The sequence below is a fragment of the Pseudomonas asiatica genome, assembly GCF_040214835.1.
GTDB classification, from domain to species: domain Bacteria; phylum Pseudomonadota; class Gammaproteobacteria; order Pseudomonadales; family Pseudomonadaceae; genus Aquipseudomonas; species Aquipseudomonas putida_Z.
On record NZ_CP157874.1, the window covers coordinates 4608976 to 4666646 of the forward strand.

At 63.1% G+C, this 57671-nt stretch carries 46 protein-coding genes and 1 pseudogene (2 of these 47 only partly in view); 33 read left to right on the forward strand and 14 right to left on the reverse strand.

Annotation, left to right across the window (positions count from 1 at the left end; all coding sequences use genetic code 11):
* Nucleotides 1–409, reverse strand: the 5' portion of a protein-coding gene (gene dcd / locus ABNP31_RS20555) for a dCTP deaminase (RefSeq protein ID WP_003258001.1). It extends 158 nt beyond the left edge of the window; only the first 409 of its 567 coding nucleotides appear in the window; its start codon is at nucleotides 407–409; its stop codon lies beyond the left edge, outside the window.
* Between the two features lie 328 nt (nucleotides 410–737).
* On the opposite strand from dcd, the gene ABNP31_RS20560 reads away from it, so the two are divergent.
* Nucleotides 738–947, forward strand: coding sequence for a cold-shock protein (locus ABNP31_RS20560; RefSeq protein WP_003254922.1), 210 nt, complete (start codon nucleotides 738–740; stop codon nucleotides 945–947).
* 185 nt (nucleotides 948–1132) lie between these two features.
* Here the strand turns inward: ABNP31_RS20560 and apbC are convergent, their stop codons facing one another.
* Nucleotides 1133–2227, reverse strand: coding sequence for an iron-sulfur cluster carrier protein ApbC (apbC, locus tag ABNP31_RS20565; RefSeq protein WP_016713757.1), 1095 nt, complete (start codon nucleotides 2225–2227; stop codon nucleotides 1133–1135).
* Between the two features lie 158 nt (nucleotides 2228–2385).
* Here apbC and metG point away from each other — a divergent pair, with 158 nt between their 5' ends.
* The 7 genes from metG (at nucleotide 2386) to ABNP31_RS20600 (ending at nucleotide 8150) form a co-directional block, all read left to right on the forward strand.
* Nucleotides 2386–4425, forward strand: a complete 2040-nt coding sequence (metG, locus tag ABNP31_RS20570) for a methionine--tRNA ligase (protein ID WP_085665453.1) — start codon at nucleotides 2386–2388, stop codon at nucleotides 4423–4425.
* A 165-nt stretch (nucleotides 4426–4590) separates the two neighbouring features.
* Nucleotides 4591–5139, forward strand: a complete 549-nt coding sequence (locus ABNP31_RS20575; RefSeq protein ID WP_085665452.1) for an Rnf-Nqr domain containing protein — start codon at nucleotides 4591–4593, stop codon at nucleotides 5137–5139.
* Complete coding sequence (locus ABNP31_RS20580) at nucleotides 5136–6110, forward strand: RnfABCDGE type electron transport complex subunit D (RefSeq protein ID WP_350012711.1); 975 nt, start codon at nucleotides 5136–5138, stop codon at nucleotides 6108–6110. The genes ABNP31_RS20575 and ABNP31_RS20580 overlap by 4 nt, the downstream gene beginning before the upstream one ends.
* Nucleotides 6107–6709 (forward strand): RnfABCDGE type electron transport complex subunit G, encoded by a 603-nt coding sequence (locus tag ABNP31_RS20585; RefSeq protein WP_085665450.1) that lies wholly within the window; start codon nucleotides 6107–6109, stop codon nucleotides 6707–6709. Before ABNP31_RS20580 ends, ABNP31_RS20585 begins: the two co-directional genes overlap by 4 nt.
* Nucleotides 6702–7226 (forward strand): Rnf-Nqr domain containing protein, encoded by a 525-nt coding sequence (locus tag ABNP31_RS20590; RefSeq protein WP_085665449.1) that lies wholly within the window; start codon nucleotides 6702–6704, stop codon nucleotides 7224–7226. The genes ABNP31_RS20585 and ABNP31_RS20590 overlap by 8 nt, the downstream gene beginning before the upstream one ends.
* A gap of 4 nt (nucleotides 7227–7230) precedes the next feature.
* Nucleotides 7231–7869, forward strand: a complete 639-nt coding sequence (nth, locus tag ABNP31_RS20595) for an endonuclease III (protein WP_025340388.1) — start codon at nucleotides 7231–7233, stop codon at nucleotides 7867–7869.
* 104 nt (nucleotides 7870–7973) lie between these two features.
* Nucleotides 7974–8150, forward strand: coding sequence for a PA3496 family putative envelope integrity protein (locus ABNP31_RS20600; RefSeq protein ID WP_003258006.1), 177 nt, complete (start codon nucleotides 7974–7976; stop codon nucleotides 8148–8150).
* Nucleotides 8151–8193: 43 nt separating this feature from the next.
* Here the strand turns inward: ABNP31_RS20600 and ABNP31_RS20605 are convergent, their stop codons facing one another.
* Complete coding sequence (locus tag ABNP31_RS20605; RefSeq protein WP_023660944.1) at nucleotides 8194–8814, reverse strand: response regulator transcription factor; 621 nt, start codon at nucleotides 8812–8814, stop codon at nucleotides 8194–8196.
* Nucleotides 8815–9179: 365 nt separating this feature from the next.
* Here ABNP31_RS20605 and ABNP31_RS20610 point away from each other — a divergent pair, with 365 nt between their 5' ends.
* Entirely contained in the window at nucleotides 9180–9662 is a 483-nt protein-coding gene (locus ABNP31_RS20610) for a hypothetical protein (protein WP_350012712.1), read from the forward strand.
* Nucleotides 9663–9720: 58 nt separating this feature from the next.
* On the opposite strand, the gene ABNP31_RS20615 is transcribed toward ABNP31_RS20610, so the two are convergent.
* Nucleotides 9721–10938 carry an argininosuccinate synthase gene (locus ABNP31_RS20615; RefSeq protein ID WP_013973956.1) on the reverse strand — a complete coding sequence of 406 codons (1218 nt, stop codon included), beginning with the start codon at nucleotides 10936–10938 and terminating at the stop codon, nucleotides 9721–9723.
* 273 nt (nucleotides 10939–11211) lie between these two features.
* The gene (locus tag ABNP31_RS20620; protein WP_085665447.1) at nucleotides 11212–12129 is read right to left on the reverse strand and encodes a flagellar protein MotY; all 918 of its coding nucleotides are present in this window, start codon (nucleotides 12127–12129) and stop codon (nucleotides 11212–11214) included.
* A 130-nt stretch (nucleotides 12130–12259) separates the two neighbouring features.
* On the opposite strand from ABNP31_RS20620, the gene pyrC reads away from it, so the two are divergent.
* Together pyrC and rnt are read left to right on the forward strand one after the other, a co-directional pair.
* Nucleotides 12260–13306, forward strand: a complete 1047-nt coding sequence (gene pyrC, locus ABNP31_RS20625) for a dihydroorotase (protein ID WP_075046144.1) — start codon at nucleotides 12260–12262, stop codon at nucleotides 13304–13306.
* Between the two features lie 59 nt (nucleotides 13307–13365).
* Entirely contained in the window at nucleotides 13366–13977 is a 612-nt protein-coding gene (gene rnt, locus ABNP31_RS20630) for a ribonuclease T (RefSeq protein ID WP_230388460.1), read from the forward strand.
* 159 nt (nucleotides 13978–14136) lie between these two features.
* Here rnt and ABNP31_RS20635 read toward each other — a convergent pair whose 3' ends face one another.
* Complete coding sequence (locus tag ABNP31_RS20635) at nucleotides 14137–14739, reverse strand: peroxiredoxin (protein WP_003254945.1); 603 nt, start codon at nucleotides 14737–14739, stop codon at nucleotides 14137–14139.
* Between the two features lie 224 nt (nucleotides 14740–14963).
* Here ABNP31_RS20635 and ABNP31_RS20640 point away from each other — a divergent pair, with 224 nt between their 5' ends.
* Entirely contained in the window at nucleotides 14964–15182 is a 219-nt protein-coding gene (locus tag ABNP31_RS20640; protein WP_003254947.1) for a bacterioferritin-associated ferredoxin, read from the forward strand.
* Nucleotides 15183–15383: 201 nt separating this feature from the next.
* A complete protein-coding gene (gene bfr, locus ABNP31_RS20645) occupies nucleotides 15384–15857 on the forward strand; it encodes a bacterioferritin (protein ID WP_003258014.1) in 474 nt (157 codons plus the stop codon).
* Nucleotides 15858–15914: 57 nt separating this feature from the next.
* On the opposite strand, the gene grxD is transcribed toward bfr, so the two are convergent.
* Entirely contained in the window at nucleotides 15915–16250 is a 336-nt protein-coding gene (gene grxD / locus ABNP31_RS20650) for a Grx4 family monothiol glutaredoxin (RefSeq protein ID WP_003254949.1), read from the reverse strand.
* A 91-nt stretch (nucleotides 16251–16341) separates the two neighbouring features.
* Nucleotides 16342–18450, reverse strand: a complete 2109-nt coding sequence (locus ABNP31_RS20655) for a molybdopterin-dependent oxidoreductase (protein ID WP_350012713.1) — start codon at nucleotides 18448–18450, stop codon at nucleotides 16342–16344.
* Between the two features lie 396 nt (nucleotides 18451–18846).
* Between ABNP31_RS20655 and argF the strand changes: the two genes are divergently transcribed.
* Nucleotides 18847–19767 carry an ornithine carbamoyltransferase gene (gene argF / locus ABNP31_RS20660; RefSeq protein WP_013973960.1) on the forward strand — a complete coding sequence of 307 codons (921 nt, stop codon included), beginning with the start codon at nucleotides 18847–18849 and terminating at the stop codon, nucleotides 19765–19767.
* Nucleotides 19764–20873 (forward strand): ABC transporter ATP-binding protein, encoded by a 1110-nt coding sequence (locus tag ABNP31_RS20665; protein WP_350012714.1) that lies wholly within the window; start codon nucleotides 19764–19766, stop codon nucleotides 20871–20873. Before argF ends, ABNP31_RS20665 begins: the two co-directional genes overlap by 4 nt.
* A gap of 122 nt (nucleotides 20874–20995) precedes the next feature.
* Here the strand turns inward: ABNP31_RS20665 and ybaK are convergent, their stop codons facing one another.
* Nucleotides 20996–21466, reverse strand: coding sequence for a Cys-tRNA(Pro) deacylase (gene ybaK / locus ABNP31_RS20670; RefSeq protein WP_085590236.1), 471 nt, complete (start codon nucleotides 21464–21466; stop codon nucleotides 20996–20998).
* Nucleotides 21467–21769: 303 nt separating this feature from the next.
* Here ybaK and ABNP31_RS20675 point away from each other — a divergent pair, with 303 nt between their 5' ends.
* From ABNP31_RS20675 to glpD, 4 genes are all read left to right on the forward strand, one after another.
* Nucleotides 21770–22621 carry an MIP/aquaporin family protein gene (locus ABNP31_RS20675; protein ID WP_085614211.1) on the forward strand — a complete coding sequence of 284 codons (852 nt, stop codon included), beginning with the start codon at nucleotides 21770–21772 and terminating at the stop codon, nucleotides 22619–22621.
* A gap of 51 nt (nucleotides 22622–22672) precedes the next feature.
* Complete coding sequence (glpK, locus tag ABNP31_RS20680; RefSeq protein WP_015271569.1) at nucleotides 22673–24172, forward strand: glycerol kinase GlpK; 1500 nt, start codon at nucleotides 22673–22675, stop codon at nucleotides 24170–24172.
* A 282-nt stretch (nucleotides 24173–24454) separates the two neighbouring features.
* Nucleotides 24455–25210 carry a DNA-binding transcriptional repressor GlpR gene (glpR, locus tag ABNP31_RS20685; protein ID WP_046614760.1) on the forward strand — a complete coding sequence of 252 codons (756 nt, stop codon included), beginning with the start codon at nucleotides 24455–24457 and terminating at the stop codon, nucleotides 25208–25210.
* Nucleotides 25211–25462: 252 nt separating this feature from the next.
* Nucleotides 25463–26995, forward strand: coding sequence for a glycerol-3-phosphate dehydrogenase (gene glpD / locus ABNP31_RS20690; RefSeq protein WP_350012715.1), 1533 nt, complete (start codon nucleotides 25463–25465; stop codon nucleotides 26993–26995).
* 74 nt (nucleotides 26996–27069) lie between these two features.
* Here the strand turns inward: glpD and ABNP31_RS20695 are convergent, their stop codons facing one another.
* A complete protein-coding gene (locus ABNP31_RS20695; RefSeq protein WP_238066860.1) occupies nucleotides 27070–28452 on the reverse strand; it encodes an NEL domain-containing protein in 1383 nt (460 codons plus the stop codon).
* Nucleotides 28453–30154: 1702 nt separating this feature from the next.
* Nucleotides 30155–31039: pseudogene (locus tag ABNP31_RS20700) on the reverse strand (dermonecrotic toxin domain-containing protein); the annotation flags it as partial.
* 210 nt (nucleotides 31040–31249) lie between these two features.
* On the opposite strand from ABNP31_RS20700, the gene ABNP31_RS20705 reads away from it, so the two are divergent.
* The 8 genes from ABNP31_RS20705 to ABNP31_RS20740 all read left to right on the forward strand — a co-directional run bounded on the left by ABNP31_RS20705 (nucleotide 31250) and on the right by ABNP31_RS20740 (nucleotide 42597).
* The gene (locus ABNP31_RS20705; protein WP_350012716.1) at nucleotides 31250–35404 is read left to right on the forward strand and encodes an NEL-type E3 ubiquitin ligase domain-containing protein; all 4155 of its coding nucleotides are present in this window, start codon (nucleotides 31250–31252) and stop codon (nucleotides 35402–35404) included.
* Between the two features lie 318 nt (nucleotides 35405–35722).
* Nucleotides 35723–36640: a glutamate/aspartate ABC transporter substrate-binding protein gene (locus ABNP31_RS20710; protein ID WP_084785257.1), complete on the forward strand. Its 918-nt coding sequence runs from the start codon at nucleotides 35723–35725 to the stop codon at nucleotides 36638–36640.
* A 142-nt stretch (nucleotides 36641–36782) separates the two neighbouring features.
* The gene (locus ABNP31_RS20715; protein WP_025340399.1) at nucleotides 36783–37529 is read left to right on the forward strand and encodes an amino acid ABC transporter permease; all 747 of its coding nucleotides are present in this window, start codon (nucleotides 36783–36785) and stop codon (nucleotides 37527–37529) included.
* Nucleotides 37530–38201 carry an amino acid ABC transporter permease gene (locus tag ABNP31_RS20720; protein WP_075046155.1) on the forward strand — a complete coding sequence of 224 codons (672 nt, stop codon included), beginning with the start codon at nucleotides 37530–37532 and terminating at the stop codon, nucleotides 38199–38201.
* The gene (locus ABNP31_RS20725; protein ID WP_003258023.1) at nucleotides 38198–38932 is read left to right on the forward strand and encodes an amino acid ABC transporter ATP-binding protein; all 735 of its coding nucleotides are present in this window, start codon (nucleotides 38198–38200) and stop codon (nucleotides 38930–38932) included. The genes ABNP31_RS20720 and ABNP31_RS20725 overlap by 4 nt, the downstream gene beginning before the upstream one ends.
* Before the next feature lie 73 nt (nucleotides 38933–39005).
* Entirely contained in the window at nucleotides 39006–40910 is a 1905-nt protein-coding gene (locus ABNP31_RS20730; RefSeq protein WP_025340401.1) for a sensor histidine kinase, read from the forward strand.
* Between the two features lie 47 nt (nucleotides 40911–40957).
* Nucleotides 40958–42235 carry a sigma-54-dependent transcriptional regulator gene (locus ABNP31_RS20735; protein ID WP_230385126.1) on the forward strand — a complete coding sequence of 426 codons (1278 nt, stop codon included), beginning with the start codon at nucleotides 40958–40960 and terminating at the stop codon, nucleotides 42233–42235.
* Between the two features lie 26 nt (nucleotides 42236–42261).
* Entirely contained in the window at nucleotides 42262–42597 is a 336-nt protein-coding gene (locus ABNP31_RS20740) for a GlpM family protein (protein WP_013973973.1), read from the forward strand.
* A gap of 158 nt (nucleotides 42598–42755) precedes the next feature.
* Here the strand turns inward: ABNP31_RS20740 and ABNP31_RS20745 are convergent, their stop codons facing one another.
* Nucleotides 42756–43751: an alpha/beta fold hydrolase gene (locus tag ABNP31_RS20745; RefSeq protein ID WP_025340404.1), complete on the reverse strand. Its 996-nt coding sequence runs from the start codon at nucleotides 43749–43751 to the stop codon at nucleotides 42756–42758.
* A 196-nt stretch (nucleotides 43752–43947) separates the two neighbouring features.
* On the opposite strand from ABNP31_RS20745, the gene metR reads away from it, so the two are divergent.
* Nucleotides 43948–44865, forward strand: a complete 918-nt coding sequence (gene metR, locus ABNP31_RS20750; protein WP_003258025.1) for a transcriptional regulator MetR — start codon at nucleotides 43948–43950, stop codon at nucleotides 44863–44865.
* Here metR and ABNP31_RS20755 read toward each other — a convergent pair.
* Nucleotides 44849–45262, reverse strand: coding sequence for an NUDIX hydrolase (locus tag ABNP31_RS20755; RefSeq protein WP_003258026.1), 414 nt, complete (start codon nucleotides 45260–45262; stop codon nucleotides 44849–44851). The two genes, metR and ABNP31_RS20755, sit on opposite strands and share 17 nt — an antisense overlap.
* Before the next feature lie 246 nt (nucleotides 45263–45508).
* On the opposite strand from ABNP31_RS20755, the gene ABNP31_RS20760 reads away from it, so the two are divergent.
* Together ABNP31_RS20760 and ABNP31_RS20765 are read left to right on the forward strand one after the other, a co-directional pair.
* The gene (locus tag ABNP31_RS20760; RefSeq protein ID WP_350012717.1) at nucleotides 45509–49777 is read left to right on the forward strand and encodes a DEAD/DEAH box helicase; all 4269 of its coding nucleotides are present in this window, start codon (nucleotides 45509–45511) and stop codon (nucleotides 49775–49777) included.
* Between the two features lie 154 nt (nucleotides 49778–49931).
* Nucleotides 49932–51551: an FMN-binding glutamate synthase family protein gene (locus ABNP31_RS20765; protein WP_085665438.1), complete on the forward strand. Its 1620-nt coding sequence runs from the start codon at nucleotides 49932–49934 to the stop codon at nucleotides 51549–51551.
* A gap of 124 nt (nucleotides 51552–51675) precedes the next feature.
* On the opposite strand, the gene ABNP31_RS20770 is transcribed toward ABNP31_RS20765, so the two are convergent.
* The gene (locus tag ABNP31_RS20770; protein WP_075046161.1) at nucleotides 51676–53094 is read right to left on the reverse strand and encodes an amino acid permease; all 1419 of its coding nucleotides are present in this window, start codon (nucleotides 53092–53094) and stop codon (nucleotides 51676–51678) included.
* 476 nt (nucleotides 53095–53570) lie between these two features.
* Between ABNP31_RS20770 and ABNP31_RS20775 the strand changes: the two genes are divergently transcribed.
* The 3 genes from ABNP31_RS20775 to ABNP31_RS20785 all read left to right on the forward strand — a co-directional run.
* Nucleotides 53571–56720 (forward strand): transglycosylase domain-containing protein, encoded by a 3150-nt coding sequence (locus ABNP31_RS20775; protein ID WP_238066863.1) that lies wholly within the window; start codon nucleotides 53571–53573, stop codon nucleotides 56718–56720.
* Between the two features lie 89 nt (nucleotides 56721–56809).
* Nucleotides 56810–57355, forward strand: a complete 546-nt coding sequence (locus ABNP31_RS20780; RefSeq protein WP_046614772.1) for a PadR family transcriptional regulator — start codon at nucleotides 56810–56812, stop codon at nucleotides 57353–57355.
* A protein-coding gene (locus tag ABNP31_RS20785; protein ID WP_238066864.1) for a siderophore-interacting protein crosses the window boundary here: on the forward strand, nucleotides 57348–57671 show its beginning. Its footprint extends 438 nt past the window's final position; the window shows 324 of its 762 coding nt (coding positions 1–324); its start codon is at nucleotides 57348–57350; its stop codon lies off the right edge, out of view. The genes ABNP31_RS20780 and ABNP31_RS20785 overlap by 8 nt, the downstream gene beginning before the upstream one ends.

The window sequence follows — 57671 nt, forward strand, 5'->3', positions numbered from 1 at the left end:
CCAGTGTCACATGGCCTTCCCACTCGGGCTCGAGCGGAGTGACGTTGACGATGATGCCGCAACGGGCGTAGGTGCTCTTGCCCAGGCAGATGGTCAGCACATCACGCGGAATGCGGAAATACTCGACGGTGCGCGCCAGGGCGAAGGAGTTCGGCGGGATGATGCATACGTCGCTCTTGATGTCGACGAAACTGCCGGCATCGAAGTTCTTCGGGTCGACGGTGGCCGAATTGATGTTGGTAAACACCTTGAATTCGTCGGCGCAGCGCACGTCGTAGCCGTAGCTGGAGACGCCGAAGGAGATCACCCGGCTGTCCTGTTCGCCGCGCACCTGGCGCTCGACGAACGGTTCGATCATGCCGTGTTCCTGCGCCATGCGGCGAATCCACTTGTCCGATTTGATGCTCATGGCGGGGTGTCCTGAAGAGTTGCGAGGTGAAAATTCGAGACGCGCATCTTACCGGTCCCGGCGCCCAGGTTAAAGTTCCATGCCTCATCCCGCGCCGGGCGGGGGCTGCAGCCGCCGTCGATCCGAATTTGCGTAAAGCGTCTTCTGACCATTGGCAGGTTGCGGAAAGTGGGGTAAGGTGGCGCCACTGTGCTGCACGTGACACCGAGAATCTCTAGTTTGATGCACGATCCTGATCGGCCCATCGCTGAATTTTCTGCTCTCTTTGCGCTCAGTCCCGGCCAGGGTTTTTCCTGACCGTTATCAAATTGTCCAAGGAGACAGAAAAATGTCCAACCGTCAATCCGGTGTTGTTAAGTGGTTCAACGATGAGAAAGGCTACGGCTTCATCACCCCTCAGTCGGGCGACGACCTGTTCGTGCACTTCAAAGCCATCCAAGCTGACGGCTTCAAAACCCTGAAAGAAGGCCAGGCTGTTACTTTCGTCGCTACCCGCGGCCAGAAAGGCATGCAGGCTGAAGAAGTTCAGATCGCCTAAGTCGATCGAAGCTTCCTAGCTTTCAAAAAACCCGCCTTCCGGCGGGTTTTTTTATGCCTGGCCGAAAGACCGAGTCGGCCTCTTCGCGGGTAAACCCGCTCCCACAGGGACAGCGCGGTACTTGAAGGCTGCGCTGTCCCTGTGGGAGCGGGTTTACCCGCGAAGCAGGCGACTCGGTCTGCCAGTCAATCTTCGCTGATGGTAATGCTAGGCATCGCCGGCGCAGCAGCTTCCTGCAGCACGATCCGCGCGCCCACCTGGCGGGCCAGTTCCTGATAGACCATGGCAATCTGGCTTTCCGGCTCGGCGATCGCCGTCGGCTTGCCACTATCGGCCTGCTCGCGGATCAGCATCGACAGCGGCAACGATGCCAGCAGGTCGACACCATACTGGCTCGCCAGCTTCTCGCCACCGCCTTCGCCGAACAGGTGCTCGGCATGGCCGCAGTTCGAGCAGATATGCACGGCCATGTTCTCCACCACGCCCAGCACCGGGATGTTGACCTTGCGGAACATCTCCACGCCTTTCTTGGCATCCAGCAAGGCCAGGTCCTGTGGGGTGGTGACGATCACCGAACCGGCCACCGGTACCTTCTGCGCCAGGGTCAGCTGGATGTCACCGGTGCCCGGCGGCATGTCGATCACCAGGTAATCCAGGTCGTCCCAGGCGGTCTGGGTCACCAGCTGCAGCAGCGCGCCGGAAACCATCGGGCCACGCCATACCATCGGCGTGTTGTCGTCAGTCAGGAACGCCATGGACATGACTTCCACGCCATGGGCCTTGATCGGCACGAACCACTTCTGCTCGCGAATCTGCGGGCGGGTGCCTTCGGCGATGCCGAACATCACGCCTTGGCTGGGGCCATAGATATCGGCATCGAGAATACCCACCCGCGCACCCTCGCGGGCCAGCGCCAGGGCCAGGTTGGCCGCGGTGGTCGACTTGCCCACACCGCCCTTGCCCGAGGCCACGGCGATGATGTTCTTGACGTTGGCCATTGCCGGCACCTGGGCCTGGGCCTTGTGCGCGGCCACCACGCAGTCGATCGACACCTGGGCACTGCTGACGCCCTCGAGGTTGCCGATGGCGGTCTGCAACACCTGGGCCCAGCCGTTCTTGAACAGCCCTGCGGCATAACCCAGCTGCAACTGCACGCTGACCTGCCCGCCCTGGATATCGATGGCGCGCACGCAGCCGGCGCTGACCGGGTCCTGGTTCAGATAGGGGTCGGTGTACTGGCGAAGCACGCCTTCGACGGCGGCACGGGTGACGGCACTCATGGAGACTCCCAATGGCAAACTGAATGTAAAACAGACGCCTATCCTAACCCGTCAATCGTCAGCAGATGCGCATGCGGGGTGAAATATCTTCGCCAGCCCTTTATAGTGGCCGATCAACCTCATTTTTACCCCGTCGCCAGATAAGTAGCCGAGCCACCATGTCCGAGCCACGTCAGATTCTCGTCACCAGCGCCTTGCCCTATGCCAACGGATCGATCCACCTTGGCCATATGCTCGAGTACATCCAGACAGACATGTGGGTCCGCTTCCAGAAGCTGCGCGGCAACCAGTGCATCTACGTCTGCGCCGACGACGCCCACGGTTCGGCCATCATGCTGCGCGCCGAGAAGGAAGGCATCACCCCGGAACAGCTGATCGCCAACGTCCAGGCCGAACACAGCAGCGACTTCGCCGACTTCCTGGTGGACTTCGACAACTTCCACTCCACCCACAGCGAAGAAAACCGCGAGCTGTCGGGCCTGATCTACGCGCGCCTGCGTGACGCCGGGCATATCGCCACCCGTTCGGTGACCCAGTACTTCGACCCGGAAAAGGGCATGTTCCTCGCCGACCGTTTCATCAAGGGCACCTGCCCCAAGTGCGCGGCCGAAGACCAGTACGGCGACAACTGCGAGAAATGCGGCGCCACCTACGCGCCCACCGAGCTGAAGAACCCTAAGTCGGCGATCTCCGGCGCCACCCCGGTACTGCGTGATTCCCAGCACTTCTTCTTCAAGCTGCCAGACTTCCAGGCCATGCTGCAGCAGTGGACCCGTAGCGGCACGCTGCAGGACGCGGTAGCCAACAAGCTGGCCGAATGGCTGGACTCGGGCCTGCAGGAATGGGACATCTCCCGCGACGCGCCGTACTTCGGCTTCGAGATCCCGGGCGAGCCAGGCAAGTACTTCTACGTGTGGCTGGACGCACCAATCGGCTACATGGCCAGCTTCAAGAACCTCTGCGCACGCCGCCCGGAGCTGGACTTCGACGCGTTCTGGAACGAGGGCTCCAAGGCCGAGCTGTACCACTTCATCGGCAAGGACATCGTCAACTTCCACGCCCTGTTCTGGCCAGCCATGCTCGAAGGCGCCGGCTTCCGCAAGCCGAGCGCGGTCAACGTGCACGGCTACCTGACCGTGAACGGCGCCAAGATGTCCAAGTCGCGCGGTACCTTCATCAAGGCCCGCACCTACCTCGACCACCTGCAGCCGGAATACCTGCGTTACTACTACGCGGCCAAGCTGGGCCGTGGTGTCGATGACCTGGACCTGAACCTGGAAGACTTCGTGCAGAAGGTCAACTCCGACCTGGTCGGCAAGGTGGTCAACATCGCCAGCCGCTGCGCCGGTTTCATCCACAAGGGCAACGAAGGCGTGATGGTGGCTGGCGATGCCGCACCGGAGCTGACCGAAGCCTTCCTGGCGGCCGCCCCGTCGATCGCCGACGCCTATGAAGGCCGCGACTTCGGCCGTGCCATGCGCGAAATCATGGCGCTGGCCGACCGTGCCAACGCCTGGATCGCCGACAAGGCCCCATGGTCGCTGGCCAAACAGGAAGGCAAGCAGGATGAAGTGCAGGCCATCTGCGCCCAGGGCATCAACCTGTTCCGCCAACTGGTGATTTTCCTCAAGCCGGTCCTGCCGGTACTGGCTGCCGACGCCGAGGCCTTCCTCAACGTGGCACCGCTGACCTGGAACGACCACCAGTCGCGCCTGGAAAACCACCTGCTGAACCCGTTCAAGGCGCTGATGAGCCGTATCGAACCGGCCAAGGTCGAAGCCATGGTCGCAGCCAGCAAGGAAGACCTGCTGGCCGCCGAAGCCAAGGTCCCGGCCGGCAACGGCGAGCTGGCCAAGGACCCGCTGTCGGCGGAAATCGAGTTCGACACCTTCGCAGCCGTCGACCTGCGCGTGGCACTGATCGTCAAGGCCGAGGCCGTGCCGGGTGCCGACAAGCTGCTGCAACTGACCTTGGACATCGGTGACGAGCGCCGCAACGTGTTCTCCGGCATCAAGTCGGCCTACCCCGACCCGTCCCAGCTGGAAGGCCGCCTGACCATGATGGTGGCCAACCTCAAGCCACGCAAGATGCGCTTTGGCGTGTCCGAAGGCATGGTCATGGCGGCCGGGCCTGGCGGTGAAGAGATCTACCTGCTGAGCCCGGACAGCGGTGCCAAGCCGGGCCAGCGCATCAAGTAACAAAACCTGCTGGACCTTGTGGGAGCGGGCGTGCCCGCGAAACTGACTACGCGGTGCATGGCACCGGCGTTGCCGGTGTTCGCGGGCACGCCCGTTCCCACAATGACTCCGGCACCTTGATGCCAAACCCGGACAATCGCCCCGATTCCCGGCTATCGTCATCTCATGAGCGACTACATCCTGGTCCTGATCAGCGCTGCGCTGGTCAATCACCTGTGCCTGCAACAACAGCCATTCCCCAGGCTGCACCTCCACGTGCACGGCCTCGCCTGCGCACTGTGCATTGCCTTGGGCGTGACCGGCGCACAACTACTGGTGCGCGGGGTGCTTGCCCCGCTGCAGGCCCAGGACCTTGCCCTGTTCCTGTTGTTGCCCTGGCTGGCCGGGCTCGCCTGGGGCGTGCCATGGCTGCTGACAAGGTGGCGCCCGAGCTGGCCGGTGACGCAACTGCCCGCGCTGCTGTTGAGCAACGCGGTAGTACTGGGGTTGGCCCTGCAACAGGCAAGCGACGACAGCACATGGCTCGCTACCTTGCTGCAAGGCCTGCTGGCCGGCGGCGGCTTCTGGCTGGCGTTGGTGTTGTTCGCCGACCTGCGCCAGCGCAGCGCTCATGCCGACGTCCCCAGGGCAATGCGCGGCCTGCCCATCGAAGTGCTTGGGGCCGGGGTAATGGCCATGGCGTTTTCCGGCTTCAACGGGCTGTTCGCCCAATGACCGCCAAGCCCGACCCGCGGCTACGCACCAGCATGGGCCTGGTGTTGCTGGCCTGCGTACCTGGCCTGCTGGCGCTGTTCTGGCTGCATGGCTGGAGTGTGCTACTGAACCTGTTGCTGTGCGCCAGCGCCGCGCTGCTGTGCGAGGCGTTGTTGCTTACCTTGCGAGCACAACCGCTGCGCACGGCGCTGAACGACGGCAGCGCGCTGGTGACCGCCGTGCTGCTGGCCGCCGCCCTGCCCACCCTGGCACCCTGGTGGTTGCCTGTGGTCGCAGCCAGCGTTGCCATCGGCATCGGCAAGCAGGCCTTTGGCGGGGTCGGGCGCAACCTGTTCAACCCGGCCATGGTCGGCTACGCCTTCGTGCTGCTGAGCTTCCCGTTGCAGATGAACCATTGGCCGGGGCCGACACCAGGCCTGCTCGACAGCCTGCAGCTGGTGTTCGCCGGCGGCGAGCAGATCGATGCCTGGGCCCGGCCGACACTGCTCGACGGCCTGCGCCACAACCGCAGCCTGACCATCGATGAACTGTTCGCCAGCCACCCGGGCTTCGGCAGCATCGGTGGGCAGGGCAGCGAATGGGTCAACCTGGCGCTCCTGCTGGGCGGCCTGTTTTTGCTGCAACGCAAGGTGATCAGCTGGCATGCGCCGGTTGGCCTGCTGGCAGGGTTGTTCCTGTTCAGCCTGCTGGGCTGGAATGGCTCGGGTTCGGACTCCAACGGCTCCCCCCTGCTGCACCTGTTCTCCGGCTCGACCATGATGGCGGCGTTCTTCATTGCCACCGAACCGGTGTCCGGCCCCCGGCAGGAGTGGGCGAAGCTGGGGTTCGGCCTGGGGGCGGGCCTGCTGATCTACCTGATCCGCACCTGGGGCAGCTACCCGGACGGTACGGCGTTCGCCATCCTGCTGATGAACCTCATGGCGCCGAGCCTCGAACGCCTGGCTTTGCAGCGCCAGCAGGTTGCACGATGAAGCGCCTGGTACGTGATGTGGGCCTGTTGCTACTGACCGGGGTACTGGCACTGTCGGCCACCCTGGCCTGGCGACACTGGACCAGCGCGGCCATCGCCGACGCCGAGAAACAACTGAATAGCCGTCAGCGGCTGGCAGTGCTGCCAGAAGGCAGTTACGACAACCAGCCCCTGGACAGCCCGCTGCCCAGGCCCGCCGCACAGCGGCCAAACAGCCGTATCCTGGCAGCTTACCGGGCGACGCTGGCAGGCAAGCCGGCCGCCATCATCCTGGTCACCCAGGCCCAGGGCTATGCCGGGCCGATCGTGCTGAGCGTGGCCATCACCCCGGACGGCCGGCTGATCGGCAGCCAGGTGGTCGAGCAACAGGAAAGCCCCGGGCTGGGTGCACGCCTGGGTGATCCGCAGCTGAACTGGCTTGGGCAATTTGCCAACCGCCAGTTGGGCGATCGCTGGGCGCTGAAGCGCGACCAGGGCGACTTTGACCAGTTGGCTGGCGCAACCGTGACCTCACGGGCGGTGATCGGCGCGCTGCAAGAGGCGCTGAGCTACTTCGATGAGCAGCGCAGCGTATTGCTGGAGGGCGGCTCTCATGAATAGGTTCTACCTGCTCGGCGCAAGCCTGGTGCCCCTGTTGGGCGCCACCCGAACACTGAGCGAAGGCGCCACCATCGGCGTGTGTGCGGTGCTGATGAGCAGCCTTCACCAGCTGTTGCTGGCCCCCCTGCGCCATCGGCTTGCCACCTGGACCTATGTGCTGGCCAGCCTGCTGCTGTTGGCGGCCCTGGCCAGTTGCCTGCAACTGGCGCTGCGTGCCTGGCTGCTGCCAGTGGCACTTGCCCTCGGCCACTATCCCGCACTGCTGTGCCTGCAATGCCTGGCCACTGACCACCTGCTGCCCGATCAAGGGCGCTGGCGCCTGCTCGCCGGCCACCTTTGTGCGCTGCTTGCCACATGCCTGCTGCTCGGCGCCAGCCGCCAATGGTTGGCCGACGGTACCGGCCTGCACCTGGCCAGTCTGGCCCCGGGCGCCTTGCTACTGCTCGGACTGCTGTTGGCCTTGTACAATCGCCTGCGTCCGGGCCCCGCCCAACCACGTCGTCAAGGAAAGCTCTGATTTCATGAATGCCGCCAAACGCCTGGAGATCTTTCGCAGGCTGCACGAAGACAACCCCGACCCGAAGACCGAACTGGCCTACACCACCCCGTTCGAACTGCTGGTCGCCGTGACACTGTCTGCGCAGTCCACCGATGTCGGCGTCAACAAGGCCACCGCACGCCTGTTCCCGGTCGCCAACACCCCCGAGGCCATCTATGCGCTGGGCGTCGAAGGCCTGAGCGAGTACATCAAGACCATTGGCTTGTACAACAGCAAGGCCAAGAACGTCATCGAAGCCTGCCGACTGCTGATCGAACGCCATGGCAGCCAGGTACCGCAAACCCGCGAAGCCCTGGAGGCGCTGCCCGGCGTGGGCCGCAAGACCGCCAACGTAGTGCTCAACACGGCGTTCCGCCAGCCAACCATGGCAGTGGATACCCATATCTTCCGGGTCAGCAACCGCACGGGTATTGCACCAGGCAAGACGGTGCTGGAAGTGGAGAAAAAGCTGATCAAGTTCGTGCCAAAGGATTACCTGCTCGACGCCCACCACTGGCTGATCCTGCACGGGCGCTATGTGTGCCAGGCACGCAAGCCGCGCTGCGGCAGTTGCCGGATCGAAGACTTGTGCGAGTACAAGCACAAGACCTCCGACGATTGAGTCGATAGCTGGAAACCACCTGCAGCGATTGAAAAAATCTTTTTTACCAGCGTCTGCTTTCTGGTTATAAGGACGGCCAATGGCCCCTTGGCTTGGAGCGACTCATGAGTAGCGATAAAGACGACCTGTCGATCGAAGATGATTTTGTTGCCGCGGATGACGAAGCGGAACCCCAGGTAGAAACCGCAAAGACCAACCTGAGCAAGCGCCGCACCATCGACAACATGCTGGAAGAAAGGCGCCTGCAGAAGCAGCTGGCCGACTTCGACTACGATCTGTAACCCTGGCAAAGCCTCCTGGCTGGAGGCTTTACGGCCTTGGCGGTCAGTTCAACCCTTGCCGCTGCGCCAGCTCGATCAGGTCGACCAGCGAGCGCGCATTGAGCTTGAGCAACAGGCGCGACTTGTAGGTACTGACCGTCTTGTTGCTGAGGAACATGCTGTCGGCAATCTCCTTGTTGGAACGCCCTCGCGCCAGCTGTTGCAACACCGTCATCTCGCGCGCCGACAGGCGGTTGACCATATCCGTCTCGCTTCCGCCCCTGCCACGTGACACATGCAAGGCCTGGTTGGGGAAGTAGCTGTAGCCCGACAGTACGGCCTTGATGGCGCTCAGCAGCTCGGTGAGCTCCTGCTGCTTGCACACATACCCCGCCGCCCCCGCCTGCATGCAGCGCATCGAGAAGTTGCCGGGGGCCTGCGATGTGAGCACCAGCACCTTGCTGCCCGGGCTGAAAGTTGTCATGCGACCGATCACCTCCAGGCCATCCAGCTTGGGGATACCGATATCGAGCACCACGATATCCGGCAGGTGTTGCCGTGTGAGTTGCAGCGCAGCCACCCCGTTGTCGGTTTCCGCCACGACGTCATACCCATGCCGCTCCATCAGCATGCGTACGGCCAGGCGTATGACCGGATGATCATCCACGATAAGCACTTTATTCATGCGATATCCATTCATTGCTTTTGCTTTGGCCCGCCAAGATAACCTACAGAACGCTTACTGGCGCGGTGATTTACCGGCGAAATATATGAACAGATAGAACCTACAACACTTACAGAAATTTCCTACACTCAACTGATGCATTTGTAACAATCAAATTCCCTGTTACCGAATGAACGGTATCACCGGCCGGTAAAAGTGCACCAGTTGGAAACCGGCCGACACCTCAGGAAATATTCAGCTCAAATGCGCTGAACAAACACCGTCATCAGGATTTCAAGCGATTATTCTCACCCGGGAAACAATCCAGTCTTTAGTTGAGCATCGCCGTAAGGTAAAGATGTGCAAAATCGCTGGAGACGACCCATATGCACCAAGTACAGCCTGTCGCCCCGCTGACGATCATTGCCATCTTCGCAGGGATTATCGAAGCCTCCGCCCTTGCCACATTGCCGTTTCTCAGCGAGTCCAGTCAAAAGCTCTATACCTGGTTCCTGGTGGGCTTCCCATTCTTCCTGACGGCACTGTTCTTCCTCACGCTCAACTTCAATTACAAGTCGTTCTACGACCCTTCATCAAACAGGACGGCAAATGACAACACGTCGACACAGAGCGATGTGGCCAAACATGCAATGCCCGGTAATACCAGCGAAGCGCTGCAGGGTGAGCCTGTCACATTCATGTTTTCCGGCCCGGATGCCTATCGCATGATGGAGCAGCAATTGTTGTCCGCCCTTGCCCAACCGCCTCAGCAAGCGCGCACGTGGCGGTTTTGCAACCTGGATAGACGCCAGTGCGTACAACTATCGATCAACGCGCTTGATGGACAGCAGGCGAGCGACGACCATTGATATGACAGATAAAAAAAACCCCGGCCTGAGCCGGGGTTCTTGCTGCACATGCCAGCGATCAGAGCAGCGAGCGGCCCTTGTTGGCAGCAATGCGCATACGCAGGGCGTTGAGCTTGATGAAGCCCGCTGCGTCCGCCTGGTTGTAGGCGCCGCCATCTTCCTCGAAGGTAGCGATGTTGGCATCGAACAGCGAGTCGTCCGACTTGCGGCCGACAACGGTGACGTTGCCCTTGTACAGCTTCAGGCGTACCACGCCGTTCACGTTGACCTGCGAAGCGTCGATCATCTGCTGCAGCATCAGACGCTCCGGGCTCCACCAGTAGCCGGTGTAGATCAGGCTGGCGTACTTCGGCATCAGCTCATCCTTCAGGTGAGCGACTTCGCGGTCCAGGGTGATCGACTCGATGGCACGGTGGGCCTTGAGCATGATGGTGCCGCCTGGGGTCTCGTAGCAGCCACGCGACTTCATGCCGACGTAACGGTTCTCGACGATGTCCAGACGGCCGATGCCATTGGCACCACCGATACGGTTCAGGTCGGCCAGGACGGTGGCCGGGGTCTTCTCGACACCGTCAATGGCAACGATGTCACCGTTGCGGTAGGTCAGCTCGATGTAGGTAGCCTGGTCCGGGGCGTTCTCGGGCGAGACGCTCCAGCGCCACATGTCTTCTTCGTGCTCGGTCCAGGTATCTTCCAGGACACCGCCTTCGTAGGAGATGTGCAGCAGGTTGGCGTCCATCGAGTACGGCGACTTCTTCTTGCCGTGGCGCTCGATCGGGATGCCGTGCTTCTCGGCGTAGTCCATCAGCTTCTCGCGGGACAGCAGGTCCCACTCACGCCATGGGGCGATTACCTTGACGCCTGGCTTCAAGGCGTAGGCGCCCAGTTCGAAACGCACCTGGTCGTTGCCTTTGCCGGTGGCGCCGTGGGAAATGGCGTCGGCGCCGGTTTCGTTGGCGATTTCGATCAGGCGCTTGGCGATCAGCGGACGGGCGATGGAAGTACCCAGCAGGTACTCGCCCTCGTAGACGGTGTTGGCGCGGAACATCGGGAACACGAAATCACGCACGAATTCTTCGCGCAGGTCGTCGATGTAGATCTCTTTAACGCCCATTGCCTGGGCCTTGGCACGAGCCGGCTCGACCTCTTCGCCCTGACCCAGGTCAGCGGTGAAGGTCACCACTTCGCAGTTGTAGGTATCCTGCAGCCACTTGAGAATCACCGAAGTATCAAGGCCGCCGGAATACGCCAGTACGACCTTTTTTACGTCCGCCATGCCATCACTCCACGGGGTTGTACGGAAAGGGATCGATTCTAACGACGTTACGGATAAATTTACAGTGGGGCGACAGCTTCTGACGACAAAGCGACAGGAAGTTTCGGAAGGGCGACTTACCGTCGGAAAGTATGAAATGCCGTGTAGGAGCGGCCTTGTGTCGCGATGGGCTGTGCAGCAGCCCCTGGATCTCAGCTATGCAGCGAAAACTGCCGGGGCTGCTGCGCAGCCCATCGCGACACAAGGCCGCTCCTACAGAAAGCTCCGCAGCCTTCAGGACTTGGCAGGTGCTGGCTCAGGGGCCTTTTCGACAGGCTTCTCAACTGGCTTCTCGATTACCGCCACCCGATCCAGTTCAATATTCACCCGACGATTACGCGCCCGGTTGGCAGCATTGGTGTTCTTCGCCAATGGGTAACGCTCGCCGTGGAAACGCACGGTAATCTGCTCTTCCGGAACGCCATGGGCCTTGAGGTAGTCGGCCACCGCCAGTGCCCGGCGGCGCGACATGTCGCGATTGGTCAGGCGGTTGCCACTGTTGTCAGAGTGGCCGTTGAGCTCGACATGGTTCACCGTCGGGTCAGCCTTCATGTAGTCGAGGATCACGTCCAACCGCGCCTTGGCCGCCCCATCCAGCTCGAAGCCGCCCCCGGGGAAGCCCACCTGGGTCTGGCGCACCTGGTCGTAATTCATCGGCAGCAGCTTGCCGGCACAGGCCTGATAGTCGCTGTAGGCCTTGGCGAAGCTGACCGGTAGCACACGCACTTCCATCGGCCTGCCCGCCTCGCCGGCGTAATTGCGTACCACCGTGCTGCGCCCATCGAGCAGGCCGTTGATCAGGCGGCTCGCCTGGCCCTGGGACGAACTGAACAGCACCCCGGTGCGGGCCATGCGCACGCTGCCCAGGTTGATGTCGCTGCGCCCGGGTTGCCACGGCGCAGCGGCTGCCAGCAATGTTGCCGTGCCCGCACCCAGTACATTGCTGTCCGAACGCAGCTGGAACACCGGCTGCTCGCCCGCGCGGCGCACGAACTCGCCACTGCCGAAACCGTCGATCGGCTGGATCAGCCGGCATTCGAACTGGTCACCCTCGACCTTCCAGGCGATGTTCTCCATGCGCGTCTGGAAGGTCAGCGCGCCGGCCGGCAGGCTGGCGAACAGGGTCAACAGGGCTAGGTAACGCTGGCGCACGGGCGGCTCCACAAATTCTGACGGCTTACCTGCAGGCTATCGGACGCCTGCCGGAAAACTTGATAGCCGTGCTCCACCCAGGGTTTTCCGGTAGCATTGGGGCTTGAGTTCGACCCGCCTGGAATCCCCAATGTCCGATCGCCTGACCCTCCTGCGTCCCGACGACTGGCACATCCATCTGCGCGATGGTGCCGTCCTGCCCCACACCGTTGGCGACGTGGCGCGTACTTTCGCCCGTGCCATCATCATGCCCAACCTGGTTCCGCCGGTACGCAATGCCGTCGAGGCCGCCGCCTACCGTGAGCGCATCCTGGCCGCCCGCCCGGCTGGCAGCCGCTTCGAGCCGCTGATGGTGCTGTACCTCACCGACCGCACCAGCCCCGAGGACATCCGCGCGGCCAAGGCCAGCGGTTTCGTGTACGCCGCCAAGCTGTACCCTGCCGGCGCCACCACCAACTCCGACTCGGGCGTGACCAGCATCGACAACATCTTCCCGGCCATCGAGGCGCTGGCGGAAGTTGGCATGCCGCTACTGGTGCATGGCGAAGTGACCCGCAGCGAGATCGACGTGTTCGACCGCGAGAAGCGCTTCATCGACGAGCACATGCGCCGTGTGGTCGAGCGCTTCCCGACGCTGAAGGTGGTGTTCGAGCACATCACCACCAGCGATGCCGCGCAGTTCGTCACCGAGGCCCCGGCCAACGTCGGCGCGACCATCACCGCGCAGCACCTGCTGTACAACCGCAACCACATGCTGGTTGGCGGCATTCGCCCGCACTTCTACTGCCTGCCGATCCTCAAGCGCAACACCCACCAGGTGGCGCTGCTGGACGCGGCCACCAGCGGCAACCCGAAGTTCTTCCTGGGTACCGACTCGGCCCCGCACGCCCGTCATGCCAAGGAAGCCGCCTGCGGTTGTGCCGGTTGCTACACCGCCTACGCGGCAATCGAGATGTACGCCGAAGCATTCGAGCAGCGTAACGCGCTGGACAAGCTGGAAGGCTTCGCCAGCCTGCACGGCCCGGCGTTCTACGGCCTGCCGGCGAACACCGACACCATTACCCTGGTCCGCGAGGAGTGGACCGCCCCGGACAGCCTGCCGTTTGGCGAGCAGACCGTGGTCCCGCTGCGCGCCGGCGAAAAACTGCGCTGGCGCCTGCTGGAGGAAAACGCGTGAGCGAAGACCTCTACGAAGACGACCTGGACACCCAAGGCAGCAGCGGCTCGCGCCACCCGATGGCCGAGCGCTTTCGCGGCTATCTGCCGGTAGTGGTAGATGTTGAAACCGGCGGCTTCAACAGCGCTACCGATGCCCTGCTGGAAATTGCCGCTGTCACCATCGGCATGGACGAAAAGGGCTTCCTGTTCCCCGAGCACACCTACTTCCACCGGGTGGAGCCATTCGAGGGCGCCAACATCGAGGCGGCCGCGCTGGAGTTCACCGGGATCAAGCTGGACCACCCGCTGCGCATGGCGGTCAGCGAGGAAAGTGCGCTGACCGACATCTTCCGCGGCGTACGCAAGGCGCTCAAGGCCAATGGCTGCAAGCGGGCAATCCTGGTCGGCCACAACAGCAGCTTCGACCTGGGCTTCCTCAATGCGGCGGTAACGCGCAATGACCTGAAGCGCAACCCGTTCCACCCGTTCTCCAGCTTCGACACCGCTACCCTGGCGGGCCTGGCCTACGGCCAGACCGTACTGGCGCGGGCCTGCCAGAGCGCCGACATCGACTTCGACGGGCGTGAGGCGCATTCGGCGCGTTATGACACCGAGAAGACGGCCGAGCTGTTCTGCGGCATCGTCAACCGCTGGAAAGAGATGGGCGGCTGGCGCGATTTCAACGATTGAGTTGAAAAAGCATTCGCGGGCATGCCCGCTCCCACAGGGATCGCACAATGGCTGAGGCCCGTGGGGTACCTGTAGGAGCGGGTTTACCCGCGAAGAGGCCGGCACAGGACGGCACAAAAAAACCGGCCACAAGGGCCGGTTTTTTCATGCGCTTGGCAATTACAGCTTGCCAGCGTTCTCGCTCAGGTAGGCAGCAACGCCTTCCGGCGAAGCGTTCATGCCTTTGTCGCCTTTTTTCCAGTTGGCAGGGCAGACTTCGCCGTGCTCTTCGTGGAATTGCAGGGCATCGACCAGACGCAGCAGCTCGTCCATGTTGCGGCCCAGTGGCAGGTCGTTGACGATCTGCGAACGGACAACACCGTTGGTGTCGATCAGGAAGGCACCACGGAAGGCCACGCCGCCTTCGGACTCGACGTCGTAGGCCTTGCAGATTTCGTGGGTCATGTCGGCAGCCAGGGTGTATTTGACCTGGCCGATACCGCCGTTGTTGACCGGGGTGTTACGCCAGGCGTTGTGGGTGAAGTGCGAGTCGATCGACACGCCGATCACTTCCACGTTGCGCGCCTGGAAGTCAGGGATGCGGTTGTCCAGGGCGATCAGCTCGGACGGGCAGACGAAGGTGAAGTCCAGCGGGTAGAAGAACACCAGGCCGTACTTGCCCTTGATGGCCGAAGCCAGGTTGAAGCTGTCGACGATCTCGCCATTGCCCAGCACGGCCGGAACGGTGAAATCGGGGGCTTTCTTACCAACGAGTACGCTCATTGTAATCTCCTGATGAGGGTGAAAAACCGTTTGCCGGGCCAGACGGGCTTGCCCGACATCCAACAAAGGCCGACCATCATACACGGCTTCTGGTGACAGGCCGACTCCAACGACGAAGCAACCGCCGGTCGCTCAAGCACGGCCCTTTCAGAAACTCCTTTGACAAGCATTCTCATTAACATTAAGCTCCACCCCATCGAGCCCACCAACGATGGTCAGCCTTTATGTATGTGTGTCTTTGTGTCGGCGTTACCGACGGACAGATCCGCGATGCGATCTATGAAGGATGCTGCAGCTACAAGGAAGTGCGAGCCGCGACCAATGTCGCCAGCCAGTGTGGCAAATGTGCCTGCGTGGCCAAGCAGGTGGTCCGCGAGACCCTGACCGAACTCCAGGTCAGCCAGGCAGCCCTGCCCTACCCCGTGGAATTTACCGCGGCCTGAAATCCCAGAATTCGAAGAACCGGACCTTGCGTCCGGTTTTTTTATGCCCGCAATTCAATAAGTTAGCGCTCCAACGCGGTTCACAAACATTCTTATTTCCATTAATTTTCACTTATTATTCAAGAACTTAGGTTTGACACTCCTAAGTATCGGGCTCAAACTTCACTGTATTGGCACACTTCTACAGGGCAGGAACCCGACATGAAAGGCGACGTAAGCGTCATCCAGCATCTCAACAAGATCCTCGGAAACGAGCTGGTCGCGATCAACCAGTACTTCCTGCACGCACGCATGTACGAAGATTGGGGCCTGAACAAACTCGGCAAGCACGAGTACAAGGAATCCATCGACGAGATGAAGCACGCTGACAAACTGATCAAGCGTATTCTCTTCCTCGAAGGCATCCCTAACGTCCAGGACCTGGGCAAGCTGCTGATTGGCGAGCACACCAAGGAAATGCTCGAATGCGACCTGAAGATCGAACAGAAAGGCCTGGTCGACCTGAAAGCAGCCATCGCCCATTGCGAAACCGCTGGCGACTTCGGCTCGCGTGACATGCTCGAAGACATCCTCGAGTCCGAGGAAGAACACATCGACTGGCTGGAAACCCAACTGGGGCTGATCGACAAGATTGGTATCGAGAACTACCTGCAGTCGCAGATGGGCGAAGAATAAATATTCGCCCCATGAAAAAACCCGCGATCAGCGGGTTTTTTCATGCTTGCCGGAAATTCAGGCCTCGGAAGCCTTGGCCTTCGCAGCCGCTTCCTTGATCAGGGTCTGCAGCTCACCCTTCTCGAACATTTCCAGCATGATGTCGCTGCCGCCGACCAGCTCACCGGCTACCCACAGCTGCGGGAAGGTCGGCCAGTTGGCGTACTTTGGCAGGTTCGCACGGATTTCCGGGTTCTGCAGGATGTCGACGTAGGCGAACTTCTCGCCACAACCCATCACGGCCTGCGATGCACGCGCAGAGAAGCCACACTGCGGGGCATTCGGCGAGCCTTTCATGTAAAGCAGAATGGTGTTGTTGGCAATCTGCTCTTTGATCGTTTCGATGATATCCATGTAGCACCTCGGCTGAACTTTCCGACGCGGTCGTCGGCACGGTGACGCATTGTAACGGAAAGCCGAGCAGCATGCTCGGCCTTACCGTTCCTTACGCGGCCTCTACCTGCACGGGTACGCCATTGAGGGCGGCATTGCCGGAAACCTGATCACGCAAGCGCTCATCGGTGAGGTCGTTGGCGCTCACGCCAGGTTGCGCCTGGGCGGTCTGCATGTGCACGCCTCGACGAGAGTGACCGAAGCCATGAGGCAGGCTCACCACGCCCGGCATCATGTCCTCGCAGGCCTGCACCTCGACTTCAAGGTCCCCGGTACGCGAGCGGATACGAACCCGCTGGCCGTCCTGCAGCTGCCGCTGCTGCAGGTCCTGCGGGTGCATCAACAACTGATGTCGCGGTTTGCCTTTCACCAGCCGATGAAAATTGTGCATCCACGAATTGTTGCTGCGTACATGGCGACGGCCGATCAGCAGCAGTTCGCCCGGCGTCGGAGGGGTTTGTTGCGCCAACCGCCCCAGGTCGTCCAGCAGCACCTGGGGCGCCGCTTCGACAGCCTTGCTGGCAGTCGTCAGGCGCGCTGCGAGGTTGGCGCGCAATGGCCCCAGGTCGAGGCCATGCGGGTGCTCGTCCAGCGCTGCCAGCGACAACTGCCAGGGTGTCGATTCACCATAGCGCCCCTTGCGCAGGGCCCGGTCGATCATCTGCGCTGGCGCCCAGGTCGGCTTCAACTCCAGCTCGGCGCGTTTGGCGAACGCTTGTGCCAGCCCGACGAAAATCTCCCAGTCGTGCAATGCCCCTTCGGGCTTGGCCAGGATCGCCCGGTTGAAGCGGGTCACGTTGCGCACGGCCAGCAAGTTGAACGTGGAGTCGTAATGGTCGTTTTCCAGCGCCGAGGTGGAGGGCAGGATCAGGTCGGCATGGCGGGTGGTTTCGTTGATGTACAGGTCGATGCTGAGCATGAACTCCAGCCCCTCCAGCGCCACATCCAGCTGGCGGCCGTTGGGCGTGGACAGTACGGGGTTGCCAGCCACCGTCACCAGCGCGCGCACCTGCCCTTCGCCGGGTGTCAGCATTTCCTCGGCCAAGGCCGCCACGGGCAGTTCGCCGCCGTACTCGGGCAAGCCCGACACCCGGCTCTGCCAGGCGTTGAAATGGCCACCCGAGGTGGTCGCCACCAGGTCGACGGCAGGCTCGGTGCACAACGCGCCGCCTTCACGGTCAAGGTTGCCGGTCACCAGGTTGATCAGTTGCACCAGCCAGTGGCAAAGGGTGCCGTAGGCCTGGGTCGAAACCCCCATGCGGCCGTAGCACACCGCCTTGTCGGCCGCGGCGAAGTCCCGTGCCAGCTGGCGGATGTCTGTCGCGGCAATGCCACAGTGCGCACTCATGGCCTCCGCGCTGAACGGCGCGATCGCTTCGCGCACCTGCTGCAGACCCGCGACCGGCAAGTGCGAGCCGCGCGCCAGGCCTTCAGTGAACAGGGTGTTGAGCAAGCCACACAACAAGGCCGCATCCCCTCCAGGGCGAATGAACAGGTGACTGTCGGCCATCGCCGCTGTTTCGCTGCGTCGCGGGTCCACCACCACCAGGCGCCCACCCCGGGCCTGCAGCGCTTTCAAGCGCTTTTCCACGTCCGGCACGGTCATGATGCTGCCGTTGGATGCCAGCGGGTTGCCGCCGAGGATCAGCATGAAACCGGTCTGGTCGATGTCCGGGATCGGCAGCAGCAGGCCATGGCCGTACATCAGGTGGCTGACCAAGTGCTGCGGCAATTGGTCCACCGAGGTGGCAGAGAAGCGGTTGCGGGTTTTCAGCAGGCCCAGGAAGTAGTTGCTGTGGGTCATCAGGCCGTAGTTGTGCACGCTCGGGTTGCCTTGGTACACCGCCACGGCATTGCGCCCATGGGCCTGCTGGATCGCCCACAGCCTGTCGGCGGCCAGGGCAAAGGCCTCGTCCCAGCCGATGGCCTGCCAGTGCTCGCCCACCCGCTTGTGCGGTTGGCGCAGGCGGTCGGGGTCGTTCTGGATGTCCTGCAGGGCCACGGCCTTTGGGCAGACATGGCCGCGGCTGAACGGGTCCTGGGGGTCGCCCTTGATCGAACTGATCTGCGCCCGCCCGTCGTCGTCATGGCTCACTTCGATGTTCAGCCCACAGATCGCTTCGCACAGGTGACAGGCACGGTGATGCAGGGTCTTGGTCATAGCCGCCTCTGCCTTGTTGTCATGGAGGATGTGTAGAGGGTTGTCGAACATCGACTATGCGCCCAGCCCCCGCCGCCGGCCAGCGCGCTTCGCGGCGTGAATCCACCGACATCAGGCACACGATTTGCGACAGCCATTTGCCAAATTGCCGGCAAGCCGTGTACAACCCTCTGTAGCAAATAAAAAACAGCACTGCCCGTCGGGTAAAGACACCCTTTGCAACACCCTTTGGTACTGGGCAGCTGTTTCCCCTCTTGGCTTCAGGCGACATTTACTTATAGTATTGCGCCTTTCCCTATTTCGTCCGCCCCGTGCGGCTTACGCCGCAGGTCACTCCCGTTGTCAAAAAAAACCATACGGTCGACCTGCATACCGTTGCAGATAAGGTAGTCAATCATGAGCGCTAGGCACTTTCTCTCCCTGCTGGACTTCACCACCGACGAATTGCTCGGGGTGATCCGCCGCGGCATCGAGCTGAAGGACCTGCGCAAGCGAGGCGTGCTGTTCGAGCCCCTGAAGAACCGCGTGCTGGGCATGATCTTCGAGAAGTCCTCGACCCGTACCCGCGTGTCGTTCGAGGCCGGCATGATCCAGCTCGGCGGCCAGGCCATCTTCCTGTCCCCGCGCGACACCCAGCTGGGCCGTGGCGAGCCGATCGGCGACAGTGCCATCGTGCTGTCGAGCATGCTCGATGTGGTGATGATCCGTACCCACGCCCACAGCACCCTGACCGAATTCGCCGCCAACTCGCGTGTGCCGGTGATCAACGCGCTGTCCGACGAGTCGCACCCGTGCCAGCTGCTGGCCGACATGCAGACCTTCCTCGAACACCGCGGCTCGATCCAGGGCAAGACCGTGGCCTGGATCGGCGATGGCTTCAACATGTGCAACTCGTACATCGAGGCAGCCAGGCAGTTCGACTTCCAGCTGCGCATCGCCTGCCCGGAAGGCTACGAGCCGGACCCACGCTTCATGGCCATTGGTGGTGACCACGTGCAGATCGTGCGTGACCCGAAGGAAGCCGTGCGCGGCGCCCATCTGGTGACCACGGATGTCTGGACTTCCATGGGCCAGGAGGAGGAAACTGCACGGCGCCTGGCGCATTTCGCGCCTTACCAGGTCACCCGCGAACTGCTCGACCTGGCGGCACCCGACGCCCTGTTCATGCACTGCCTGCCAGCCCACCGTGGTGAGGAAATCAGCCATGACCTGCTCGACGACCCACGTTCGGTCGCCTGGGACCAGGCTGAAAACCGCCTGCATGCACAGAAGGCCCTTCTCGAATTCCTTGTAGAACCGGCTTACCACCACGCATGAGTCAACCCCTACTGCTCAACCTGCGCAACCTCGCCTGCGGCTATGGCGACCAGCGCATCGTCCAGAACCTCAATCTGCACCTGAACGCAGGCGACATCGGTTGCCTGCTGGGTTCATCCGGTTGCGGCAAGACCACCACCCTGCGCGCCATCGCCGGTTTCGAACCCGTGCACGACGGCGAGATCCAGCTGGCTGGCGAGGTCATTTCCCGGGCTGGCTTCACCCTGGCCCCGGAAAAACGCCGCATCGGCATGGTGTTTCAGGATTACGCGCTGTTCCCGCACCTGACCGTGGCACAGAACATTGCCTTCGGCATCGCCAAGCACCCGCGCCAGACCGAGGTCATCGAAGAAATGCTCGAGCTGGTCAAGCTGGGCGGCCTGGGCGGGCGCTACCCGCATGAACTGTCCGGCGGCCAACAGCAACGGGTCGCCCTGGCCCGTGCGCTGGCACCGGAGCCGCAACTGCTGCTGCTCGACGAGCCATTCTCCAACCTTGACGTAGAGCTGCGCCGGCGCCTGAGCCATGAGGTTCGCGACATTCTCAAGAGCCGCGGCACCAGCGCCATCCTGGTGACCCATGACCAGGAAGAGGCCTTTGCCGTCAGCGACCAGGTTGGCGTGTTCAAGGAAGGCCGCCTGGAGCAGTGGGACACGCCCTACAACCTTTACCACGAGCCGCAGACTCCGTTCGTGGCCAGCTTCATTGGCCAGGGATATTTCATCCGTGGGCAGATGATCAGCCACGAAGCGGTCAATACCGAGCTGGGTGAACTGCGCGGCAACCGTGCCTACATCATGGCGCCGGGCAGCTCTGTGGATGTGCTGCTGCGCCCTGACGATATCGTCCACGCACCGGGCAGCGCGCTGCAGGCGAACATCGTCGGCAAGAGCTTCCTCGGGGCATCGACCCTGTACCGCCTGCAGTTGCCGACCGGCAGCCAGCTGGAGGCGATCTTCCCTAGCCATGACGACCATCAGGTCGGTGAGGATGTGGGGATTGCGGTCAAGGCCGATCACCTGGTGCTGTTCCCGGTGCCGGGCAGCGTGGCGGCGCAGTTGCCGCGACAGGAAAACGGGGTGCGCCGGTACAGTTCGGCGACCTGATTCGAAATTTTGGGGCCGCTCTGCGGCCCTTTCGCGACACAAGGCCGCTCCTACAAGGGTACGTATTCCCCCTGTAGGAGCGGCCTTGTGTCGCGATGGGCTGCAAAGCAGCCCCAGAAATCTCAGCCCCGACCAATCCCGGCAAACTTGCCCTGGGTGTACTCAGCCAGCACCACGGCCGCCAACTCCACCTCCAGCCCACGCCGCCCGGCGCTGACATGGATGGTTGCAAAGTTCTGCGCCGAGTCATCGATGAAGGTGCGCAGGCGCTTCTTCTGCCCCAGCGGGCTGATCCCGCCCACCAGGTAGCCCGTGGCCCGCTGCGCAACCGCCGGGTCGGCCATCTCGCACTTTTTCACCCCGGCAGCATGGGCCAGGGCCTTGAGGTCGAGCGTACCCACCACAGGCACCACCGCCACCAGCAATTCACCCTTCTCACTGCTCGCCAGCAAGGTCTTGAACACCTGCTGCGGGTCGAGACCGAGCTTTTCCGCCGCCTCCAGGCCATATGACGCCGATTTGGGGTCATGTTCGTAACTGTGCACACGATGCTCGGCACGGTGTTTCTTCAACAGGTCTAGGGCGGGGGTCATGCGGGGGCTCCGGTCGGGGACAGCTCGGCGGCTACTTTAGGACAATTCCCACACCTCAGCCAGCGAACCGCAACTGCGCGCCTCTAGTACGCGGATTCGCACCTGAAACCAGCATCCAGATCGTGACCGACCGTTCACTTTCGACCTTTGACATCAGCGTTTCTTGTCTATATTTTTTCGTTTCTGAATAAATGGTGCACTTTTAAGGTGCATTTCCTACATCTGCCTGGGGTCAACGGGGATAGACTCCGGGCTTTGCTGTCGAGCGCCACGCGCCTCACAACAAAAAAAACGAGGTCATACATGACGACTGCTCTACGCCAACCCGCGCTGTCCAGCCAATGCCTGGCCGAGTTCCTCGGCACTGCCCTGCTCATCTTCTTCGGTACCGGCTGCGTCGCCGCGCTCAAGGTCGCGGGCGCCAGCTTCGGCCTTTGGGAAATCAGTATCATCTGGGGCGTGGGCGTCAGCATGGCGATCTACCTCACCGCCGGTGTTTCCGGCGCGCACCTGAACCCTGCGGTGAGCATTGCCCTCACCCTGTTCGCCGGTTTCGACAAGCGCAAGCTGCCCTTCTACATGCTGGCCCAGGTATGCGGCGCATTTTGTGGCGCAGCGTTGGTCTACACCTTGTACAGCAACCTGTTCTTCGATTTCGAACAAACCCACGCCATGTTGCGCGGTAGCGAAGCCAGCCTGGAACTGGCCTCGGTGTTCTCCACCTATCCGCACCCATCGCTGTCCACCGGCCAGGCGTTCCTGGTCGAAGTGATCATCACCGCCATCCTGATGGCCGTGATCATGGCCCTGACCGACGACAACAACGGCCTGCCGCGCGGCGCCATGGCCCCGCTGCTGATCGGCCTGCTGATCGCCGTGATCGGTAGCGCCATGGGCCCGTTGACCGGCTTTGCCATGAACCCGGCCCGCGATTTCGGACCCAAACTCATGACCTTCCTGGCCGGTTGGGGCGAAATCGCCTTCACTGGCGGTCGGGACATGCCTTATTTCCTGGTTCCGGTGTTCGCACCGATCCTTGGCGCCTGCCTGGGCGCCGCGACCTATCGCGGCCTGATCGCCCGCAACCTGCCAATGGCAGCCGCCGTGAACCCTGAGACAAATGACAGTCGCCAGGGCGATACTCAAGTCAATTGACGCCGGCATCACGCCCAGCCCTGAACCCCTATTTTCGCAAGGCCTACGACCATGACAGACACCCAGGATAAGAACTACATCATCGCCCTGGACCAGGGCACCACCAGTTCGCGGGCCATCATTTTCGACCGCGACGCCAATGTGGTGGGTACCTCCCAGCGCGAATTCGCCCAGCACTACCCGCAAGCGGGCTGGGTCGAGCACGACCCGATGGAAATCTTCGCCACGCAGAGCGCGACCATGGTCGAGGCCCTGGCCCAGGCGGGCATCAGCCACGCTCAGGTCGCCGCACTGGGTATCACCAACCAGCGTGAAACCACCGTGGTATGGGACAAGGAAACCGGCCGCCCGGTGTACAACGCCATCGTCTGGCAGTGCCGCCGCAGCACCGAGATCTGCGCCCAGCTCAAGCGCGACGGCCATGAAGACTACATTCGCGAAACCACCGGCCTGGTCACCGACCCGTACTTCTCCGGCACCAAGCTGAAGTGGATCCTCGACAATGTCGAGGGCGCCCGTGAACGCGCCGAGCGCGGCGAACTGCTGTTCGGCACCATCGATACCTGGCTGATCTGGAAGTTCTCCGGTGGCAAGGTGCATGTCACCGATTACACCAACGCCTCGCGCACGCTGATGTTCAACATCCACAGCCTGCAGTGGGACGACAAGCTCCTGGAAATCCTCGGCATCCCACGGCAGATGCTGCCCGAGGTTCGCCCTTCTTCCGAGGTCTACGGCCACACCAAGAGCGGCATCGCCATTGCCGGTATCGCCGGCGACCAGCAGTCGGCACTGTTCGGCCAGATGTGCGTGGAGCCGGGCCAGGCCAAGAACACCTATGGCACCGGCTGCTTCCTGCTGATGAACACCGGCGACCAGGCGGTGAAGTCGTCCCATGGCCTGCTCACCACCATCGCCTGCGGCCCGCGAGGCGAAGTGGCCTACGCGCTGGAGGGCGCGGTGTTCAATGGTGGTTCCACCGTGCAGTGGCTGCGTGACGAACTGAAGATCGTCAACGACGCACTGGATACCGAATACTTTGCCAGCAAGGTCAAGGACAGCAACGGCGTATACCTGGTGCCTGCCTTCACCGGCCTGGGTGCCCCGTACTGGGACCCATATGCCCGTGGTGCACTGTTCGGCCTGACCCGTGGCGTGAAGGTGGACCACATCATCCGCGCTGCTCTGGAATCGATCGCCTACCAGACCCGCGATGTGCTCGACGCCATGCAGCAGGACTGCGGCCAGCGCCTGTCCGAGTTGCGCGTGGACGGCGGTGCGGTGGCCAACAACTTCCTCATGCAGTTCCAGGCCGACATCCTCGGCACCTGCGTGGAGCGGCCGAAGATGCGCGAAACCACGGCGCTGGGTGCGGCCTACCTGGCAGGCCTGGCCTGTGGTTTCTGGAGCGGCCTGGACGAACTGCGCGACAAGGCGATCATCGAACGCGAGTTCAGCCCGCAGCTGGATGAAACGCAGAAAGAGAAGCTGTATGCCGGCTGGAAGAAGGCAGTCGACCGTACTCGTGACTGGGAAGATCATGAGGCCTGATCCCCGGCGCGATAGCTTGTCCAAACTCTGTGGGTGCAGCGTTGATCTCGAGGTTGTCGCTGTACCTGTGGGAGCGGCCTTGTGTCGCGAAAGGGCCGCAACGCGGCCCCAGGATTGATGCGCAATAGTTGAAATTGCTGGGGCTGCTTTGCAGCCCTTTCGCGACACAAGGCCGCTCCCACAGGGGACCGCGTGAAACAGCCGCCCCGATAGTCTACTGGTCGTAGTCCGCGTCCTACGGCATCATTGCAGCATTTGTCCGGCAGCCCCAAAGGACCGCCCATGAATCTGCCCCCTCGCCAACAACAAATCCTCGAACTGGTGCGCGAACGCGGTTACGTCAGTATCGAAGAAATGGCGCAGCTGTTCGTCGTCACACCGCAAACCATCCGCCGTGATATCAACCAGCTGGCCGAGCTCAATCTGCTACGCCGCTACCACGGGGGCGCGGCCTACGATTCGAGCATCGAGAACACCGCCTACGCCATGCGCGCCGACCAGATGCGTGACGAAAAGCAACGCATCGCCGAAGCCGTGGCCCGGCAGATTCCCGACCATGCCTCGCTGTTCATCAATATCGGCACCACCACCGAATCCATCGCCCGGGCGCTGCTCAACCACAACCATCTGAAAGTCATCACCAACAACCTGCACGTGGCCGCGATCCTTGCCGCCAAGGACGATTTCGAAGTGCTGGTGGCAGGTGGCACGGTGCGCCGTGATGGGGGCGTTGTCGGCCAGGCCAGTGTCGACTTCATCAACCAGTTCAAGGTCGACTTCGCCCTGGTGGGCATCAGCGGCATCGACGAAGACGGCAGCCTGCTCGATTTCGACTACCAGGAAGTGCGGGTGTCCCAGGCGATCATCGCCAATGCCCGTCAAGTGATCCTTGCCGCCGACTCCAGCAAATTCGGGCGCAACGCCATGGTGCGCATGGGCTCGATCAGCCTGGTCGACTGCCTGGTGACCGACCAGGCGCCAACCCCCGCCCTCACCCAGCTGCTGAACCAGTACAAGATCCGGCTTGAGGTGGTTTGAGGGCTGACAGGCGCATGCCGCAAGGTTTGTCGCGCCTGTGAGATCGAGCGTCGCCCGCGCCGCGCTCGATCCCACAGACGCCACACCTTTCAAACCGATCATCCAAAATTTTCGCAAATGTTCATTTCATTGTCATCTGATCAGTTTTTTCTATAAAGACTGACTGGCGACCGGCTTTCTGTTGCGCTAGTATTTTCGAAAACGAACATCAATGTTCATATTCGATGTGAACAGCCCCAGGAGGCCTTGCCCGTGTCCCAGCCCGTTTCGTCCCAGCCCCCAGTCGCCGACTGCTATGACCTCGCCGTGATCGGCGGCGGCATCAATGGCGTGGGCATCGCTGCCGATGCCGCCGGGCGTGGCCTCAAGGTATTCCTCTGCGAAAAGGACGACCTGGCCCAGCACACCTCGTCGGCCAGCAGCAAACTGATCCACGGCGGCCTGCGCTACCTGGAGCACTACGAGTTCCGCCTGGTACGTGAAGCGCTGGCCGAGCGCGAAGTGCTGCTGGCCAAAGCCCCGCACATCGTCAAGCCGATGCGCTTCGTGCTGCCGCACCGCCCGCACCTGCGCCCGGCCTGGATGATTCGCGCCGGCCTGTTCCTCTACGATCACCTGGGCAAGCGCAAGCGCCTGGGTGCTTCGCGCAGCCTGCGCTTCGGCCCGGGCTACCCGCTCAAGCCTGCAATCAGCCGTGGCTTCGAATATGCCGACTGCGCGGTGGACGATGCCCGCCTGGTAGTGCTGAATGCGATGGCCGCACGGGAAAAAGGTGCCCATATCCATACCCGTACCCGCTGCCTGCGTGCGGAGCGTGTGAATGGCCTGTGGCAGGTGGAGTTGCAGCACGCTGACGGCCGTCTGCAGACCATTCGCGCCCGCGCCCTGGTCAACGCTGCCGGCCCATGGGTGGCCAGCTTCATCAAGGATGACCTCAAGCTCGATGCCCCCTATGGCATCCGCCTGATCCAGGGCAGCCATATCATCGTGCCGCGCATGTACGAAGGCGAACATGCCTACATCCTGCAGAACGAGGACCAGCGCATCGTCTTCTGCATCCCGTACCTGGAGCGCTTCACGCTGATCGGTACCACCGATCGCGAATACAGCGGCGACCCCGCCAAAGTCGCGATCACCGAGCAGGAAACCGATTATCTGCTCAAGGTGGTCAACGCCCATTTCAACCACCAGCTCAGCCGCAGCGACATCGTGCACACCTATTCCGGCGTGCGCCCACTGTGCAACGACGAATCGGACAATCCGTCCGCAGTCACCCGTGACTACACCCTTGCGCTGTCCGCCAGTGAAGGGCAAGCGCCGTTGCTGTCGGTATTCGGTGGCAAGCTGACCACCTACCGCAAACTGGCCGAGTCGGCCATGACCGAGCTCAAGCCGCACTTCCCACAGATGCGTGGCAGCTGGACCGCTGGCGCGCCGCTACCAGGTGGTGAGCAGATGACTACGGTGCAGGCTCTGGTCGATGCGGTGCTGGCGCGTTGTGGCTGGTTGCCGGTCGATATCGCCAGGCGCTGGGTGCTGACCTATGGCAGCCGCGTATGGCAGTTGCTGGATGGCGTGCAAGGGCCGGAAGACCTGGGCCAGGCCATTGGCGGTGGGTTGTTCGCCCGGGAGGTGGACTACCTTGCACACAACGAATGGGCATGCAGCGCTGAAGACATTCTCTGGCGCCGCACCAAGCTGGGCCTGTTCACCAGCACCGGCGAGCAACAGGCGCTTGCAGACTATCTGCAACGAGAGCAGCAGGCGCGCACCCAAGCGGCGTGACCCATGCCTGCCCGCACCCACGGAACGGCGAGCAAGCCGTCCGTGAGTGCGCACCGGGTGCGTAACCGCTGCAGTCACAGGTTCAACCGGTCATAGGCTTCCCTGGCCAACGTGCTTATCAAGTCACGTTCGGCAACCTGATAATCACTCATGACCGTTCTGCCGCGTTGTACGTGGGTCCATTCATCGATGCGCTGCGTGGCCAGGTCCGCCTCGATCTGTTCCAGGCGCAGGTCGAAGCGCTGCCGCACCTCGTCGAAGCGACCCGGGTAACGCTGGCGCACATGCACCTCCCAGAACGGGCGCTGGGCGAGCGAGACGATCAGGTCCTCTCGGTTTTCCATTTCCAGCACACTACTTTGAACGCTGCGCAGATCCTGCTCGGTGACGCTGGCGAAATCTTCGAAGTGCATCGTGTCCGGCAGGATGGGCAGGTCCAGCGGCTGCCGCAGGCGCAGCCTGAAAAAAAGCCTCGTTTCGATATCGTCCACGATCGACGCATCCCCTCTGCGCAACTGCCTGATGTGCGCGGCAGCGAACCGGTCGACGGCATCCAGGCGAGCCAGTTGCCGCCCCAGACGAACCAGCCCCTCTTCCAGCTCCGCCGGTGGAACACGGCTGCTCACCCGCTCCGCCAGCAAGCTCAACTCCAGTTGCTCCAGAATCAACAGCATCTGGTCTTCGCAGGTGCGGGGGGACGAGGCCTCGGCAAACACCCGCAACCGCAGCTGTTCATGTTGCTCGCATGCCTGAAGGATGCGCCAGATGCGTTTACGGAAATAATCGGGATGCTCGTGAAAATCGTCGCTGTCGATAAAGTCCGCAAGGAACTGGAACAGCCCTTGCGCATCGGGCTCCTGGTGTAACGACTCCCACAATGCGGCCCTGGGCGCTTTCAATGCGCCGTCTTTGCCGACCCAGGCATCGCGGACAGCGTGGTCAACAGCACGATGGCGGAACGAGCCACCACCCCTGCTGCCGGCGCGGTCAACACCGGCAGCCCGATCAAGCGCGGCCTCGCCCTGGGCATCGAGTGGGTTGTCGTGCAGGCTGAGCGACTGCAATCGCTCGCCCAAGCCGTTCAGTTCCTGGCGCAACTGGCGAATACGGTTTTCCCTCAAGTCCACATGCCCACGCAGGATCACGTCCGCGGGCGTCGTCTCCAGGCCTGCGTCGCGCAGCCGAACATCAGTAAGTTGGTGCAAGCCGGTCAGCACAGGTGCGCGCCCCAACGGGTTGTGGCTCAGGTCCAGCATCGTCAGCCGCCCCAGGCTGGCCAGGCGCCGTTCACTGGCGACATTCATCACGATACGGTTGCCGGAAAGGTTCAAACGCAGCAGACGCGACAGTCGCTCGAGCCCGACAGGCACTTGCTCGAGACGATTGCCAGCGAGGTCCAACTCGATCAGGTTGCCGAAACGTGACAGAAAGTCTGCACCGACTTCGCTCAGGTTCATGTTGCGCAGCACCAGCCTGCTGACGTGTCCGAAATCCAGCCCAGCGGGCAGCACCGGCAGGGAGCCAAGCCGCTCTTCGTCGATTGTCAGAACAGCCGATCAGCCGCGCGGCCCGTTCACGGTCGGCAGCAGCCAGGGTAGCCAGGGAATCACGCAGGCCCTGCTCCCCTTCGATACCGCCGAGCAACCCTTTCTGATCGTCCTCGAGCAGGCGCAGCAGCGCTTGTGAAAGCTCCAGACTCTGGCTGGCAGCGTCAGCAAGATGGTATCCCTGCTCGCCTCTGACGATGCAACGCACGTCAGCAGCTTGCTCCGCGCCGAAAGCCATCAAGAGCCGGCCGTTTAGCTGCGCCTCACGCAGCTCCACGCGAACCGATTCCGGCCACGGGGCAGTTTCCGATACAAGCCCCAACGCCAAGGCCTCGCTGTCTGCATTGGCCGCGCGCAGCAGGCGTACGCCGGCGCAGGCCCGATCGAGACGACTGTCATGCAGTAGCCAGCGCGCACGTTCCGCCAGCGCCAGCGGTACTCGCCGACCTTGGGCCAGGTTATCGAGTTGCACACCAGAAGCCTGGCCAAGCAACTCGTCCAGCGCGTGCGCAGACAACGTGGGGAAGTCACGCACAAGCACGGCAGCTGCCCCGCCACTGGGCTTGGGTTGGCGCTCGGTGAAGACGCGATCAAGCGCTGCCCCCCGTAACAATGGCATCTGCCCATGCAATTGATGGAACTCGAAGGCGTCCAGCAAACGGCCCGGAGCCGGAGCATTCTCCACACGCAGCCGGCGAAGCTGCTCCAGCTTCAGGCCGGTGATCTGCAACAGCTGGTGCGCCGTGTCATCAGGCACTTCTGCCAGGCTCGCCGCCAGGCGCCGCATCAGGCGAGCAGCGCCCTGCCAACGCTGAGGCTGCTCGAGCGCATGATGCCAACCACCGCCGTTGTCCTCCACCCACGGCGCAAATGCCTCGGCGCGGCCCGGGTGACGAATACGCGGTATCCCGTCCTGCGGATCGTCCCAGACCTGAAAGGCCGACTCTTCACTGCGCAGCAGGCGGTAATCGGAAGCGCCCCCAGCGTCGGCCAATTTCGCCTCGGCAGCATCCACGCCATATCCTTCGAGACTTGGCGAACACAGCCTTACCTTGCCCAGGCCATCAGATAACGGTACGAGGCCATCGACGAAGGCGACTCGCTTCAAGCCCTGGATCACTGCCGCGCCGCCCTTGGCAAGGAGCAGACCGGTGGCGACGTTTTCCGCCACACCAAAAAGGTGGTCCAGCGCACCCTCGCGATCCCCGATACGCCAGTCCTGGTAGCCCTCATAGACTTCAGAAGCCACTTGCACCTCAGCCACCGCCAGCAATGCCTCCCCAAGCACCGGCACGAACAGGCCCGCCAGGTTGAGCAGGTCCAACCCCAGTGATGCATAGGCATTGAACCGCTCGTTGCGCGCCTGCTGGTCTTCATCGCCCGTGGGCACGGCGAGCAGTCGGGCATCGTCGTAGATCTTGCCGATCTGCAAGCGTCGCAGGTGTACGTACAACGGTTCACTGACAGCCAGGTGGCGACCTTCGAGTTCGATAGCCGAACCCGCCCTCTTCGCCAGGCGCTCGGTCAACAGGGTAAAGAAACGGCCTCGGTCCCGCTCACTGACAAACCGAGCGAAGAATGCACGGTAGCCCGGGCTCTGCAAACGAACGGCCAGTGCAACGTATAGCGCTTGCCAGATGGCAAACCGAGCGACAGGGGTGATCGGATCGCCGGGAACCCAGGCAATGACTCCCTCGACACCATCGCCGCCTGCCTGTGCCACTTCGAAGGTCACTACACCGCAGATGCATTTCCCCAGCAGATAGAGCTGCCGCGCCGTGGTCACTTGGGGCAATGCCGGCACCACCGGGGTTTCAGCCAACAAGGGCAACAGTTGCAGATAGCTGCGTTCGTCCAACGCGCCCTTGAACAAAGCCATGTACACAGCGACCTGAAAATGCGCGCGCTGATTGTCTTCGAACAGTTTGTGTACCTCGCGCTCGGCCTGCCCCGGCGCGGCACCCTGGGGGTCACTCGGCTTCAGGCACGTATCGAGCGTGGCCTGGTATTGTCCACCCACATCCAATTGCCTGCACAGTTTCGCGAACGCCTCGAAGTTCAATGGCAGCCTCCTGCCATTCCCGTCCAGGAAATAGGCGTTTCGCAGGGAGTCAGCCTTTGTCTCGTTGACGTGATAGTTGTGCAGCGCGGCGGTCAACAAATTGCGTGTAGACCAACTGACAGGGTATGCCTTGCGTATCCCCGGCTGCACGGATGGCTGGAACTTCGATTCCTGCTGGAACACCTGCCAACGCCACGCCTGCTCGTTGCTGACTCCGGCTTGCTGCAAGCCAGCGGTAAGCAGTTGCCGGGCAAACACGTCCAGCGATGGAATCTTGTGTAGCACCTCGCCCAGGTTGCGGGTGGTCTGTTCCTGTTTGCGCAAGGCCTTCAGGAAAGTGCTCCGTCGATCGGCCGGGGCATGCGTGAGCCAATCGGGCAACTGATGAGCAATCAGCGTATCGATCGAGTCAGGGGGGAATTCAACGGATGTCATGTGATGTCTCCAGCGGCAATGGGCGGCCACCTCAACACCTGCGCACCGGGCATGGGCACTAGATAATGCTCATGGATCGAACCTTGATTTCCCGGCTGGCCGTCATCGTCCCTGGCGGCAACACAGGCAGCTCAGCGCAGCACTATCTACCGCCAAGCCAGGTTCCCAGCGTGATGCTCTGGTGGCTTTTTCAGCCCCGGAGATCACCACGTGCCGCCCATCGAAAGTATCCCGTCCGACTCCATCGACAATCTGATCGCGCAGCAGCTTCCTGACTGGTTGATACGCGCGGACGCACAGCACCGTGAAGCCTATCGCGAAGCCTTGAGCGAACAGCAGCAGGCAGCCGACGGCCTCAAGCATCTGCTTGCCTCGATACCGGACATTGAACAGTTCGCCGTCCCTCTGCTCGAAGGCGCCTTGCTTGCAGAAGGGCTTGGCGAGGTCGACCCTCGGTCTACATACGTGGTCATCAGCGAAGCGTTTCAGTTGCCCTCTGCTGCAGAAAAGCTTTACCAACCCAGCACCACTCACACCACACGACAGAGCCTGCTAGCCGCCGCGCTACACAACTTCGAAGCACACGAAACCCAGCCTTGGTGGCAGCGCAAGGCGTATCTGGTAGACGAAAAGGGCAGGCGCCTGGCGATGACGTTCGAGCGCTTTGCCAGCCTGTGCCGCACGCTGGACATCGGCGGACGATACCAAGCCCTTCTGAACCGCATCCTCAAACCCAGAGCGGGCCGAGGCCAACCAGCGGATCAGGCGCGAATCAAGGTGGAACAGCAGTTTCAGCGCGGTATTCGTTCGCGCATGCGAGCCGCGCTTCATGAAGGCAGGCTCAAGGGCCAGCTGGATGAGCAGGATCTGCTGCGGTTGCTATCAGTGCTTGCGCCCCCTGCCCAGCCGGTGCATGGCAAAGGCAGTCTGATCCCGCGCCAACTGTATGTGCTGGGCAAGTGCATGGTCGGCATCATCGCGCTCGAATGGCGGCCGCTGCCAGATTCCGCCATCGATGAGATCATCGTCTGGATCCCTGATGACCCTGACCGAAGCGTGCGTTTCTACGACTCGTGGGGCGAGCTCTACGACGACCTTGCCAGGCGCCTCGAACATCGGTCGTTCCAGACCTTTCTGCGGCGTTTCGTCAAGGCGCAGGACAGGAGCGAGTTCGACCAGGCTCTCTCGCGGGCTTTGGCTGCATCGAAGAAGGAGCACACCCCGGAAATTGACGGGCGCAACCTCGCCGTGAGCGGTGATGTGTTCGCCCACGTGCAGGCGCTGCTGATCACCAGGATCTTCGACGATGCCGCCTACCTGGCCGTAGCGACCGATCAGGAAGACCGTCTAAGCAGGCACAGGCGCTTGCAGGCCATGCTCAGCGCAGGGCTGGACCTGCTGGGGCTGGTTGCATTCGTCGTACCCGTCGTAGGCGACCTGATGCTGGTGCTGAGCGCTGCGCAACTGTTGGACGAGGTCTACGAAGGCTATCAGGACTGGCAACTGGGTGATCGCCAAGGGGCTCTGGATCACCTGTTCACCGTGACCCAGGGCCTGGTGTTCGCCGGCGCCAGCGCAGGCGCGATAAAGGCAATACGGCGGGTACCTTTTGTCGATGGGTTGGCGCCAAGGCCGCTTCCTGAAGGCAAAGTCAAACTGGCTCGCTCTCCTCACTACTTCCCAGCCGAGGAAAACGCGTCGGTACTGCTGCAGGGGTTGCAAGGCAACCACCTGGGTGAACTTCAGGAGTCGAGCGCCAGCATGCTGCTGGATGTCACCGGTTTTTCCACGGAGCAATTACGCCAACTGTGCCAGGAACACGCCTCACCGCCGGCGCGGCTGCTCGACATCCACGAACGTATCGCATTGCATACCGACCACCCGGGGCTACGCGGCGTGGCCTTCGAAGAGCAATTGCTCGCCCGTCGCCAGGCCGTTTCCGATGAGCAGAATACATTGATGAATGCCTTCAGGTACCTCTCACCGAGGGGTGCCCAGGAAATCATCGAGCACAGCAGCTCCTCCCAGCTGGAAAAACTCCAGGCAACCGGGCGTGTGCCTTTGGGCATGGCGGAACGTGCCCGCTGGTATGAGCGGGACAGCCGTATCGACCGGGCTTGCCTTGGCATGCGCCTGGCGGCGCTGGGTACAGCCGACAGCGAAAAACTGGCGATGCGGCTGATCGAGCGCCAAGCACCCTGGCCGGCCGCATTGCGTGTGGAACTGCGTGAAGGTCACCAGAAAGGACGCCTGTTGTATGCAAGCCAAGATACGCAGAACAGCCAGGTGTCGATCATCGTGCGACAACCAGACGGCTACAGGCTGGCCAATGACGCGAATCACCTGGCCAGCGGTACCTTGCTCGAAACGGTACTGCGCACCTTTGACGAGCAGCAGAAAACCAAGCTTGGAAACCGCAATTTGCAGGCCAGGCAGCTCCGTCAGCAACTCCTTGTGGCCGCGGTGCAGGATCGGCAACGCACGGCGGAAATCCTCGGGCTCCCCCGGATCGGTGCCAATCTGCGGCCGCCCAGGCGCTTTGCCGATGGAAGGCTTGGATACCCACTCAGCGGTGGCGGCGAAAGCAGCCGGCAGGCCATTCGCCAAGGCATCCATCAGATCTTCCCGACACTGAGCGAACTGCAACTGGACGCCTACCTGAACGCCGTGCGTCAGCGAGGCGAAAACCTGTGGAGCCATTATCAGATGCTGCAACGCCAGCTTGGCGAACTACGCGAGACGCTACGGGCCTGGCAGGCCGACTGGCAGTCGCCGGTCGACGCCATCCGTCGCCGCCGTATCGTCGATGCCCTTCGCCGCAGCTGGCGGCGCAAGCTGGTGGATGGCAACGACCAGTACGAGTTGTTCATAGACGGCGAGTCCGTACCGACCCTGCCAGCGTTGCCAGCAGGCATCGAATACGGGCATGTGCGCCGGCTGACATTGCGTGACATGCATCTGGAACACATCGATGCCCAATTCCTCAGGCGCTTTCCCAACATCGTCGATCTGGACCTCAGCGGCAACCGGCTGACCCAGGTGCCCGAGGGTATCGAAAGCCTTACCCAGCTCCGACGCGTGAACCTTGGCAACAACCGGATCACGCTGGACCAGACGGCAAGCAACCGCCTGGCCCAACTGCAGCGCCTCGATACGTTGATACTGAGCTACAACCCGCTCAATGGGTTGCCTGACCTGTCGGCGTTGCCGCATGTGCGTGACCTGCAGCTGCGTGCCACTGGGCAGGCAGACATCAGCCAGATTCACCAGTTGATAACGATGCGCGCCCATGTCGATCTGCGCGACAACAGGATCAGCGAGCTACAGCGGGAAATGCGCGGGCTGCGCCTGCGTCTGCAGCGCCTCAACCTGCACGACAACCCCTTGAGCGAAAGCAGTATCGAGTATCTCGACGAAGCGCGCGGCGTCACCGATGCCGGTGGCAGGGGCAGCGCCAGCTACACCCACGGGGTGGTCGACGAGGACACCCGCGCCAATTGGGTAGCGTCCAGGAACGAGCTGCTTCGCGCTCAACGCGAGGCAGCCTGGGACCGCCTGATCGAAGAGCCTGGTTCGGCAGGCATGTTCCGGTTCCTGGCCGACTTCGCCCAAAGCGAGGACTTCCAGGACAATCCTCGCCATTATCGTCGGCGCGCCTGGCATATCCTGGAAGCCTGCGAAAACAACGAAGCGCTGCGTGAACAGCTGTTTCGCGAAGCCGATGGACCACGCAGCTGCGATGACCGCCTGCTGCTGATGCTCAACCAGATGGAGGTCGGCGTCATGGCTTATCAGGGCGTCGAAGGCGTACCTGCTGCAATGAGAGAAACAAGCTTGCTGCACCTGGGGGAGCAGTTGCATCGTCTCGACCTGCTGGATGCCATTGCCAATCGCCATGTCCAGCGCTTGCGCCAGGCAGGGCGCAAGCCGGATGAAATCGAAGTCCGCCTGTTCTATCGCTTGCGCCTTGCAGATGCCCTCGACCTGCCAATACCGCCCGATGAAATGCATTTCGCTTCGTACGCGCATGTGACGTCCGCAGACCTGAACGATGCGCAACTGGAAGTGCTGGGCACCTACGAGACGTTACCCATGCTGGATGCGCTCGCCGCCCGCCCCTATTGGCAGACCTACCTGCGTGAAACCTATGCGGAGCGTTTCGAGGCGATGGCCGGGCCTTACCACGATCGAATGGAAGCGCTCGAAGCGCAGGCCACGGCGGGCCAGGAAGGCAACTACGAAGAACGCGCCAGATCACTGATGCACGAACTGGCGGCAGAAGAATCAACCTTGATTCGCCGTTTGACGGCCGAGGCGTGGGCACGTGCCAGGTTGGCTGACGTGGACCGCCCGCTTCAGCGCTGATCCTCGAACGCTGCCCGGTCAGGCTGCCTGGACCGTGGCCTGACCGGGTTGGTAGCGGCAGTGTGTGACGAGATATGCGTTCGGATTTCCGAATGACCGAAAACAATTCGTTCGGAAATGCGTACGCAACTCACCGTCATACAATGGTCAAAAAAGATTGATTCCCAGCAAATTCGCGGCGTTATCATCGAACACAGGGCTTGGCACGACTCATGCTCTACACTTGGTAGCCGAATGCAATCGTTTATTTCTGTATTCGTTGAACGAAGAGTCCGCCAACGGCTCCATAAAAAAAACAAACACGTCGAGGAAAATTTGATGCGCATCGTTCGTCAATTGCTGGGCGCCGCCATCGCGGCCGCTGTGATCGCTTCGCCGGCCATGGCCGAAGAACTGACCGGCACCCTGAAGAAGATCAAGGATTCGGGCACCATCACCCTGGGCCACCGCGACTCCTCCATCCCGTTTTCCTACCTGGCCGGCAAGCCCGAGCCCGTGGGCTACTCGCATGACATCCAGATGGCTGTCGTCGACGCCCTGAAGAAGCAGCTGGGCACGGACATCAAGGTCCGCTACAACCTCGTCACCTCCCAGACCCGCATCCCGCTGGTGCAGAACGGCACCGTGGACCTCGAGTGCGGCTCCACCACCAACAACGTCGAGCGCCAGCAACAGGTCGGCTTCTCGGTCGGCATCTTCGAAGTCGGTACCCGCCTGCTGACCAAGGTCAAGGACGGTCAGCCAGCATACAAGGACTTCCCGGACCTTGCCGGCAAGAACGTGGTGACCACCGCCGGTACCACCTCCGAGCGCATCCTCAAGGCGATGAACGCCGACAAGCAGATGAAGATGAACGTGATTTCCGCCAAGGACCACGGTGAAGCCTTCAACATGCTCGAAAGCGGCCGCGCCGTGGCCTTCATGATGGACGACGCCCTGCTCGCCGGCGAAATGGCCAAGGCTCGCAAGCCGACGGACTGGGTCATCACCGGTACCCCGCAGTCGTACGAAATCTACGGCTGCATGGTGCGCAAGGATGACGCGGCCTTCAAGAAAGCGGTCGATGACGCCATCGTCGGCTACTTCAAGTCGGGCGAAGTCAACAAGAGCTACGACAAGTGGTTCCAGCAGCCAATCCCGCCAAAGGGCCTGAACCTGCAGTTCCCGATGAGCGACGAGCTGAAGAAACTGATCGCCGAGCCGACCGACAAGGCTGCGGACGAGAAGAAGTCCTGACTCTCAGATAGTGGCCTGGTGCTCAACAGCACCAATCAATACTGCAGGCCACTCATTAGTGTCTAACCTTTCATCCGAGGGCGCCAAGCGCTCTCGGATGCTCGAAGGTGCCCGTGAAACAATCGTCTGAGGGGAAATCCCGATGAATTACAACTGGGACTGGGGCGTGTTCTTCAAGTCCACCGGCGTGGGCAGCGAAACCTATCTGGACTGGTACGTCACCGGCCTGGGCTGGACCATCGCCATCGCCATCTCCGCCTGGATCATCGCCTTGCTGCTGGGCTCGGTCCTCGGTGTCATGCGTACCGTGCCGAACCGTGTGGTAGCAGGTATCGCCACTGCCTACGTGGAGCTGTTCCGCAACGTACCGCTGCTGGTGCAGCTGTTCATCTGGTACTTCCTGGTGCCGGACCTGCTGCCAGAAGGCCTGCAGGAATGGTTCAAGCAGGACCTCAACCCGACCACCTCGGCGCTGATCAGCGTGGTCATCTGCCTGGGCCTGTTCACCGCCGCCCGCGTGTGCGAACAGGTGCGTACCGGCATCCAGGCGCTGCCCCGCGGCCAGGAAGCCGCCGCCCGCGCCATGGGCTTCAGCCTGTCGCAGATCTACACCAACGTGCTGCTGCCGCAAGCCTACCGGATCATCATTCCGCCGCTCACCTCGGAATTCCTGAACGTGTTCAAGAACTCGTCGGTGGCGTCGCTGATCGGCCTGATGGAACTGCTGGCACAAACCAAGCAGACCGCCGAATTCTCGGCCAACCTGTTCGAGGCCTTCACCCTGGCCACGCTGATCTACTTCACCCTGAACATGGGCCTGATGCTGCTGATGCGCATGGTCGAGAAGAAAGTCTCGGTGCCCGGCCTGATTTCCGTAGGGGGCAAATAAATGGACATGGATTTCAGCGAAATCATCCCGGCCCTGCCTGCCCTGTGGGAAGGCATGGTCATGACCCTGCAGCTGATGGTCATGGGCGTGGTCGGCGGCATTGTGCTGGGGACCATCCTGGCCCTGATGCGCCTGTCGTCGAGCAAGCTGCTGTCGAACGTGGCCGGCGCCTACGTCAACTACTTCCGCTCGATCCCGCTGCTGCTGGTCATCACCTGGTTCTACCTGGCGGTACCGTTCGTGCTGCGCTGGATCACCGGCGAGGACACCCCGGTGGGTGCCTTCACCTCCTGCGTGGTGGCATTCATGATGTTCGAGGCCGCGTACTTCTGCGAAATCGTCCGCGCCGGCGTGCAGTCGATCTCCAAGGGCCAGATGGGCGCCGCCCAGGCACTGGGCATGACCTACGGCCAGACCATGCGCCTGATCATCCTGCCCCAGGCTTTCCGCAAGATGACCCCGCTGCTGCTGCAGCAGAGCATCATCCTGTTCCAGGACACCTCGCTGGTATACACCGTGGGCCTGGTGGACTTCCTCAACTCGGCACGCTCCAACGGCGACATCATCGGGCGCTCCCATGAGTTCCTGATCTTCGCCGGTGTCGTGTACTTCCTCATCAGCTTCTCCGCTTCGTGGCTGGTCAAGCGCCTGCAAAAAAGGATCACCGTATGATTTCCATCAAGAACGTCAACAAGTGGTACGGGGACTTCCAGGTACTGACCGACTGCAGCACCGAGGTCAAGAAGGGTGAAGTGGTGGTGGTATGCGGCCCGTCGGGCTCGGGCAAGTCCACCCTGATCAAGTGCGTCAACGCCCTGGAGCCGTTCCAGAAAGGTGACATCGTGGTCGACGGCACCTCGATCGCCGACCCCAAGACCAACCTGCCCAAGCTGCGTTCGCGCGTCGGCATGGTGTTCCAGCACTTCGAGCTGTTTCCGCACCTGTCCATCACCGAGAACCTGACCATTGCCCAGCGCAAGGTGCTTGGCCGCAGCGAAGCGGAAGCGACCAAGAAGGGCCTGGCCCTGCTCGACCGTGTCGGCCTCGGTGCCCACGCCAAGAAGCACCCAGGCCAGCTGTCCGGCGGCCAGCAGCAGCGCGTGGCGATCGCCCGTGCCCTGTCGATGGACCCGATCGTCATGCTGTTCGACGAACCGACCTCGGCGCTGGACCCGGAGATGGTCAACGAAGTACTGGACGTGATGGTCGAACTGGCCCACGAAGGCATGACCATGATGTGCGTGACCCACGAAATGGGCTTCGCCCGCAAGGTGGCCAACCGCGTGATCTTCATGGACAAGGGCAACATCATCGAGGATTGCCAGAAGGAAGACTTCTTCGGCAACCCGAGCGCCCGCCACGAGCGTACCCAGCACTTCCTCAGCAAGATCCTGCAACACTGATTTTGCTTCACTGAAGCGGTCGGCGCCGCTGCCCTTTCGGGCAGCAGGCGCTGGTCGTGACAAGGCCACTGTGATGAAATGCGATCCTTCGCTTCTTCTCCCTGCCAAGCCTGCCGTGAAATCCCGCCTGCTCCGCCAATTGCTGTTGCCGCCACTGATCATCCTGCTGATGGTCGGCCTGGGTATGGCTGGCTACCTGATCAGCGAGAGCAACGGTATCCGCACCCTCAGCGAAAACGGCGAACGCCAGCTGGAGCTGCACGCGCGCACGGTCGAGAGCGAAATCAGCAAGTACACCTACCTGCCGAGCCTGCTGGAGCTGGAAGACAGCGTCTCGCACCTGCTCACCGACCCTGATGGCGGCTCGCGGCAGATCGTCAACGAATACCTCGAAGGCCTGAACCGGCGCAGCCGCAGCCGGGCCATCTTCGTCCTCGACACCAATGGCCGGGTCCAGGCCACCAGCAACTGGCGCGATGCCGACTCGTTCCTCGGCGAGGACCTGTCGTTCCGTGCCTACTTCCAGACCGCCGTGCGCGGCGAGCCCGGGCGTTTCTACGGTATCGGCAGCACCACCGGCGAGGCCGGCTATTACCTGGCCCATGGCCTGGAGGAGCACGGCAAGATCATTGGCGTGGCGGTGATCAAAGTGCGCCTGGACACCCTCGAGGAGCGCTGGCAGCGTGCCCGCCTGGAAGCGTTCGTCAGCGACGAGAACGGCATCATCATCCTTTCCAGCGACCCGGCCCGGCGCCTGAAGTCGGTACGCCCGCTGACCCCGCAGATCAAGGAGCGCCTGGCCCGTAGCCTGCAATACTACTGGTGGCCGCTGAACGAACTGCAGCCCCTGGCCCGGGAAACCCTGGCCGATGGTGTGGAAAAGCTGACCTTCCCGGCCAACAGCGAAACCGCACAGGGCAAGGCCCGCGAAATGGCCTACCTGGCCCAGACCCGGCGCCTGGTCGACACACCCTGGCATTTCACCCTGCTGACCCCGCTGCAGGACCTGCGCCGCGAATCCATGGTACAGGGCATCCTGGTGGGCGTGGCCTTCGCCTTGTTGGCGATCCTCGGCATTGCCTGGAACGAACGGCGCAAGGTCATCGCCACCCGCCTGGCAGCCCGCGAGGCCCTGCAGGAAGCCAACAGCCAGCTGGAACGACGGATTACCGAACGCACGGCCGACCTGCGCGCCAGCAATGAACGCCTCAAGGGCCAGATTCGCGAGCGCCGGCATGCCGAGCAGACCCTGCGCCACGCCCAGGACGAACTGGTACAGGCCGGCAAGCTGGCCGCCATCGGGCAGATGTCCACCAGCATTGCCCACGAACTGAACCAGCCGCTGGCCGCGCTGCGCACGCTGTCTGGCAACACCGTGCGCTTCCTCGAGCGCGGGGCACTGGAAACCGCCAGCACCAACCTGCGCACCATGAACGACCTGATCGACCGCATGGGCCGCATCACCGCCAGCCTGCGCTCGTTCGCCCGACGCAGTGACGACAGCGGCCAGGCCTCGCTGGCCAAGGCAGTGGACGCTACCCTGCAGGTGCTGGCCAACCGCATCAGCGCCTGCCACCTGCAGCTGCACAATCAGTTCGAGGACCAGCAGCTGGCCATCGACCAGACCCGCCTGGAGCAGATCCTGGTCAACCTGATCGGCAACGCCCTGGATGCCATGGCCGCCCAGCCGCTGCCGCAACTGTGGCTGGAAGGCGAGCTGCAGGGCGACAAGTACCGTTTGCAGGTGCGCGACAATGGCCACGGCATCGACGCCGAGGCGCGCAAGCACCTGTTCGAACCTTTCTTCACCACCAAACCGGGCGAACACGGCCTGGGCCTGGGCCTGACCCTGTCGGCGAGCCTTGCCGCCGCCGCCAAGGGCAGCCTCAACGTCGAGCACCCCGCCAGCGGCGGCACGGCCTTCGTCCTGGCCCTGCCCCTGGTCTCACCCCCTAGCGAATCGGCAGAGCACCCATGAACCAAGCGCCTCTTACCGTCCTGATCGTCGAAGACGACCCGCATGTGCTGCTCGGCTGCCAACAGGCGTTGGCCCTGGAAGACATCGCCTGCGAAGGCGTAGGCAGCGCCGAACAGGCGCTGGAACGCATCGGCGACGACTTTGCCGGCATCGTCGTCAGCGATATCCGCCTGCCGGGCATCGATGGCCTGGAGCTGCTCAACCGCCTCAAGGCCCGCGACCGCAGCCTGCCGGTGGTGCTGATCACCGGCCACGGCGATATCGACATGGCGGTCGGCGCCATGCGCAATGGCGCCTACGACTTCATGGAAAAACCCTTCTCCCCGGAGCGCCTGGTCGACGTGGTGCGCCGCGCCCTTGAGCAGCGCGGGCTGTCGCGCGAAGTGGTGGCCCTGCGCCGCCAGCTGGCCGAGCAAAGCAGCCTGGAGGGGCGCATCATTGGCCGCTCGCCGGCCATGGAGCACCTGCGCGAACTGATCGCCAACGTCGCCGATACCTCGGCCAACGTGCTGATCGAAGGCGAAACCGGTACCGGCAAGGAACTGGTCGCCCGCTGCCTGCACGACTTCAGCCGCCGCCAGGGCCAGCCGTTCGTGGCACTGAACTGTGGCGGCCTGCCGGAAAACCTGTTCGAAAGCGAGATTTTCGGCCACGAGGCCAACGCCTTCACCGGTGCCGGCAAACGCCGCATCGGCAAGATCGAACATGCCAACGGCGGCACGCTGTTCCTCGACGAGGTGGAGAGCATGCCGATCAACCTGCAGATCAAGCTGTTGCGCGTGCTGCAGGAGCGCACCCTGGAGCGGCTGGGCTCGAACCAGAGCATTCCAGTGGACTGCCGGGTGATCGCGGCCACCAAGTCCGACCTGGATGCCATGGGCCAGAGCGGCCAGTTCCGCAGCGACCTGTATTACCGGCTGAACGTGGTGACCCTGGAGCTGCCGCCGCTGCGCGAGCGCCGCGAAGACATCCTGCAGCTGTTCGAACACTTTCTGCAGCAGTCGGCCCTGCGCTTCGACCGCGAAACGCCTGCGCTGGACAGCCAGACCTTGTCGCGCCTGATGGCCCACGACTGGCCAGGCAACGTGCGTGAACTGCGCAACGTCGCCGAACGCTATGCCCTCGGCCTGCCAGCGTTCAAGAAAGGCCCCAGCGGTGGTGCCAGCCAAGGCTTGGGCTTTGCCGAGGCGGTGGAAGCGTTCGAGCGCAACCTGCTCGGCGATGCCCTGCAACGCACTGGCGGCAACCTGAGCCAGGCCAGCCAGGAGCTGGGCATGGCCAAGACCACGCTTTTCGATAAAGTGAAGAAATACGGCCTCGGCTGACCTCAACCCCAACCTGGAAAGACAACGTGGACCTGGTATTCAAAGCTGCCCTGGGCGCTGGCGTGGTGGTGCTGCTGGCGGTGCTGTCGAAGACGCGCAATTACTACATCGCCGGGCTGGTGCCGCTGTTCCCCACCTTCGCCCTGATTGCCCACTACATCGTCGGCAAGGGGCGCAGCATTGCCGACCTGAAGACCACCATCCTGTTCGGCATGTGGTCGATCATTCCGTACTTCGTGTACCTGGCGACCTTGTATGTACTGGTCGACCGCATGCGCCTGGAGGCATCGCTGGCATTGGCCACGGTAGCCTGGCTGATGGCGGCGACCGTGCTGGTGACCTTGTGGGTGCGGATGCACTAGCCTGAAGGCGCACGCAACCCTGTGGGAGCGGCCTTGCGTCGCGAAAGGGCCGCAAAGCGGCCCCGGCATTTTTGCAGGGGGGCTTGAATCCTGGGGCCGCTACGCGCCCCTTTCGCGACGCAAGGCCGCTCCCACAATGGACCGCGCCAGACCTCGATTCAGAGCCCTGCGATATGCGTGACATCCTGCCGATGTGCCTGCAGGTAAGGCAACACCGCCCCCAGCAACGGCGCCTTGAACGGCTCCTGGAAGCGGTGCGCCAACCCCGGTATCAAGCGCAGCTGGCTGCCCTGGATATGCGCCGCCAGATGCACGCCATGCATCACCGGCAGCAACGGGTCGGCCGTGCCATGCACCACCAGGGTCGGCACCCGCAACTGGTTCAGCAACTCGACCCTGCTCGGCTCGGCCAGTATCGCCATGATCTGGCGCTTGGCCCCCTCGGGGTTGAACGCCCGGTCATAGGCCACCGCCGCCTGCTGCAGCAAGGCCGCACGGTCGTCACGCACCTCGGGGCTACCCAGCGCCGCCAGCAGGTCGGCCTGCTGTTCGATGGCCACTTCGCGGTTCGGAGCGCTGCGCCGGGCCAGCAACTGCACCAGCGCCGGATCCGGCGCCGGCAACCCCGCCGCCCCTGAACTGGACATGACCAGCGTCAGGCTGCGCACGCGCTCGGGCGCCATGGCGGCCAGGTGCTGGGCAATCATGCCGCCCATGCTCACCCCCAGCACATGAAACTGGCGCACGCCCAACGCATCCATCAGGCGCAGGCCATCGTCCGCCATGTCGGTCAGCGTATAGGGCGCAGCCACCGGCAGGCCCAGCTTGTAGCGCAGCAGTTCGACCGTCAGGTTGGCCGACGGTGGCAGCTGGCTCCAGCGTGACAGGCCGACATCGCGGTTGTCATAGCGAATCACCCGAAAGCCCTGGCGGCACAACGCTTCGACCACGTCGTCCGGCCAGTGGATCAGCTGCCCGCCAAGGCCCATCACCAGCAGCAAGGCCGGGTCGCGTGGGGCACCGACGCTCTGATACACCAGGCTGACCGCGCCCAGTTCGGCACGCTGCACCGGCACGTGGGCGTCACAACGCTGTTCAGCGAAACTCGCAGGTACGCCGAATACAAAGAAAAGAAAAAGCCAAAAAGCCCGCATGAAAGAAACACCAGAATGCAGATCCCCAGTAGAGCGCGAGTCTGATGAATTCTGTTCGGGCGCGCTGCCACAGTTCAGTGACAGTTTGATGACTCCCGCCAGGCGGTGCGGCGGTACGCCCAGTCGACAGGCGCGGCAACATGAGGGAAACTCAACTCATTCCCTGTTTCCTCAAGTCCACACACCGGAGTCAGATGTGCTGGAGATCCGTCACCTGAAAACCCTTCATGCCCTGCGCGAGGCCGACAGCCTGGTGGAGGCCGCCGAGCGCCTGCACCTGACCCAGTCGGCGCTGTCGCACCAGTTCAAGGAGCTGGAGGAGCGCCTGGGCCTGCCGCTGTTCGTGCGCAAGACCAAGCCGATCCGCTTCACCAGCGCCGGGTTGCGCCTGCTGCAACTGGCCGATGCCACCCTGCCGCTGCTGCGCGGCGCCGAACGTGACATCGCGCGCCTGGCCGGTGGCACCGCCGGGCGCCTGCACATGGCCATCGAATGCCACAGCTGCTTCCAGTGGCTGATGCCGACCATCGACCAGTTCCGTGACGCCTGGCCGGAGGTGGAGCTGGACCTGGCCTCCGGCTTTGCCTTCGCCCCACTGCCGGCCCTGGCCCGCGGTGACCTCGACCTGGTGGTGACCTCCGACCCGCTGGACCTGGCGGGCATCACCTACGTACCGCTGTTCACCTACGAGGCGATGCTGGCGGTGGCCAACCAGCATCCCTTGGCCAGCAAGCCCTACATCGTGCCGCAGGACCTGCTTGACCAGACCCTGATCACCTACCCGGTGGAGCGCGACCGCCTGGACATCTTCACCCGCTTCCTGGAGCCGGCCGACATCGAGCCCGCTGCCGTGCGCACCTCGGAGCTGACGGTGATGATGATGCAACTGGTGGCCAGCGGCCGTGGCGTGTGCGGCATGCCGCACTGGGCGCTGCACGAGTACAGTTCGCGCGGGTATGTGAAGGGCAAGCGCCTGGGTGAAAAAGGGCTGTTCGCCACGCTTTATGCCGCCGTGCGCACCGACATGCTCGATGCGCCATACATGCGCGACTTCCTGCTGACGGCGAAGGACACCTCGTTCGCTACCCTCGATGGCGTCAGCGCGGTGCGCTGACGGCCTGGCGGTATAGCGGCAGGATCAGGTCGCGGGTCAGAGGTGCCAGCTGCATGGCGGGGGCCTGGTCAGCGGCCAGCCACACCACCTCCTCGATCTCCGCGGCCGGCAGCACGGCTGCGGCGCTGTCGACACGGAACAGTTCGGCTTGTACCTCGAACCCCGGCTCGTTGGCGGCCGGGGCGCTGAACTGGCCCAGGTGCACGGCCTGGGCCGGGTCGATGTGCAGGCCCAGTTCCTCATGCAGCTCGCGCACCAGCGCCTGCACCGGGGTTTCGCCAGCATCGATCTTGCCACCGGGCTGCATGAAGGCCTGGGTGCCGCGTTTGCGTACCAGCAGGGTGCGTCCCTGGGGGTCGATCAGCAGGGCGGCGGCGATGCGGATGGTGTTGGGCATGGGCTGGGCTCACCTGAAACAATGGCCGGGGAGGATCCCATGGGGTTCCTGGCCTGACAAGGCCAGTGTTTCCTGTGCCGGCCTCTTCGCGGGTGAACCCGCTCCCACAAGTGCACCACAAGGCCAGAGAGCGGCGCAGTACCTGTGGGAGCGGGTTTACCCGCGAAGAGGCCGGCACAGGTCATAGCAGATCTGGCAGACGAACGGCCCCTTGCCAACCCGCCCCACACCCTCCATAACCAACACATGAACCTGCCCGCCAAACACCACCCGGTGCTCGAGCTGTTCCACCCCGCCGTGCGCACCTGGTTCCGTCGCCACTTCGCCACGGTGACCGATGCCCAGGCCCAGGCCTGGCCGTTGATCCATGCAGGCCAGTCGATGCTGCTGGCCGCGCCGACCGGTTCGGGCAAGACCCTCAGTGCATTCCTGGCCGTGCTCGACGAACTGTTCCGCCAAGGCCTGGAGCATCAGGGCGAGCTACCAGCGCAAACCCAGGTGGTCTACGTTTCGCCGCTCAAGGCGCTGTCCAACGATATCCGCCTGAACCTGCAAGCCCCGCTCGAAGGCATCAGCCAGGCCATCGCGGACCAGGGCCTGAACGCCCCGCGCATCACCACGGCCGTGCGCAGCGGCGACACCCCGCAGAAGGAGCGTGCCGCCATGCGCAAGCTGGCGCCGCACATCCTGGTGACCACCCCCGAATCGCTCTACGTGCTGATGGGCTCGGCTTCTGGCCGTGAAGGCCTGGCCAGCGTGTACACGGTGATCGTCGACGAAATCCATGCGCTGGCAGGCAACAAGCGCGGCGCCCACCTGGCACTGACCCTGGAGCGGCTGCAGGCCCTGTGCAACCGGCCGTTGCGGCGCATCGGCCTGTCGGCCACGCAACGCCCGGTCGAGCGGGTGGCGCAATTTCTGGTCGGCAACGGCCGCCCCTGCGCAATCGTCGATGTCGGCCATGCTCGGCAGCGCGACCTGGCCATCGAGGTGCCGCCAGTGCCGCTGGGTGCAGTGATGGCCACCGATGTCTGGGGCCTGGTCTATGACCGCCTGGCCACCCTGGCGCGCGAACATCGCACCACCCTGGTGTTCGTCAACACCCGACGCCTGGCCGAGCGCATCACCCGCCACCTCAGCGACCGCCTGGGCAAGGAGGCGGTTGCCGCGCACCACGGCAGCCTGGCCAAGGAGCTACGCCTGGATGCCGAACAACGCCTGAAGAACGGCCAACTGCAGGTGCTGGTGGCCACTGCATCGCTGGAGCTGGGCATCGATATCGGCGACATCGACCTGGTCTGCCAGATCGCTTCGCCAGGTTCGATCGCGGCCTTGCTGCAGCGGGTCGGCCGCGCCGGACACCAGGTCGATGGCGTGCCCAAGGGGCGCTTGTTCCCGACCTCGCGCGATGACCTGATCGAATGCGTGGCCCTGCTCGACTGCATACGCAGGGGCGAGCTGGATGAACTGCACATTCCCCGGGCGCCGCTGGATGTGCTGGCCCAGCAGATCGTCGCCGAAGCCAGCAACCAGCCCTGGCACGAACAGGCCCTGTTCGACTGCCTGCGCCAGGCCACACCCTACGCCGAGCTCGACCAGCAACATTACCAGGCCCTGCTGCGCATGCTCGCCGAGGGCTACAACGGCCGCCAGGGCGTGCGCAGTGCCTACCTGCACCGCGATGCGGTGAGCGGCACCCTGCGTGGCCGCCGCGGCAGCCAGCTGACCGCCCTGACCAGCGGCGGCACCATCCCCGACAACGCCGACTACGCCGTGCTGCTCGAACCGCAGGCGCTCAACATCGGCAGCGTCAACGAAGACTTTGCGGTGGAAAGCATCGCCGGCGATATCTTCCAGCTGGGCAATGCTTCCTATCGCATCCTGCGCGTCGAACCGGGCCGGGTGCGGGTGGAGGATGCCCATGGCCTGCCACCGACCATTCCATTCTGGCTGGGCGAGGCGCCAGGGCGTAGCGACGAGCTGTCTGCCGCGGTGGCCCGGCTGCAGGCGCAGATCGACCAACAGCTGGCGGACAACAACCAGGCCGAGGTGCTGGCATGGTTGCAGGCCACTTTCGAACTGGGCGAAGCCGCCGCTGGCCAGTTGCTCGACTACCTGGCCCGCACCCGCGAAGTGCTCGGCGCCCTGCCCTCGCAGGACACGCTGGTGATGGAGCGCTTCTTCGATGAGTCCGGCGGTACCCAGCTGATCATCCATTCGCCCTACGGCAGCCGCATCAACCGCGCCTGGGGGCTGGCCCTGCGCAAGCGCTTCTGCCGCACCTTCAACTTCGAGTTGCAGGCGGCGGCCAGCGAGGACGCCATCGTGCTGTCGCTGTCCTCCAGCCACAGTTTCGAACTGGACGACGTGTGGCGTTACCTGAACAGCCGCAGCGCCGAGCCGATCCTTGTCCAGGCGCTGCTCGATGCGCCGCTGTTTGGCGTGCGCTGGCGCTGGAACGCCAGCGTGACCATGGCCCTGCCGCGCTTTGTCGGCGGTCGCAAGGTGGCGCCACAGATCCAGCGGATGAAGAGTGAAGACCTGATTGCCGCCGTATTCCCCGATCAGATCGCCTGCCTGGAGAACATCGTCGGCGAGCGGCAGATTCCCGATCATCCGCTGGTCGAGCAAACCCTCGACGACTGCCTGCACGAGGCGATGGACAGCGAAGGCTGGCTGGCGCTGTTGCGGCGTATGGAAAGCGGCACGGTACGCCTGCTGTGCCGCGACCTGCCCGCCCCTTCGCCGCTGGCGGCGGCCATCCTCAATGCACGGCCCTATGCCTTCCTGGATGACGCGCCACTGGAAGAACGGCGCACTCAGGCGGTGCTCAACCGGCGCTGGAGCGAAGTGCAGAGCGGCGACGATTTGGGCGCGCTGGACGCCGATGCCATAGCCGCCGTCGCAGCCGAGGCCTGGCCGCAACCGGGCAATGCCGACGAAATGCATGAAGCGTTGATGGGCCTGGGTGCCATCAGCCAGGACGAAGTACAGGGCAATGCCAGCTGGGAGCTGCTGCTCAGGCAGTTGGCCAAGGCCGGCCGGGCCTTGCGCCTGGTGGATGAAAAGCTGTGGCTGGCGCGTGAGCGTTTGAACCTGCTGCAAGTGCTGTATCCCGGCTCCCGGCTGGAACCTGCGTTGCAGGCACTGCCAGGCTTCGATCAGGCCATCGAGCCAGACATTGCGCTGGTCGAACTGCTGCGAGCCCGCCTGAGCGGCCATGGCCCGCTGACCCGTGCGCAGATTGCGGCAGCACTTGGCAAACCGCTGCCGGCCATCGAACAGGCCCTGGCCCGCCTGGAGGCCGAAGGCTATGTGCTGCGTGGGCATTTCAGCCCCGGCGCAAGCGAACTGCAGTGGTGCGAGCGCCATTTGCTGGCGCGCATCCACCGCTACACGGTCAAACGCCTGCGCCGGGAGATCGAGCCGGTCAGCCTGCAGGACTTCATGCGCTTTCTGTTCGACTGGCAGCACCTGGCTGACGACACGCGCCTGCGCGGCCCGCAAGCCGTGGCCGAGGTACTTGGCCAGTTGCAAGGGTTCCCGAGTGCAGCCGGAGCCTGGGAGGCCGAACTGCTGCCGGCACGTATCAAGGACTACAGCCCGCACTGGCTCGACGATGCCTGCCGTAGCGGGCAGTTCGCCTGGAGCCGGCTGGCGACGACCGTGTCGAGCAACACCTTGTCGAGCACACCGCTGGTGCTGTTGCCGCGCGAGCATCTTGGGTTGTGGCGCAGCCTTGCCCCCGTGCCAACCCTGGATAGCCTCGGCGCACGGGCGCAACGCGTCCACGAGGTGCTGAACGCACATGGCGCGCTGTTCTTCGACGAGCTGACAAACGATGCCCACCTGCTGCCCAGCGAACTGGAAACGGCCTTGCAAGAGCTGGTAGGCGCAGGCCTGGTGGGGGCCGACAGCTTCACCGGCCTGCGCAGCCTGATCACCCCGGCGGCGAAACGCACATCGCGCAACAGCCGACGCGGCCACCCGCCGCTGTCCAGCAGCATGTCCCATGCCGGGCGCTGGGCCTTGCTGCGCAGGGGTGCTGTAGACGACAGCCAGCGCCTGGAGCACATCGCCCGGGCCCTGCTTCGGCGCTATGGCGTGGTGTGCTGGCGCCTGCTGGAGCGCGAAAGCGATGTGCTGCCGCCCTGGCGCGAACTGCTGCGCTGCTATCACAGGCTGGAAGCGCGTGGCGAGATTCGTGGCGGGCGTTTCATTGCCGGGCTGGCCGGCGAACAGTTCGCCCTGCCGGAGGCGGTGGGGCTGCTGCGGCAGGTGCGCAAGCGTGAATTGGACGGGGCACTGGTGGTGGTAAGCGCCAGTGACCCGCTGAACCTGGTCGGGTCGTTGCTGCCGGGGGCGAAAGTGCCGGCGGTGAGCGGCAACCGCCTGTTGTATCGCGACGGGGTGCCGGTGGCGGTGCGGGTGGCCGGGCACTATTCGTACCTGGTCGAAGCGCCGGCACAAGAGCAGGAAAGCTGGCGGCAGAAGCTGCTGCGCGACACTATCTGAATGCTTTTTTGCGATAGGGCCAGTACAGCCAGCACAAGGCTTGGCGAGAATGATTTTCGCTACCCCGATTTTAATTTGCACAGCCGTGCAACTTGGCTATGGTCGGGGTTTGCCCCAGGCCCTGAGCCTGACCGCGCCATCGCAAGGATCCTGTATGAGCCTGTCACTTCTCAGCCGCTATGCCTTCTTCGCCGCCTGTGTGCTGTTCACCCTGGCGAGCCTGCCCTTCACCCACCACGAATGGTTGTGGCCGTTCACCCTGAGCACCGCCATCCTCAGCCTGATCGGCCTGTTCGACCTGTTGCAGCAACGCCACGCAGTACGCCGCAACTACCCGATCCTGGGCAACATCCGCTATCTGGTCGAGGCCATTCGCCCGGAAATCCGCCAGTACCTGCTGGAGGCAGACAGCGACGCCCTGCCGTTCTCCCGCGCCCAGCGCTCGCTGGTGTATGCACGGGCGAAGAACGAAGCCTCGGACAAACCCTTCGGCACCCTGATCGACGTATACGAGTCCGGCTTCGAATTCATCGGCCACTCCATGCGCCCGGCGCCATTGGCCGACCCGGCAAGCTTCCGGGTCATCGTCGGCGGGCCGCAGTGCAGCCAGCCATACTCGGCGTCGATCTTCAACATATCGGCGATGAGCTTTGGCTCGCTCAGCGCCAACGCCATCCGCGCCCTCAACCAAGGCGCCAAGCTGGGCAATTTCCACCATGACACCGGCGAAGGCAGCATCAGCCCCTATCACCGCGAGCACGGTGGCGACCTGGTCTGGGAACTGGGCAGCGGCTATTTCGGCTGCCGCACGCCGGACGGGCGCTTCGACCCCGAACGCTTCGCCACCCAGGCGCGCAGCCCGCAGGTGCGGATGATCGAGATCAAGATGAGCCAGGGCGCCAAGCCCGGCCATGGCGGCATCCTGCCCAAGCACAAGGTGACCCGGGAAATTGCCGAAACCCGTGGCGTGCTGATGGGCGAAGACTGCATATCGCCGTCGCGCCACAGCGCCTTCTCCACCCCCATCGAGATGATGCAGTTCATCGCCCAGCTGCGTGAGCTGTCTGGCGGCAAACCGGTAGGTTTCAAGTTCTGCCTGGGCCACCCGTGGGAGTTCATGGGCATCGCCAAGGCCATGCTGGAAACCGGCATCCTGCCCGACTTCATCGTCGTCGACGGCAAGGAAGGCGGCACCGGCGCGGCGCCGGTGGAGTTCACCGACCACATTGGCGTACCGCTGCGCGAAGGGCTGCTGTTCGTGCACAACACCCTGGTCGGCCTGAACCTGCGCGACAAGATCAAGCTGGGCGCCAGCGGCAAGATCGTCAGCGCGTTCGACATTGCCAGCGTGCTGGCCATTGGCGCCGACTGGGCCAACTCGGCGCGCGGCTTCATGTTCGCCATCGGCTGCATCCAGTCGCAGAGCTGCCACACCAACAAGTGCCCGACCGGTGTGGCCACGCAAGACCCTCTGCGCCAACGGGCGCTGGTGGTGCCGGACAAAGCCCAACGGGTGTTGAACTTCCATCACAATACCTTGCGTGCCCTGGCCGAAATGCTTGCGGCAGCGGGCCTGGAGCACCCGGCGCAGCTGGAGGCCAAGCACCTGGTACGGCGCATCTCGGCCACCGAGATCAAGCTGTTCTCGCAGATGCATGTGTTCCTGAAGCCGGGTGAGCTGCTGACTGGCGAGGTGAACGGGCAGTTCTATTCGCGCATGTGGCAGCTGGCGCGGGCGGACAGCTTCGAACCGAACAGCGAAGTGGCAGCCTGATAGAACCCTGGGGCTGCTACGCAGCCCATCGCGACACAAGGCCGCTCCTACAGGAGTACGCGATCTCTTGTAGGAGCGGCCTTGTGTCGCGAAAGGGCCGCAAAGCGGCCCCAGCCATTTCAGATCAGGAAGCAGTACTGGCCACACCCTGCGCGTCTTTCGGCGCCAGGCGGAACGCGTAGTACAGCACCGTCAGCAGCACCAGGAACGCCGGGCCGATGTACAGCGCCACGCGGGTGTCCTCGAAGTACGCCATCAGGCCGACCACCAGCACCAGGAAGGCCAGTGCCAGGTACGAACTCAGCGGCCACAACCACATACGGTATTTCAGTGCCTTGCGCTCGGCAGTGGTGAGGCCGGCACGGAACTTCAGCTGCGCCAGCAGGATCATCACCCAGGTCCAGATCGCGCCGAAGGTGGCGATCGAAGTCACCCAGACGAAGACCTTCTCCGGCACCAGGTAGTTGGCCAACACGCCCAGCAGCAGCGCGCCGATCGACAGCAGCAGCGCGTTGCGCGGCACGCCGTTCTTCGACGTACGGGCGAAGGCCGCCGGGGCCTGGCCGTTCTGCGCCAGGCTGTAGAGCATGCGCCCGGTGCTGAAGATGCCGCCGTTGCACGACGACAGCGCTGCAGTGATGACCACGAAGTTGATGATGCCAGCGGCGGTCTTGATGCCCAGGCGCTCGAAGGTCATGACGAACGGGCTGCCCTGGCTGCCGATTTCGTTCCACGGGTAGATCGACAGGATCACGAACAGCGCACCGACATAGAACAACAGGATGCGCCAGAACACCGAGCCGATGGCCTGTGGGATGGTCTTTTGCGGGTTGCGTGCTTCACCGGCGGTCAGGCCGATCATTTCCACGCCCAGGTAGGCGAACATCACCATCTGCAGCGACATCAGCACGCCGGTCACGCCATTGGGCATGAAGCCGCCGTTGCTCCACAGGTTGGAGATACCCACTGCCACGCCGTCATTGCCGAAGCCGAAGGCAATGATGCCGATGCCGCCAAGGACCATGGCGATGATGGTGACAATCTTGATCAGGGCGAACCAGAACTCGAACTCACCAAACGCCTTGACGGCCACCAGGTTGACCGCCCCCATGCTGCCCAGCGCCGCCAGGGCCCAGATCCAGCGTGGTACGTCGGGGAACCAGATGCCCATGTAGATGGCCACCGCGGTGATTTCGGCAACGCAGGTCACCAGCCACAGGAACCAGTAGTTCCAGCCGGTAAGGAAGCCCGCCAGCGGGCCGAGGTAGTCCTGGGCATAACGGCTGAACGAGCCGGCGACAGGGTTGTGCACGGCCATTTCGCCAAGGGCGCGCATGATCACCAGAATGGCCAGGCCGCCGATGATGTAGGACAGCATGATGGCGGGGCCGGCCATTTCGATGGCCTTGGCCGAACCGAGGAAAAGACCGACACCGATACAGGCGCCCAGCGCCATCAGGCGGATGTGCCGTTCGCCCAGTTCACGCTTGAGCGGGCCGCCTTCGGTGGCCTGGCCGTGGGCAGGGTGGTTGCCGACTGGCATAGCAATACAACCTCATTTTGTTATTGGATTTGACCTTCGTGCAGCACCGGCCAGGCCGATAGGCGTGGCGTTGGCTTGCCGAGCTGGCCTTGTGGGCCGGCCCGTGTGCCGGAATAGAGCGCCCGGCAAGGCGAAGGGGGCGAGCAGTATAGGAAGACCGTTGCAGGGTTTTTCGCTGTATAAACAGGAAAATTCAGCAAGATCTCTGGGGCCGCTTCGCGCCCCTTTCGCGACACAAGGCCGCTTCTACAAGCGTGCTCGGTCTCCTGTAGGAGCGGCCTTGTGTCGCGAAAGGGCTGCAAAGCAGCCCCAAAATCGCCCGGCCACCATAGCAATATCGCCTGACGAAAAAACCCACACCAAAGCCGCATAGCCCTACACCACTTTTCTCCGTCTCTTACAAATTTTTCACCTGACCCGCTCAACGTCTAAGCTTCAGACAAGCAAGACGAAAATACCTGGCCGGATAGAAGACTATGGGCGCACTGTGGCAATCGGAACCAAGCAGAACGGAAGCACCCGAGATACCTCCGGCCGAGACGCCACAACCCAAGTCCCCCCGTCAGCGTCGGCTATGGTGGCGGCTGATCATCCTCATCCTGCTGGTGGCGCTGGTGGCCATCGGCTTTGCTGCGTATGACGAATTCCGCACCTCCAACCTGCAGTCGCGGGAATTCAGCAAGCTGGCCAGCACCCTCACCTATTCGCTGCAACCAGGTCCCAGCGATGCCATCGTCTACCCCGGCGAAGGGCCGTTCGACAAACGCCTGGGCTACAGCGCGCTGGGCGAATTCCTGCCGCGCCTGCTCAAGCGCGACTACCTGATCAGCGAGCAGGTGAAGTTCTCGCCGGCGTTGATGAACTACGTCGATCATGGGCTGTTCGCCCCCTATATCGAGAAAATCCAGGCTGGCCTGTCGATCACCGATTGCCGCGGCGACATGCTGTACCAGTACAACTACCCGCAACATCTGTACCCGGACTTTGCGGCGATCCCGCCGGTGATCGTCAACAGCCTGCTGTTCATCGAGAACCGCGACCTGCTCGACACCAAGGACCCGCGCAACAACCCGGCCGTGGACTGGCCGCGCTTCGCCAAGGCCGCCTACAGCCAGGTGGCCAAGTACCTGGCCCTGCCCGGCCAGTCCGCTGGCGGCAGCACCCTGGCCACGCAGCTGGAAAAGTACCGCCATTCACCGGACGGCCTGACCGTTTCCGGCGCCGAGAAGATCCGCCAGATGATTTCCGCCAGCGTGCGCGCCTACCAGGGCGGCCCTGACACCACCGAGGCGCGCCAGCGCATCGTGCGGGACTACCTCAACAGCGTGCCGCTGTCGGCAGTGCCTGGGCATGGCGAAGTGCATGGCATGGCCGAAGGCCTGCGGGTCTGGTACGGCGCCGACTTCGACCAGGTCAACCAGGCCCTGAGTTCCACCGCCAGCGACCCTGAGAGCATGGCCGCACGCGGCCTGGCCCTGCGCCAGGTGCTGTCACTGATGATTGCCCAGCGCCGGCCGTCGCACTACCTGTCCAAGGGGCGGCTCGAACTGGCCGAACTGACCGACGCGCACATCCGCGTGCTGGCCGCCAACAAGGTCATCGAGCAGCCACTGGCCGACGCGGCACTGGCCAGCAAGGCGGTATACCGCGACTGGGTGGCGCAACCGACCATCGTGCCGATCGTCACCAACAAGGGCATCAGCCTGGCACGCAACCGCCTGGCGGCCATGCTCAACCGCCCGCTGTACGACCTCGACCGGCTCGACGTGTCGGCCACCAGTACCCTGCAGTCCGACCTGCAGCTGCAGGTCAGCCAGTACCTGAAAAACCTTGCCGACCCTGAATTCGCAGCGCAGATCGGCCTGATCGGCGAACGCCTGCTTACCGCCAAGACCACCGACCAGGTGAGCTACAGCTTCACCTTGTTCGAGCGCACTGCCGACGGCTCGCGGGTGCGGGTGCAGACCGACAGCACCGACCAGCCGTTCGACATCAACGAAGGCAGCAAGCTGGAGCTGGGTTCCACCGCCAAGTTGCGGGTGCTCACCACCTACCTGGAGATCATCGCCGAACTGCACGACAAGTACGCCGGCAAGCCAGCCGCCGAGTTGAAGAAAGTCGAAGTCGCCGAACTCGACCGTATCAGCCAGTGGTCGCTGGAATGGCTGGCGCAGAACAGCAAGAACCAGAGCCTGGACGCGATGCTCGATGCGGCGCTGGAACGCAAGTATTCGGCCAACACCGGCGAAGCCTTCTTCACCGGCGGCGGCATGCATGTGTTCAACAACTTCCGCAAGGAAGACAACAGCCGCAACCCGACCCTCAAGGATGCATTGCGCGAGTCGATCAACCTGCCGTTCATCCGCCTGATGCGCGACCTGGTGCGCTACGTGACCTACCAGCAGCCATACAACCGCGTGCCGCTGCTCAAGGACGACTCCGACCCGCGCCGCCAGGAATACCTGGCCCGTTTCGCCGACAAGGAAGGCACCAACTACCTGATGCGCTTCTGGAAGAAATACCAGCGCAAGACCTCGCAGCAGCGCCTGGACACCTTCCTCGACAGCATGCGCGTAACCCCGCAACGGTTGGCGGCCGTGCACCGTTACCTGTTCCCCGAGGCTGGCCAGGAAACCTTCAACGCCTTCGTCCGCGCCCACCTCAAGGGTGACAAGATCGTCCTGGGCAAACTGACCGATGGCCGCCTGTCGGAGATGTACGACGCCTATGGCCCGGGCAAGTACGACCTGCCCGACCAGGGCTATATCGCCAAGGTCCACCCGCTGGACTTGTGGCTGCTGGGTTACCTGCTGAAGAACCCCGGCTCTACCTTGACCGAAATGGTCAATGCCAGCCGCTTCGAGCGCCAGGAGGTATACGGCTGGCTGTTCAAGAGCCGCCATCAGGGCGCCCGTGACAGCCGCATTCGCACGATGGTCGAGATCGAAGCGTTCCTCGACATTCACCAGCGCTGGAAGCGCGTGGGCTATCCATTCGACCACCTGGTGCCCTCGCTGGCCACCGCCATCGGCAGCTCGGGCGACCGCCCCGCCGCCCTCTCCGAACTGGTCGGCATCATCCAGAACGACGGCGTGCGCCTGCCGACCTTGCGGATCGACACCCTGCACTTCGCTGCCAACACGCCTTACGAGACCAAGCTGGTCACTGACCCGGACCGGGGTGTGCGGATTCTGCCGGTCGAAGTGGCGCGCGCCCTCAAAGGCGCCATGTCGCAGGTGGTAGATGCAGGCACCGCGCGGCGTATTTCCGGCAGTTTCAAGCTGCAGGACGGCACGCCATTGGTGATGGGCGGCAAGACCGGTACCGGTGACAACCGCATCGAAAGCTTTGGTGCTGGCGGCCGGCTGATCGGCTCGCGCTCGCTGAACCGTACCGCCACCTTCGTGTTCTTCCTGGGCGACAACCACTTCGGCACCTTGACCGCGTTCGTGCCGGGGCGCTCGGCAGAGGCCTTCAAGTTCACCTCGGCGCTGCCGGTGCAGGTACTCAAGGGCATGGCTCCGATTCTCATGCCATACCTGCAACCGGGCAATCCGAATGAGTGCAAAGCGCCGCAAGTGGCCATGCACACAGCCGCGCCGCAAGGGGATCCATCGAACAACTAGATGATAATCATCTGCAATTGAGGGCTTGTCTTTAGATATATCTTGAGTAATATCTTACGATATATCGCAAACGACGGAGCCCTGCCCCCATGCGCGAACATACCCCCCATGACCCCTTCGAGCGGCGCCCAGGTCGTGGCGAACGCGGCCCGCGCGTCTTCGCCCCCGGCGACCTCAAGCTGCTGATGCTGGCCCTGCTCGCCGAGCAGCCAGGCCACGGCTACGACCTGATCCGCCAGATCGAGAACCTGTTCGACGGCAGCTACAGCCCAAGCCCCGGGGTGATCTATCCCACCCTCAACTTCCTCGAGGAGGCCGAGCTGATCAGCGGCCAGGTGCAGGGCAGCAAACGCCTCTATGCCATCACCGAAGCCGGCCGCACCGCCCTGGCCGAACAGGCCGTCGCACTGGACGGCGTGCGCATGCGCATCGAAGTCAGCAAGCGCGCCCTGCGCGGCCACGACCGCCCACCAGAGATTCATGAAGCGGTCGGCAACCTGCGCCACGCACTGCACATGCACAGTGGCCGCTGGACACCGGAAGAAATCGAGCGGGTCCGCGACCTGCTCAACCACACCGCCAAGGCCATCGCCTCCGGGCCGGCCGAACCTGTCAGGGAGACACCCCATGAGTGACACCATTCACCGCGTCAACCACGAAATCCGCCAACGCCGCCTGCAGGTGCTGCGGGTCACCGAACTGACCCCGCGCATGCGCCGCATCACCCTCGGGGGTGCCGAGCTGCAAGGCTTCACCAGCGTGGGCAGCGACGACCATATCAAGCTGCTGTTCGCCGAGACGCCGGAGCAACAGCAGGCCATCGAGGCTCGTAACCTGGGCCGAGAAGGTGGCGCGCGGCCTACCATGCGCGAATACACGCCACGGCGCATCGACCTGGTGACCAATGAGCTGGACATCGACTTCGTGCTGCACGGCGATGGCCCTGCCTCT

What these genes read in the sequence shown, in the direction of transcription:
- ABNP31_RS20560 (WP_003254922.1), top strand. Translation starts at nt 738, where the DNA reads ATGTCCAACCGTCAATCCGGTGTTGTTAAGTGGTTCAACGATGAGAAA.
- apbC (WP_016713757.1), bottom strand. Translation starts at nt 2,227, where the DNA reads ATGAGTGCCGTCACCCGTGCCGCCGTCGAAGGCGTGCTTCGCCAGTAC.
- metG (WP_085665453.1), top strand. Translation starts at nt 2,386, where the DNA reads ATGTCCGAGCCACGTCAGATTCTCGTCACCAGCGCCTTGCCCTATGCC.
- ABNP31_RS20575 (WP_085665452.1), top strand. Translation starts at nt 4,591, where the DNA reads ATGAGCGACTACATCCTGGTCCTGATCAGCGCTGCGCTGGTCAATCAC.
- ABNP31_RS20580 (WP_350012711.1), top strand. Translation starts at nt 5,136, where the DNA reads ATGACCGCCAAGCCCGACCCGCGGCTACGCACCAGCATGGGCCTGGTG.
- ABNP31_RS20585 (WP_085665450.1), top strand. Translation starts at nt 6,107, where the DNA reads ATGAAGCGCCTGGTACGTGATGTGGGCCTGTTGCTACTGACCGGGGTA.
- ABNP31_RS20590 (WP_085665449.1), top strand. Translation starts at nt 6,702, where the DNA reads ATGAATAGGTTCTACCTGCTCGGCGCAAGCCTGGTGCCCCTGTTGGGC.
- nth (WP_025340388.1), top strand. Translation starts at nt 7,231, where the DNA reads ATGAATGCCGCCAAACGCCTGGAGATCTTTCGCAGGCTGCACGAAGAC.
- ABNP31_RS20600 (WP_003258006.1), top strand. Translation starts at nt 7,974, where the DNA reads ATGAGTAGCGATAAAGACGACCTGTCGATCGAAGATGATTTTGTTGCC.
- ABNP31_RS20605 (WP_023660944.1), bottom strand. Translation starts at nt 8,814, where the DNA reads ATGAATAAAGTGCTTATCGTGGATGATCATCCGGTCATACGCCTGGCC.
- ABNP31_RS20610 (WP_350012712.1), top strand. Translation starts at nt 9,180, where the DNA reads ATGCACCAAGTACAGCCTGTCGCCCCGCTGACGATCATTGCCATCTTC.
- ABNP31_RS20615 (WP_013973956.1), bottom strand. Translation starts at nt 10,938, where the DNA reads ATGGCGGACGTAAAAAAGGTCGTACTGGCGTATTCCGGCGGCCTTGAT.
- pyrC (WP_075046144.1), top strand. Translation starts at nt 12,260, where the DNA reads ATGTCCGATCGCCTGACCCTCCTGCGTCCCGACGACTGGCACATCCAT.
- rnt (WP_230388460.1), top strand. Translation starts at nt 13,366, where the DNA reads ATGGCCGAGCGCTTTCGCGGCTATCTGCCGGTAGTGGTAGATGTTGAA.
- ABNP31_RS20635 (WP_003254945.1), bottom strand. Translation starts at nt 14,739, where the DNA reads ATGAGCGTACTCGTTGGTAAGAAAGCCCCCGATTTCACCGTTCCGGCC.
- ABNP31_RS20640 (WP_003254947.1), top strand. Translation starts at nt 14,964, where the DNA reads ATGTATGTGTGTCTTTGTGTCGGCGTTACCGACGGACAGATCCGCGAT.
- bfr (WP_003258014.1), top strand. Translation starts at nt 15,384, where the DNA reads ATGAAAGGCGACGTAAGCGTCATCCAGCATCTCAACAAGATCCTCGGA.
- grxD (WP_003254949.1), bottom strand. Translation starts at nt 16,250, where the DNA reads ATGGATATCATCGAAACGATCAAAGAGCAGATTGCCAACAACACCATT.
- ABNP31_RS20655 (WP_350012713.1), bottom strand. Translation starts at nt 18,450, where the DNA reads ATGACCAAGACCCTGCATCACCGTGCCTGTCACCTGTGCGAAGCGATC.
- argF (WP_013973960.1), top strand. Translation starts at nt 18,847, where the DNA reads ATGAGCGCTAGGCACTTTCTCTCCCTGCTGGACTTCACCACCGACGAA.
- ABNP31_RS20665 (WP_350012714.1), top strand. Translation starts at nt 19,764, where the DNA reads ATGAGTCAACCCCTACTGCTCAACCTGCGCAACCTCGCCTGCGGCTAT.
- ybaK (WP_085590236.1), bottom strand. Translation starts at nt 21,466, where the DNA reads ATGACCCCCGCCCTAGACCTGTTGAAGAAACACCGTGCCGAGCATCGT.
- ABNP31_RS20675 (WP_085614211.1), top strand. Translation starts at nt 21,770, where the DNA reads ATGACGACTGCTCTACGCCAACCCGCGCTGTCCAGCCAATGCCTGGCC.
- glpK (WP_015271569.1), top strand. Translation starts at nt 22,673, where the DNA reads ATGACAGACACCCAGGATAAGAACTACATCATCGCCCTGGACCAGGGC.
- glpR (WP_046614760.1), top strand. Translation starts at nt 24,455, where the DNA reads ATGAATCTGCCCCCTCGCCAACAACAAATCCTCGAACTGGTGCGCGAA.
- ABNP31_RS20695 (WP_238066860.1), bottom strand. Translation starts at nt 28,452, where the DNA reads ATGAACCTGAGCGAAGTCGGTGCAGACTTTCTGTCACGTTTCGGCAAC.
- ABNP31_RS20710 (WP_084785257.1), top strand. Translation starts at nt 35,723, where the DNA reads ATGCGCATCGTTCGTCAATTGCTGGGCGCCGCCATCGCGGCCGCTGTG.
- ABNP31_RS20715 (WP_025340399.1), top strand. Translation starts at nt 36,783, where the DNA reads ATGAATTACAACTGGGACTGGGGCGTGTTCTTCAAGTCCACCGGCGTG.
- ABNP31_RS20720 (WP_075046155.1), top strand. Translation starts at nt 37,530, where the DNA reads ATGGACATGGATTTCAGCGAAATCATCCCGGCCCTGCCTGCCCTGTGG.
- ABNP31_RS20725 (WP_003258023.1), top strand. Translation starts at nt 38,198, where the DNA reads ATGATTTCCATCAAGAACGTCAACAAGTGGTACGGGGACTTCCAGGTA.
- ABNP31_RS20730 (WP_025340401.1), top strand. Translation starts at nt 39,006, where the DNA reads ATGAAATGCGATCCTTCGCTTCTTCTCCCTGCCAAGCCTGCCGTGAAA.
- ABNP31_RS20745 (WP_025340404.1), bottom strand. Translation starts at nt 43,751, where the DNA reads ATGCGGGCTTTTTGGCTTTTTCTTTTCTTTGTATTCGGCGTACCTGCG.
- ABNP31_RS20755 (WP_003258026.1), bottom strand. Translation starts at nt 45,262, where the DNA reads ATGCCCAACACCATCCGCATCGCCGCCGCCCTGCTGATCGACCCCCAG.
- ABNP31_RS20760 (WP_350012717.1), top strand. Translation starts at nt 45,509, where the DNA reads ATGAACCTGCCCGCCAAACACCACCCGGTGCTCGAGCTGTTCCACCCC.
- ABNP31_RS20765 (WP_085665438.1), top strand. Translation starts at nt 49,932, where the DNA reads ATGAGCCTGTCACTTCTCAGCCGCTATGCCTTCTTCGCCGCCTGTGTG.
- ABNP31_RS20770 (WP_075046161.1), bottom strand. Translation starts at nt 53,094, where the DNA reads ATGCCAGTCGGCAACCACCCTGCCCACGGCCAGGCCACCGAAGGCGGC.
- ABNP31_RS20775 (WP_238066863.1), top strand. Translation starts at nt 53,571, where the DNA reads ATGGGCGCACTGTGGCAATCGGAACCAAGCAGAACGGAAGCACCCGAG.
- ABNP31_RS20780 (WP_046614772.1), top strand. Translation starts at nt 56,810, where the DNA reads ATGCGCGAACATACCCCCCATGACCCCTTCGAGCGGCGCCCAGGTCGT.